Below are 55,244 nucleotides of genomic sequence, written 5' to 3' on the forward strand. Positions count from 1 at the left end.
AAGATCAGATCCCGGCGATAACCTTGTCGGCCAGAGCGCGGTCGGCTTCGGCATCGTGCTTTTCGGCAATCAGCTTGCGGCTCGCACCGGTGGCGGCCGAAACGGCGCGGTTGCGCACCTCTTCGACAGCTTCACGCTCGGCAGCGGCGATCTTGTCTTCCGCCATTCGCTTGCGACGCTCGACCATGGCCTTGCTGTCGGCTTCTGCTTTCTCGAGGATCGCGTCGGCTTCGGTCTGCGCGTTGACGAGCATCGCTTCGGCATCCTTCTCGGCGCCTGCGATCTTGTCGGCATATTCCTTGCGCAAGGCTTCCGCTTCCGCGCGAAGCTGCTTGGCTTCCTCGAGCTGTTCCTTGATCGAGGCGATCTTGTTGTCGAGGCCGCCGGCGATGGTCTTGTGGACCTTGGCGCCGAAGAACGCGAACAGCAGGAGGACCAGCATCGCGATCGACACGATCTGGAAGGGTGCAAGGCCGAAGAGCTCGGGCTCGACGTGCTTGCCAGCCCCGGCGTCGATCTCCGTCGTCGCCTGCGGCGTTTCCGTGGCGATCACTTCGGGCAGGTCGCTGGGAGTAGTGTTAGCCATGAGCCATCTGCTCCTTCACGGCCTTGGTGGCAACAGGCTTGGTCACCTTCACGCCGGCGAGCGTCTTGACGATGTCTTGCGCGGCTTCGACGGCCACGGCCTCGACTTCGGCAAGCGCTGCGGTACGCGCTTCGGCGATCCGTGCTTCGGCATCGGCAAGTTTCTTGTCGATACGGGTCTGGGCCGCCTTGAGCTTGGTTTCGCTCTTCTTGGCGCCTGCTTCCTTGGCCTTGGCAACGATCGCCTGCGCCGCGGCGCGGTTTTCGTTTTCCTTGACCCGCCAGGCTTCTTCCTGCTCGTCGGCGGCATCGCGCGCGGCCTTGGCAGCGGCGAGGTCGGCGGCAATCTGGCCGTCACGGCTGGCGACGGTGTCCATCACCTTGGGCACCATGCCCTTGCCGATGACGAAGAAAGTGATGCCGAAAAAGACCAGCAGCCAGAAGACCTGGCTGGACCATGTATCGGCAAGCTGTGCTATCTGGGGCATTGCAGCTCTCGAAAAGCGTAAGGCAGAAAATTGCGGGGCCGGTCAGGCGTACCCGACCGGCTCCAGATCAGGGATTTCGTCGGTTAGGCGACGAAGATCAGGATCATGGCAACGACGAACGCCAGCAGGCCGAGAAGTTCGGCAGCGGCGAAGCCGATGAACAGGCGGCCCTGCTGGCCGTCTGCTGCGCCCGGGTTGCGCAGGGCGCTTTCGAGGAACGAACCGAAGACGTTACCAACGCCGATTGCAGCCATGCCTGCGCCGATTGCAGCGAGGCCAGCACCGATGAGCTTTGCAGCTTCCATTTCCATGACAAACTCCTTTGGAAAAACGTGTAAATTGAAGACTTAGTGAAGGTTCTCGGCGTCGTTGATGTACAGCGACGTCAGAAGAGCGAAAACATAGGCCTGGATGCCGGCAACCAGCAGCTCCAGAGCGCAGATACCGATCATCAGCAGGAAGCTCGGCAGGCCGACCAGAAGACCGAAGCCGGCGCCTGCGTTGGTGCCGTCGATCACGAAGCTCGACAGCACTTCGAGTAGCACGTGACCGGCCATCATGGCCACGAAGAGACGCAGGCCGAGGCTGAACGGGCGGACCATGAAGGAAATGAATTCGATCGGCGCGATCACGGGCACCATCGGCAGCGGCGTGCCGTGCGGCACGAACAGGCTGAAGAAGTGCAGGCCATGACGCCAGAAGCCCACGATGAGGACGATCGAGAAGCTGATGATCGCGAGGATGCCGGTCACGGTGAAGTGGCTGGTGAAGGTGAACGGGTGGACCCCGATCACGCCCAGCGGAAGCAAGCCGAGCAGGTTCGCAAAGAGAATGAACATGAAGAGGCTGAAGACGTAAGGCACATACTTGCGCCCCGCCTTGCCGATGTTCGCTTCGAGCATGTTGTCGATGAAGCCGGTGAAGCTTTCCACCATCATCTGCCAGCGGCCGGGAACGAGCTCGCGCTTCATCCCGCCAAGCACGAAGAGGAAGAGCACCACGGTGGTGATCAGCATCCACAGCGCGCTGTTGGTGAAGGCGATGTTGTAGCCGGCCAGTTCCCAATTATCCGAGCCGCCAAGCGCCTGGATGGTGAACTGGTACATCGGATCGACTTTGGCCTGTTCGGCTGCCACGTCTGAAATTCCCTAAATCCTGTAACGAAAGCCCCGCAAAGCCCCTCTCGGGGTCACTCGCCGGGCTTCTGATTTGCCGCGCGGATAATATTCCTGAAGGCGACCACTATTCCGAGGAACAGCCCCACCAGCAGACCCCAAGGATTGGTATCGGTAAAGAAGCCAATGGCGTAACCGATCACCGAACCTCCCAGAAGCCCCCCGAGCAAGTCTGCCAGAACACGGTTGCCGCTGCGATAATTCGCATCGGCCCCGGAACCGGTCTTGCGGTTGCGCTGATCTTCGCGCTGCTGGGCGGCACTTAACCGCTTTTCCAGCGCGTCGATCCGCGCATCCTCCTCGATGGATTTCCGTGCGGGCTCGTCGTCGCTCATGCCTTGCTCCTTCATGGGGTTGCGCGGCACGCGCAGGGACTTGCCCGCCAAGGGCGCGGCCCCCTTAGATGGGGGGCATGGGCGAGTCAACATGAAGAGCGGCCCATTTACGCAACTCCCGTTGCAAAAAAGCCTCCCCCCGGCGCGTTGCAGGGGAGAGGCTTCTCCAAGCGTCTGAGAGCGCTGCTTCAAGGGCAGCGCGAATCGCGCTTCGGCGGGGCGTTGGTGCGCGTCTGCCAGCTGCCGTCGGGCGCCTGGTATCTTTCGCCCGGCGTCGTCGCCAGAATTGCTTGGCAACCGGCGGTCAGCGCGTATTCCTCGAGCGTCGCATTGGTCGCCTGCGCACGCTGCGAATAGACCGCGCGGCGCTTAATGTTAATGTCGTTTACGAGGCGGCGGAGTTCGGCGGTTTCCTCACCAACGATACCCAGATAGCCGTCCATCTTCTCGCCGACCTGCCCGGCCGAACGAGCCGCCGCGTAGGCCGGATCACGCTGGGCAAAGGCGGGAGTGGCTAGGCCACCCACTGCCACGGCGATGGCAGCACCCGAAAGCACAGCCCTAGTAAGTCGCTTGGTCATAAATTCACCCATCAGAAAATATCCGCATTGTTCTCGATCGTGTCGCCCGCATCTTCGGCGAGGCGATAGATCACTTCCTGGCGGATGTTGACGTTGAGCTCGATCACGATGGGTTCCGTCGGCGCTTCCACCGTGACGCAACCTGCCAGCGCGAGCGAGGCCATGCCGACCGCCGCCGAAATCTTCAGACCCTTCCTGTCCGCTTTCCCCTGCATCACGCAGGTTCTCGCAGGGCCACGGGAGTCAGTCAATTCACGGGATTTCATAGCGCTTACTCGCTTTCCTGGTCCTGAATGGTGGGTTCATCCGGAATCACGTCGGATGGATCGATATCGGGTTCGGCCTCTTCGCCGGTGATCGAGCGACGCAGCCTCGTGCCGTCGTCGTCGAGGAGGCCCAGTTCGCGGGGATCGCGGACGGAGGCCGGGTCGTACATCGCCTTGAGGCTGGTGATCAGCTGGTAGAACTGCGCCTTGATGTTGATGCGGAACTGCAGCGGGAGATTGGCGATCTGGCGCGTGATGAAATTGGTCTCAGCCCCCTCACCCTGACGAACGCCGTCGAAGCGCACCTGGGTGACGATCTCGCCGGTCAGCGGCCCGTTCATGATCACGCGCATCTGCGAGTAGTCGAGACTGCGCAAGGCATCAAACGCGAAATTGGCGATGGCCGAGAGATCCTCGTAGGTCAGTTCGCCGACATAGGAGATATTACCGCCCGGAGACCGCGAGATAAGGATGCCGTCTTCGATCCGGCCATTCCCGTCCACGTCGAAGATGATCGGGATCGTACCGTCGAAAATGCCGGTCGCCGAGATGTTCTCGAGCTCCATCTGCGCGACGAACTGCGCAGCATCGAGGCCGACGATCTCGAAAATATAGGCTCGCTCCTCGCTGATGCCGAGATTGAGATCGACCTCGCGCAGGATCAGCGTTCCGCCCATGAAGGGCCAGCTGCCGCCGCTCACCGCCAGCAATTCGCCGTTCTCGAGACGGAATTCCACTTCGCCGTCCAGCACCTCGATGCCCGGATTGACCGAGGCGACGCGGATCTTCTGGTCCGGCGCCGTTGTGAGATTGAGGAGATCGGTAAACTCCACCGTTCCGCTCGCGCCCTTCACCGGGCCGAAAGCGGCGGCGAAATCGAGGTCGTCAGACGAGAACGATCCCGTGCTGGTCACCTCGCCGGTGGGCGACCAGTCGATCCGCCCTTCGCCGGTGATGACACCTTCCGCATTCGCGATCACACCCTTGGCGAGGACGCTCAGGTCCTCGGGTTGCAGGCTTTCGTCGAACTGCACGCCTTCCACGTCGAGATTGGCGTAGCCGCCACCGGTGGAGAGATCGTGACGGATGTCGACCAGCGTCACCACGCGGTCCGTCTGCGGGTTGCGCAGGGAAGCGTCGGCTTCAATGATGTTGTCGACCAGCGTTAGCGAGGCATCGCCCGCTTCGAGTGGTTTGAAACGATCGGGTTCCTGGCGGTCGATCAGGCGGAAGGCAGCGTCGCCGATGCTGAGCCTGCCCTCCTCGTAGGCCCATTGGCCCGAGGTGTTGACCAGCGTCATCGGAACGGCGGCAAGCGCAATCTCCGCATCCTCGAAGTCGCCCGCGATAGTATCGCCCACTTGCGCCGTAAGATCGGAGATAAGGAAGCGGCTCGCCGTTGCCGCAGGGCCGAGGGCAATATCGAGGTCCTGCGCGCGAACCGTTCCCGGGTAGGCGAAGCCGACCGGTCCGCTGGCGATCCGGATCGGGGTCTCGCCCAGCGATCCGGCGAGATCCAGCCCGGGCGTTCCGGCGGCGAACTGCACCCCACCCGAACCATAACGCAGCATGGGTTTGCCCGGCGGCGGGCAGAGGGTGAGGCCAGGTCCGGCGATGCTGAGATCGGCATAGGCGAGCCGGCGAAAGGCAATCCGCGTGCATTCGCGCCAGAGCACAAGGTCGCCCCCTTCCGCCCAGCGGCCGCTGACCGGGACGGAAAGCTGGTCGACGGCGCCGCCCGGCAGCGGACCGCTGGCCTCGATCCGACCGGAAAATCCCAGCGCTCCTGCATCGCCCTGCGCAATCGTAAGTCCGGGGATGGCGAGTTGCGAACCACCGGCCTCGTAGGGTGCCATGCTCAGGCGGAAGACGGCATCCCCTTCGCCCACACGTTCCATGCGGCCGCTGATTCGCGGAATACCCGGTCCGCCCGTCGCCACGTTGCCGGCCAGCCTTACCGGCTCGTCACCGCGCTCGGTCACTTCGAAGCGTGAAAGCGAGAGGATGCGTGCCCCGCTCCCCCCGGTCATCTGCGCCTGCGGTACGGTCAGCGAATAGCCCTGGGGACTACTACGATAGAGAACATCGGCATCCAGCGCGCTGCCGCGGGTCTCGTTCTGCAGGGCCGCACCGATTCGCCGCGCGATCGGTTCCAGCAGTGTCCCGTCGCCTGCATTTGCGAGGGTTTCGATGGACCCCATCAGGCTACGCCCGAGGCGCAGCCCGTTTCCTTCGACATTGCTTTCAATTTCGACGCGTTCGAAATCGTCCCGCGAGCGAAGGGTCCCTTCTGCGGTGAGCAGGGCGGCGAGCGCCTGCGGCGTTTCCACACCGCGCATGGCGACGGTGTAGCGCGAGGTCAGAGACGATCCCGCCAACTGCGCGCGCAGCGTTCCGGCAAGCGATTCCGCGCTATTTCCGGCATAGCGGGCTCGGTTACCCGATATGCGTGCCGCAAAGCGGGGATCGGCGAGTTCGGCGCTCGCAGTGAGATCGAGGTCGGCAACGACATCCTCGACAGACAGTTCCATCTCAGCGCAATCGAAGGTTTCCATCCGCAACGGGCCAGAAAAGCTCGGTTCCCCACCCGAAGTGGTAATGTCCCCGAAAAGCGTGACACCCGCCATCGTGCAGGCCTCGCTGGCGAACTCCGGTGCGGTCGCCGCGAGGACGCCGGCAAACCCGTCCGCGACATTGCCCTGCCCGGCGACCTTCAGCCCGACCGGACCGTAATCGGTTTCGATGAGGCCGCGACCGTCGCGGATTGCAAGGTCGATATCGGGCAGGCCTGAAGGCTCGCCCGAATCGTCGAAGAGCAGGCTGTCGAGCGATCCGAAACTCAGTTCGCCATCGATATAGCGCCCGTAGAGCCGCGGCTCGACCAGCGTTATCGCCCCCACCTGCGGCAAGCCGAAGCGATGCTTCAGGCGCACGATAACGCGCTCTGCCGTAAAATCCGGGGCTTCGGGATCCCCGATGACGAGGTTCGAAATTATCTGCGTGCGACCGCCGACACGCTCGACGGAATAGGTCGCCGGGAGGTCATAGGCTTCGAGCTGGTCCGCAATGAAATCGTCGGCAATGCTTATGCGATTGGTCCAGGCGAAGATCGCCATCACCAGCAGGCCAAGCAGCAGGAGCACCGGCACACCCCAGCGCTTCTTGCGCCAGCGGGGCCGCTCACTCACATTTTGACCTTCTGACCCGTCCATCGAATCCCGCACTTGCGCGCATCGCACCATAAAGGCAATGCAAGGCATTGAAACGCCTAGGGGAGAGAAAAGGTGCCGGGGGCGGACAAAAATGCATCCAGCCATGCCGGAGCCGGCCATCGCGAGCGGCTGCGCCAGCGCCTCCTGACGGGCGGAGCTGAGGCCTTGGCCGATTACGAACTGCTGGAATTTCTCCTTTTTTCCGCGATCCGTCAGGGCGACACCAAGCCTTTGGCAAAGCGGCTGATCGCGCAGTTCGGCTCATTCTCCAGCGTAATGAACGCGCCCCCCGGAGCGCTTGCTCAGGTCAAGGGCATGGGTGAAGCGAGCGCAGCGGCACTTCACGCCGTATCGCTTTCCGCCCGGCGCATGGCCCGCGGCTCGATCCAGCAGCAACCGGTGCTGGGCAGTTGGCAGGCTCTGCTCGACTATCTTGCCATCGACATGGGCGAATTGAAGCACGAACGCGTGCGCGTCCTCTATCTCGACACGCGCAACCGCCTGATCGACGATCACCTTGCCGCCGAAGGCTCGATCGACGAAGCGGCCATCCATCCGCGTGAAGTCATCCGGCGGGCCTTCGACGTGGGCGCGAGCGCGCTGATTCTCGTCCACAACCATCCGAGCGGCGATCCCGAACCAAGCCGCGCCGATATCCAGATCACGGCCCGCATCGCCGAAGCAGGCCGCCTTCTCAACATCACCGTCCACGACCATGTGATCGTGGGACGTGGCAGCCATGTATCGCTGCGCGCGAAGGGACTGATCTAGCCGCGCGTCACTTCTTCGGCGCGACCCCGTGCATGGCGTAGCGTTTGGCGATATCGGGCGACATCCTGAGCGCAGTGGCGATGTCCTCGTGCCCGTCCTTGTCGCCCTTTTCGAGCCGGATGATACCGCGCAGATAAAGCGAGGCGGACAGCCCCGGAACCAGTTCCAGCGCGCTGTCGAGGTCCTTGAGGGCGGCGTCGTAGTCGCCCATCCGGTAGCTCACCATGGCCCGGCTATCGAGCATCGGCGCGCTGTTGGTCGCCCGTTCGATCGCCTTGGTGCAGGTGCTCATCGCCGCGTCGACACCGACGTTGAAGAGGCCGCGGAACCAGCAATCGGCGTTTAGAACCGAGGCGTTCAGGGGCTTGTTGGCCACCTCGTCGCCAAGCAGTTCCAAGGCAACATCGGTCTTGCCCGCAAGGCCGGCAACCGTGGCATAGGTGCTGGCATAGCTCCCGCTGTCCTCGTCTGTCACCGGAACGGTTTCGAGCAGCGCAAGCGCTTCGTCGCGCTGGCCCTCGTAAGCGAGGAGTTCGGCGAGGAAGAAGGCGTTGCCGCTGTTGGGGTCGAGGTCATAGGCCCGCTTGGCATCGGCAATGGCCGCATCCGACCGGCCGAGCGAATTCAGCACCGAAGCGCGCCAGGTCAGCACGTTGGCAGACGTTTCCTTTTCCACCAGCAGGTCGAGATCCTTCAGCGCCCCTTCCCAGTCATAGATCTGGGTAAGGAAATTGGCGCGCTGCGCATGGGCGGAGAAGTCGTCTTCCGCCGCGAACTCGACAGCGGCATCATAGGCCTTGAGCAGCGATTTCGTGCGCGCCGCCACTTCCGCCGGCTCGCGTTCCCAGCGCCAGGTCACATCTTCGGGCGCAATAAGTTCGGCGTCGATAGCGTTGATCTGGCGAACCGCGCGCTTGTTGGCGCTGATATCCTCGGGCGCGACCTCGCCGAGCGTCTGGATTACATCGACCGCCGAAAAGATGCGGTTGCCCTCTGAAAAGTTCTTCGCAACGACCCGCGTGTTGGCAAATGTCTCGTCGACAGTGTCGGGACCGGTCTGCGTGAAGGCGCTGGCGTCGCCTGGAAGAATGACCTCGGCCTCGATCCGGTTGCGGTTCGGACCCGGCGTCAGCACCGGGATCGCGCGCCATTCCGAGCGAGCGCGGTCGGGGTTGAACACGAAGTTCTGCCCGTCCTCCGGCTTCATTCGGAGGCGGCCATCGCTCCATTGGAAGTCACTCGGCATGACCCCCGTGATGTGAATGACGCCTTTGGCTTCGTCTTCGTCATACGTCACCTCGACCGTTTTCACGGCCGCGCCGGCGCCAGCCGATCCGGCAAAGTTGCTGGCGATCTGCCGAAGACTGTCCTTGTCCTGTTCATCCGCCATGGCGCGCAAACTTGCCCCGCGCGGCCCGTAGAAAGACATGGTCATCTCGAAGAGCGACGGCAGGTCGATGCCGGCCGAATAGTCGGTGGTGATCGACATCACCATGTCGGGCCATTGCGGTTCGCGCTGTGTCATCGGCACGAGATCGGCCCCCTCCACAGTCACCGGGAGCGCATGGAAGAAAGCGGGTACAGCGGCGATATTGGTGAGGCGCGTCGCGGTGTTGGTGCCGTCAAGCCAGTAGTCCGTGCCATCGATGGTCGCGCGCACGATAATGTGGTCGAAATTGCCTGGGACCGGAAGCAGTTCGGGAACCGCGTCCCCTCCCTGCGTCGATACGAGGACGGGCACCGCATCGATGCCCATGCGCGTCAGCAGCGAATAGAGCAGCACCGTTTTCGCCTTGCAGTCGCCATAGCGCTTTTCCCAGGTCTCGCTGGCCGACTGCGGCATGTAGTTGCCGCCGTCGAGGCCGTTGAGGAGATAGCTGACCTCATCCTGCACGAGGCGAACGGCCATCGCCGCGCGGGTCAGCGGGTCGGCGGTCGCCTGCATGATCTTGTCCGCTTCGGCAGCCACGGCGCTATCGTCGGCTACCTTTGCAGCCTCGATGTAATGGGGCGCGAAAACGCGGGAGAGTTCCTGCCAATCGGCGAAGGTGCCGACGCGCAGGACGGGACCGCGGGTGAAACGCGAAGGCGCATCGCCGGGCATTTCCGCCAGCTTGTCGATGGGCAGCGTGACGTCGATGGTGCGGTAACCCTTCGAACTGGTCGGCGCTCCCACCCCGGCCTTGTCTTCGGCGCGCCAGTACACATCCGCGCTTTCCGGCCAGCTGACCCGAGCGCGCGAGAAGCCGACCTTCCACGGATCGGAATAGAGATATTGCGAGACCTGCATCTCTTCGCCCAGCGCCTGGTCGTCGGTGGTGGTGGAATGGGTCACACGCAGGATATCGCCGACCTTCAGGCCCGGCACGGCCAGAGTCGCGGTCAGTTCGCCGTCGAGCAGGCGCTGCTCGAGACCCTGTTCGCGGCGAATAACCTCGAACTGCGAACCGGCGGCGATCAGGTCGATCGTCTCGTCGCCTCGCAGGATCTCGACCCGGTGGACCATCAGGTCGCCCTTGTCGGGCAGCCACGCCAGCGAAACCGTACCCTGCTGCATCAGCATGTCGGGGTTGTCGATCCGGAAAGCGGTGTCTTCGTAGCTGGTGACGACGCCGCCTTCGAGCCGGTGCTGCCAGTCGTAGATCAGGGTCGAGGGGCCATCGGCGACATCGACCGAAGCGAGCTCGGCGGGGACGATCCAGTCCGGCGCGTCCGTGTACACGACCTCCTCGCCTGCCCACGCGGGGGAAGAAAAGACGAGCGCAATACTTGCACCGGTGAAGAGGAAGCTGCGGGCGCGGCGAGTAATCGATTTGTCGTTCATGGCGCACATTCTATCGCAACTCCAAGCGAGTGCAATGGACCTGCGACGAATGGGTAAAGGTCGTATCAACCATGGACAGCCCTGCATAAAGCCGTGCCGCCCTTGCCAGCACGCGCCTGCCTCTCTAGCGGGGCGCGGCATATCCCAGCCATTCACGGAGTCGACCGATGGTCCCCCGCTACGCCCGCCCCGCCATGACCGCCATCTGGGAGCCGGAGGCGAGATACCGCATCTGGTTCGAGATCGAAGCGCACGCGACCGAGAAGCTGGGCGAGCTGGGCGTGGTCCCCAAGAGCGCAGCCAAGGCGCTGTGGGACTGGTGGGCGACCGAGCCGAAGATCGACGTTGAAGCCATTGACGCCATTGAGGCGGTGACGAAGCATGACGTCATCGCCTTCCTGACCTGGGTGGCCGAGAATGTCGGCGAAGAAGCGCGTTTCATGCATCAGGGCATGACCAGCTCCGACGTGCTCGACACCACGCTGGCGGTGCAACTGGCGCGCTCGACCGACTTGCTGCTCGAAGATCTCGACCAGCTGCTCGCCGCGATCAAGCGCCGCGCCGAGGAACACAAGTACACGCCGACGATCGGCCGCAGCCACGGCATCCATGCCGAGCCGGTAACCTTCGGCTTGAAACTGGCGCAGGCCTATGCCGAGTTCGACCGCTGCAAGACGCGCCTGCTGGCCGCGCGCGAGGAAATAGCGACCTGCGCGATCTCTGGCGCCGTCGGCACCTTCGCCAATATCGATCCGAGCGTCGAGGAATATGTGGCCGAAAAGATGGGCCTGAAGCCCGAACCGGTTTCGACCCAGGTCATCCCGCGCGATCGCCATGCGATGTACTTCGCAACTCTGGCCGTCGTCGCCGGATCTATCGAACGTCTATCGGTCGAAGTCCGCCATCTCCAGCGCACCGAAGTGCTGGAAGCGGAAGAATTCTTCTCAAAGGGCCAGAAGGGTTCGTCGGCCATGCCGCACAAGCGCAACCCGATCCTGACCGAGAACCTCACGGGGCAAGCGCGCATGATCCGCGCCTATGCCCTGCCCGCACTAGAAAACGTGGCGCTGTGGCACGAGCGCGATATCTCGCACTCCTCGGTCGAACGCTTCATCGGTCCGGACGCGACCATCACGCTCGACTTCGCTCTCGCCCGCCTCACCGGCGTGATCGACAAGCTTCTGGTTTATCCGGAGCGCATGCAGGCAAACATGGACCGGATGGGCGGGCTCATACATTCGCAGCGCGTGCTGCTCGCCCTTACCCAGAACGGTGTGAGCCGCGAGGATGCCTATCGCCTCGTCCAGCGCAACGCGATGAAGGTGTGGGAATCGGACGGCAGGCTGATGCTGCTCGACCTGCTCAAGCAGGACGAGGAAGTGACCGCGGCGCTGACCGAAGAAGAGCTCGAGGAGCGCTTCGATCTCGACTACCACTTCAAGCAGGTCGATACGATCTTCGACCGCGTGTTCGGCTGATCAAATGATGCACCGGCTGGACGCGGCGGTTTCCCGCGCCTAGCATCGCCGTCAAACAGGAGTGGGGAGCTGTAAGACGATGCAAATCGTGAGAACGATCCTTTGGGTTTTGTTGCTGGTCGGCATACTCGCCTTTTCCTTCGGCAACTGGGACCGGCAGATCGACGTCCGCATATGGCCGGGTATCGTCTGGGATACGCGCGTGCCGGCGCTGGTGATCGTGTCGTTCCTCCTCGGCCTGCTGCCGATGTGGCTGTATCACCGCGGCGTTCGCTGGCGTCAGTCGCGGCGCATTTCCGCGCTCGAGATGGCAACGCAGAAGATGGCCGCGCCCAAGCTCGAGGATAGCGCGCCCACGCGCCCTGAACCCGTGCGCAAGGACCCGCCTGCGGAGCCCGCCAACCCTGTCGATCCGGAGCCGACGACCAAGCCATGAGCAATCCGATCTACCTTGCCCTCGACGTGCCGCGCCTGCGGGATGCCGTCGCACTGGCCGAAAAGGTCAAGGCGCATGTCGGCGGGGTCAAGCTCGGCCTGGAATTCTTCAACGCGCACGGAGCGCACGGCGTGCACATGCTCGCGCAGATCGGCCTGCCGATCTTCCTCGATCTCAAGTTGCACGATATCCCCAACACCGTTGCCGGGGCGATGCAGGCGATCCATGTGCTCGAACCGGCCATCGTGACAATCCATGCCTGCGGCGGCATCGCGATGATGGAAGACGCCAAGGCCGCCGCAGGCGAAAACACCAAGGTCGTCGGCGTGACCATGCTGACAAGCCTCGACGAGCAGGACCTCTCGCGCATGGGCTTTCCCGGGACGCCACACGATTACGTGATGCGCCTGACGGAAGCGGCGCACACGGCGGGCCTCGACGGGGTCGTCTGCTCTGGTCAGGAGATCAAGTCGGTTCACGACCAGTGGAAGGACGGCTATTTCGTCGTCCCCGGTCTGCGCCCCGAAGGCAGCGAGATCGGCGACCAGAAACGCGTCGTCACGCCGCGCCAGGCGCGCGACGACGGGGCCAGCGTGCTCGTCATCGGCCGCCCGATCAGCCGCGCCGAGGACCCCGAAGCCGCCGCGCGCGCGATCGAGGCGACGCTGTAGGCTACCTTGAACGCGGCCATCAAGATCTGCGGCATTTCCACCGTCGAGGCGCTCGATGCCGCGATGGCGGCGCGCGCCGATTTCGTTGGCTTCGTGTTCTTTCCCACTTCCCCGCGCCATGTCGATGGCCATGCGGCCAGCGCGCTGGCCATGCGGGCGGGCGACAGGCTCGGGCGGGTCGGCCTCTTCGTCGATGCCGACGACGCGCTGATCGTCCAAAGCGTACAGTCCGGGCGGCTCGATGCCATCCAGCTGCATGGGGAAGAAACCCCGGAACGAGTCGCGCAAGTTCGGGAGCGTTTTGGGCTGCCCGTGTGGAAAGCCGTCTCCGTGGCTACTGCCGAGGATGTCGCCTCCGCCGACAAATACCGCGGCGCGGCCGATCTCGTCCTTTTCGATGCGAAGACACCGAAGGACGCCGCCTTGCCGGGGGGCATGGGGCTGAGTTTCGACTGGCAGCTTCTGGAAGGCTGGAAGGGGCGCCCCGGATGGGGCCTTGCCGGAGGACTGAAGGTCGACAATGTCGCATATGCGATCGCCCGGACTGGCGCGCCGCTGGTCGACACCTCATCCGGCGTGGAATCCGGCCCCGGCGAAAAACACCCCCAACTCATCCAAGCTTTCTGCGACGCCGCCCGAAAGGCTTGACGCAATGCACAATCCTGCTATTCGCGCGCCTCGCTAATTGGCCCCGCACCCCGGTGAAGCGGTGGCCGCGCCCGGACCTCTCGGTCCAGGTGGTGCGATGCCGGGTTGGATGGCCGCCAATGGGGTGGCTCAGCAAATCGAAGGAAAGACTTATGTCGAAGCGCAAGAGCGCCAAGTACAAACTCGACCGCCGGATGGGCGAAAACATCTGGGGTCGTCCGAATTCCCCGGTCAACAAGCGTTCGTATGGCCCCGGCCAGCACGGTCAGCGCCGCAAGAGCAAGATGTCCGACTTCGGCCTGCAACTGCGCGCCAAGCAGAAGCTCAAGGGCTACTACGGCGACGTGACCGAGAAGCAGTTCAAGCGCACCTACAAGGAAGCGTCGGCCATGAAGGGCGACACCGGTCAGAACCTGATCGGCCTGCTCGAACAGCGCCTCGACATGGTCGTGTACCGCGCCAAGTTCGCTCCGACCATTTTCGCTGCCCGCCAGTTGGTGAGCCACGGCCACATCTTCCTCAACGGTGTGAAGACCAACATCGCTTCGGCCCGCGTACGCGTCGGCGACGTTGTCAGCCTCGGCAGCAAGGCAAAGGAAATGGCGCTGGTCATCGAAGCCCAGAGCCTGCCCGAGCGTGAAATTCCCGATTACGTCGCTCCCGACGGCAACGACAAGGTGACCTACAACCGCGTGCCGAAGCTCGACGAAGTGCCCTACCCGGTCACGATGGAACCTAACCTCGTCGTCGAGTTCTACTCGCGCTAAGAGGTCCGGCAACGGAACAGCAAAGGGCGGTCCCTCGGGGCCGCCCTTTTCGTTTGGCAGCGCCAAAAAAAGAAGTTTTTCGCTCAGTTCGCCGCATTTTCAAGGGTTTGGCGGAAACCGCAGAGCCCCAATCGCGTTTCGATGATACTATGACACAATATCGTTTCGTGACCCGCGCACGCGCCGGGAAATGGTACGCAACCCTTGCAGAAGCGCAGCGACAGGCGAATCGGATCGGTGCCGGCTTCACCGATGCGCTGGGTCACTTCATTGCCTATCGCGGGACTGTGCTGGAGATGCGGGACAACTCCGCAGGTTGATCGCCTAGCGGCGGTGAGCGCGCCTGAGGGCGAAAAAGATCATGGCGCAAATCAGGCCCGTGATCAGGCCGCCCCAAAACCAGTATGGCAAGAACAACGCCTCGGCGATGTGTTGCGTGTCCGACGCTTGCGCCCGTCCCTCCATGTATCCACCGCGGCTGAACAGATAGCCGAAATCCCGATAGATCGAGATGCAGCCCTGCACGCCCAAGAACTGGACGGCGAAACGGCGGTGCTGCTCGCGGCCGTAAAAGGCGAGCGCGAGGCAGATCGCGCCCATCCCCGGAAGGATCACCCAGCCCGTGGTCGACCGCACCCAGACAAGCGTCGAGCCGATCAGCGCAGCACCGAGCAAGATGAGCGCGGACTTGGTGGCGCGGTGGGTTCGCGAGGCGAGGATGAGCGCGCTGCCGGCGGCTGTCGGTCCCAGAAGGCCTGCCGCGGCGATGGATGCCTGCGCAAGCCGTGAGGGCTCTTGTGTAGCGAGGTGCAGCGCATAGCCGGAGCCATCGGGAAAAATGACGAGCCGCTCGAATTCATGCCCGAAGCCTATCGCGGCCAAGCCGTGGCCCATCTCGTGGAACCATGTGGCAAGGATGCTGAAAGGATAGAGCAAGTAGCCGCCATAAGGCGAATGCCAGAGGATGATCGAAATCACGCCCAGCAAAACCAGCAGGGTGATCTCCTGCTTTCCCGCCGTGCTGGAATAGGACGGAGGGCGATAGGTCACGGCGCGATCTCCTGCCCGTCCCATGCGAAACAGCGCCCGCTCTGCTCCGGCCCCAGCGAGGTCAGCACTTCGAGCAGGCGTTCGGAGGAATAGTCGGGCGTGAAGAGCTTGCCCTCCGGCACGTTGCGCTGGAAGGGTTCGCTAAGAGGCGTGTCCACCGTGCCGGGATGGAGCGTCACGCAGAACGCCTCGGGTCGCTTGCGCGCCAGTTCGACCGAGAAGGTACGGATCAGCTGGTTCAGCGCTGCCTTGCTCGCGCGGTAGGAATACCACCCGCCGAGCCGGTTGTCGGAAATGCTACCCACGCGCGCCGAAAATGCGGCAAAGGCGGCGCGGGTTTTTTCGGGCAGCAGTGGGAGGAAATGCTTGGCGACGATGGCCGGACCGGCCGCGTTGATGGCGAAATTACGTGCCAGTTCGTCGGCGTCCAAGTGCCGCCAGTCCTTCTCCGGCCCTTCCCCATCCTCGTGCAAGTAGCCGGTCGCGACGAGGACGAGATCGAGCGGTCCCTTCGCCTTCAACGCCTCGGCTGCCTCGGCAATCGTGGCCTCGTCGGTGAGGTCGATATGCGCCTTACCGGCATAGCTGCGCGCAAGACGGAAAACCTTGGTCCCCGCCCGTTCGAGCTGGTCCGCCAGCGCGCCGCCGATCCCGCCCGAGGCGCCGATCACCGCTGCGCGGGCCCACTCCATCAGTCGCGCGATCCGTGATAGTCTCGCCGGAAATCGGCCGCAAACGCCGCGAAGCACCCTTCTGTGATGGCATCGCGCATGGCCTGCATCAGCAGCTGGTAGAAGGCGATGTTGTGCTCGGTCATCAGCATGGCGCCGAGAATCTCCTGCGACTTCACGAGATGATGGAGATAGGCGCGGCTGTAGGTCCCGCAAGTGTCGCACTTGCACCGTTCGTCGAGCGGTGCCTGGTCCTCTGCAAAGCGCGCGTTGCGCAGGTTGAGCGGGCCGTTCCAGGTGAAGGCCTGCCCGTTGCGGCCCGAGCGGCTCGGCAACACGCAATCGAACATATCGACGCCGCGCTCCACCGCGCCGACCAGATCGTCGGGCTTGCCCACGCCCATCAAGTAGCGCGGGCGATCCTCTGGCAGCTGGGCGGGTGCAAAATCGAGCGTGGCGAACATCGCCTCCTGCCCCTCACCCACCGCGAGACCGCCGATGGCGTAGCCGTCGAAGCCGATCTCGGTCAGCTTTTCGGCGCTGATCTTGCGCAGATCCTCGTCAAGCGCGCCTTGCTGGATGCCGAACAGCGCCGAGCGTTCGGCATGCTCCCCACCCGCATCGAAACCATCGCGGCTGCGCCTGGCCCAGCGCATCGACATTTCCATGCTCGCGGCGATCTCGTCGCGCGGACGGTCTGCGCGCGGGCATTCGTCGAAAGCCATCACGATATCGCTGCCGAGCAGGCGCTGGATTTCCATGCTGCGCTCCGGGGTGAGCATATGCTTCGAGCCGTCGATATGGCTGCGGAATTCAACTCCCTTTTCGGTGAGCTTGCGCAGGTCCGAAAGGCTCATCACCTGGTAACCGCCGCTGTCGGTCAGGATTGGGCGCTTCCAGTTCATGAACTGGTGCAGCCCGCCCAGCTTGGCCACCCGCTCCGCGCCGGGGCGCAGCATGAGATGGTAGGTGTTGCCGAGGATGATGTCGGCGCCGGTCTTGCGCACGGTTTCGGGCTTCATCGCCTTGACGGTGGCGGCCGTGCCGACGGGCATGAAGGCCGGCGTGCGAATATCGCCGCGCAGCATGCGGATGGTACCGGTACGCGCCTTGCCGTCGCGGGCATGGATATCGAATGCGAAACGGGTGCTCATGGGACCTAGAAACCGTAGATGATGGTGAAGCGCGTCAGCGTATCGGTCGACACCGCGCCTTCGGGGGGATTGCTGTCGTAATCGACGGCATAAGAAAGGCGCGAACGCAGCTTTTCCGAGATGCGGAAATCGAGGCCGCTGACGAAATTGATCGAGGTGTTGCTGCCATCGACCAGCACCTGAACTTCGCCCCCGCCCTCTGCCAAAGCGTTGGCATCCTGCGTGAAGGTCAGGCCCTTGACGATTTCCCAGTCGAAATCGGCTCCGAACAGGCCGGCGATGCGGCTGGCGCTGGTGCCATCGGTATAGTCGGTGACGCGCCAGGCAGGGCCCGCCTTAACCGACAGTTTCAGCCCCTCGCGGTCGAAAACCTTGTAGCCCAGACCGCCGCTGGCGGCGTAGCGGCGCGTGATGCCTTGCAGCCGGTCGCGTTCGATCTGGGCGAGGCCGTAGACGAACAAATCCTCGCTGAACTGCCAGCGCGGTTCGTAAGCGGCGAGGAGCTGTTCGCGCTTGGCCTGGCCTTCCTGTCGTTGGTAATCGACACGACCCAAGAGGCGGTGGCTCCAGCGCAGGCCTTCGCGCTTGGCCTTGACCGACGCAGCAATGCCGAGACTGTCGGTGTTGCCGGTCGACTGAAACGCGCCGATCTCTCCCTCGCCCGTCCACAGTTCGAGCATGCCGGCGGTGCGGACCTCTTCTTCCTTCGCGGCCTTGGCCTGGGCGAGTTTCACGGCCTGAGCGGCTTTCCATTCCGCCTCGATAGCGTCGAGCGCTTCAGACTCTTCTGGATTGGTTGTGCGTGCGAGTTCGAGCACCGTCTCGACCTTTTTCGCATCGCCGGTGGCAATGGCCGCATCGATCATCGCGCGCACGCCTTCGGGCAGCTCGGCCGCGGCCGGGGAGGCGGTGGCAAGGAGAGCGGCGGCAAGCAGGGAACGGCGAAGGATGGACATGGCGCGCCTGCTAGCGTGTGGAGGGCAATATCGCCACCCCGCAAAGCGAAGGGGCGGACTTCTCGCGAAGCCCGCCCCCGTTTGCCTTCGGATGCTCGATCAGAATTTGAAACCGACACCCGCGGTGGCGCGGATGGTGTCGAAGCTGACGGTGTCGAGATTGACGCGAACCAGCGAGCCGCCGAGCGGGAAATCCGCACCGAGGCCGAGGATGTAGTCGCCGTCGCTGTCGTCGACGCCATCGAAGAAGGTCTCGTCCTCGATGTCAAAGATCTCCGAAAGGTCGAAATCGACCTGCTGGTAGCCGCCGCGTGCGTAGAGCTTGGCTCCGCCCGGAAGGCGCGTGCCGAGACGGCCGGCAATACCGTATTCGTTGTCGATCGAACCGAAACCGAAGGTGTAATTGACTTCGGCACCGACAAAGGCACCCGGGCCGAGCGGCATGTCGTAACCGGCGAAGACACCGGCAATGGTGCTGCCGCTGTTGAGGTCGATGTCGAAATCGTCCTCGATATCGCCGACATCGAGATCGTGGACCCCGGCTTGGACGCCGACGAAGCCTTCACCTGGAAGGACGTCCTGCGCCTGTGCGGCGGTGGGAAGAGCGAAGGCTGCGCCAGCACTTGCGGCGGCGAGCAGGTAGGATTTTGCTTTCATTGTTACCCTCAATTCGTGTCCGACCCGTGTGCGGACGGAGGGCTGTCTGCAACGGTCCGGCTTGCCCGATTCTGAACAGTCCGGTTGCGCGAAAGTCAGAGTCGTTAAATTCCGTTCAGGGGCGCAATCTCCACCCCGTGCGGAAGATATAGGCGATCACGGCGACGCAGGCGGCGAGGAAGGCCAGCGTAATGCCAAAGCTGATCCAGATGTTCACGTCGCTGCTGCCGTAAAAGGTCCAGCGCAGGCCGCTGACGAGGTAGACGATGGGGTTGGCTAGAGCGATCGTGTCCCAGGGCTCGGGCAGCATGTCGATGGAATAGAAAGTGCCACCGAGGAAGGTCAGAGGAGTGAGGAAGAGCATCGGAATGATCCCCAGTTTCTCGAAATTGTCTGCCCAGATGCCGAGGATGAAACCGAACAGGCTGAAGGCCGCGGCCACGAGCATGATGTAGACCACTGCCAGCAACGGATGCGCGATGGAATAGTCCACGAACAGCCTTGCGGTCAGCAGGATGATCGCGGCGAGGATCAGGCTCTTGGTCATGGCCGCCCCGACGAAACCGATCAGCGTTTCCGCCACGCCGACAGGCGCGCTCAGCAGTTCATAAATCGTGCCGGTGAAGCGCGGCATGTAGATACCGAAGCTGGAATTGCTGGTCGTCTCGCCGAGCAGGGTGAGCATCAAGAGGCCGGGGATGATGAAAGCGCCGTAATCCACTCCGCCGAGGTCGGGCATGCGGCCCCCGATGGCAGCGCCGAAGACGATGAAATAGAGCGAGGTGGTCAGCACGGGCGCCAGCACCGACTGGAAGGCCGTGCGCAGGAAGCGCATCAGTTCGCGCGTGTAGATGGACCAGGTTGACCGCCAGCCGATCATGCCGCCTGCTCCTCTCCGAGCAGCGAGACGAAAATGTCTTCGAGGCTGCTCTCGCGAATGTCGATGCCGGTGTAGTCGATCCCGCTGGCGATCAGCGCCTTGGTGACATTGGCCACCTCTTCCTTACCGCGCCCGGTGCCATCGCCGCCGCGATAGCAGAGCGATGTGCCGCCCTCCTCGATCTCGATCGGATAGCCTGCCAGCTCGGGCGGCAGTTCGTCCAGCGGCTGGGCAAGCGCGATATGCGCCTCTGTCCGGCCGAGCCGAGCCATCATGGCATCCTTTTCGTCGACCATGATGATCTGCCCTTTGCGGATGATGCCGACACGGTCGGCCATTCCCTCCGCCTCCTCGATGTAGTGGGTGGTGAGGATGACCGTCACGCCGCGGTCGCGCATCTGGTCGATGATCGCCCACATGCCCTTGCGCAGTTCCACATCGACACCCGCGGTAGGCTCGTCGAGGAAGAGAATATCCGGTTCGTGCGCCAGCGCCTTGGCGATCAGCACGCGGCGTTTCATTCCGCCCGAAAGCGCCATGATCCGGGTGTCGCGCTTCTCCCAGAGACTAAGCGATCGGAGGATTTCCTCGATCCGCGCCGGGTCAGGGGCGAGCCCGAACAGGCCGCGCGAATAGGCGACCGCCCGCTGGACCGGCTCGAACATGTCGGTGGAGAGTTCCTGCGGCACCAACCCAATGCGCGCGCGCGCCTTGCGCCAGTCGCGGGCCAGATCGTGGCCGAAGGCCCGGATCGTGCCGCCTGTCGGCCTGACCAAACCGCAGACCGCCCCGATAAGCGTCGTCTTGCCCGCGCCATTCGGCCCCAGCAGCGCGAAAATCTCACCCTTGCGGATCGTCAGGTCGACATTGTCGAGCGCCTTGAGCCCGCCGGGATAGACCTTGGAAAGGCCGTCAAGCTCGAGGATCGGTCCGTTCATGAACCCGGCCTAAGGCAGGAGCAGTGAGGAGTCACCATAGGAATAGAAGCGGTATTCGGTGGCGATCGCATGAGCATAGGCGGCCTGCATACGCTCGCGGCCCATCAGCGCGCCGACCAGCATGAACAGCGTCGACTTGGGCAGGTGGAAATTGGTCATCAGCCCGTCGATGGCGCGGAAGGAATAACCCGGCGTGATGAAGATGTCGGTATCGCCCGCAAAGGGTCGGATCACCTTGTCCTCGCCAGTCGCGCTTTCGAGCAGGCGCAGGCTGGTGGTGCCCACGGCAATGACGCGGTTACCGCCTGCGCGCACAGCGTTGAGGCGGTCCGCCGTGTCCTGTTCGATGCGGCCCCACTCGGCGTGCATCTGATGGTCCTCGGTGTCGTCCGCCTTGACCGGCAGGAAAGTGCCCGCCCCGACATGGAGCGTGAGCGTCTCGGTCCCGATCCCGCGCTCGGCCAGCGCCCCCATGAGGCGGTCGGTAAAATGCAGGGCTGCGGTCGGGGCGGCGACAGCACCGTCCTCTTTGGCGAACATCGTCTGGTAGTCTTCGCGGTCCTGCGCATCGGTAGCGCGCTTGCCCGCGATATAGGGCGGAAGCGGCATGGTGCCGGCGCGTTCGAGCAGCACTTCGACCGGCTCCTCGCCCTCGAAGAACAGGATGAAGCTGCCGTCGGCCAGCCGTTCTTCCGCCAGCGCCGTCACGCCGCCGCCGAAGGTCGCGATTTCGCCCACGCGCAGGCGCTTGGCATTGCGGATGAAGGCCTGCCAGCGGCGCAGGTCCACGCGCTTGTGCAGCGTCGCCCCGATCTTCGCCTCGCCCCGGCGGCCCTCCAGTTGCGCGGGGATGACGCGCGTGTCGTTGAAGACCAGCACATCGCCCGGATCGAGCATGGCGGGAAGGTCGAGCACGGTGCGGTCGGCAAAGGGCTCTGCCCCGCGCACGACGAGCATGCGCGCAGCGTCGCGCGGCCGCGCGGGCCGCAAGGCTATGCGTTCGTTGGGAAGCTCGAAATCGAAGAGGTCAACTTTCATAAGTTGATCCGATCATCCTGAGCATGTCGAAGAGCGCGCATGGCAGCGCCCCTAGACGCTCCTCAGGCTCTAGAGAACCGGAATTCAGTTCGACGCGTTCAGATCATCCAGCGTGACTTCTTCTTCCATCAGCGCAGGCGCTGCGGCGGGCATCGGAGCCGGGATCGGCTTGTTATCCGAAGCAAGCGAAGCCTGCAGGATGCGGGTTGGATTCGCGGGCGGTTCACCGCGATTGATCGCATCGATTGCGCCCATGTTCGAAATCACGCGGCCGAAATTGGTGTAGTTCCGGTCGAGATTGAAGCGCGGGTAGAAGACGATGAAGAACTGGCTGTTCGCGCTGTCTTCGCTGGCCGCGCGGGCCATCGAAAGCGTGCCGCGCACATGCGGCATCGGATTGAACTCTTCCTCGAGGTCGGAAAGCTGGCTGCCCCCCTGGCCCGTGCCCGTCGGATCGCCGGTCTGCGCCATGAACCCTTCGATCACGCGGTGGAAGATGATCCCGTCGTAGAATCCCTGTCGCGTCAGCGTCTTGATGCGTTCGACATGGTTGGGCGCCCAAGCGGGCATCAGGCGGATGCCGACCCGCTGACCGTTGGACAGGTCTAGGAACAGGATGTTCTCGCGGTCTTCCTCGAGACTGTAATTGACCGGCACATAGCGGAAGGTGGAAGCCGGTGCGGCCTTGGCCTCCTGCGCATGGGCAGCGATCGGTGCAATCGCCGTCAGAGCGGCGGCAGCAAGGGCAAGCGAAGACTTGAGCATCATAATTCCGTCGAATTGTCCTGTATGAACCACGCCCTAGCGGCGAGGCGCTGTCGGTTCAATGAATGGATTGGCCCATCGGGTCAGTAATCCCCGAGGCGGCCCTTTTCCTCCACCCTTGCGATCACATCCTCGCAAACGTCCTTGCTGACGAAGGGCGAGATATCGCCGCCGAAGAGAGCGATTTCCTTCACCAGCCGCGAAGCGATCGGCTGGAGCGAAACGTCGGCCATCAGGAACACCGTCTCGATATCGTCGTCGAGCTGCTGGTTCATCCCGGCCATCTGGTACTCGTATTCGAAATCGGCCACCGCGCGCAGGCCGCGAATGAGAACGCTCGCGCCCATTTTCTGGGCAAACTTCACCAGCAGGGCGTTGAAGCCGACGACTTCGACATTCTTCAGCCCCATGGCCGCGATCTCGCGCTCGACCATGGCGAAACGCTCCTCGGTCGAGAACATGGGGTTCTTGGACGGGTTCGTCGTGACCCCGATGATGAGCCGGTCGACGAGCTTGCTGCCGCGCCGGATGATATCCGCATGGCCCAGCGTGATGGGGTCGAAGGTCCCCGGATAAATGCCGTTACGTTCAGCCATCAATGATCCCTCTTCGCCACGAAATGCGCCAGTTCCACCAGAACGCGCGCGTCCTCGCCATAGCTGGCGAGGTGCTGCCCGGCTTGATCGATCAGCATTTCGGCCTGTGCGCGGGCGGCGTCGCGGCCCATGAGGGTCACGAAGGTCTGCTTGCCTTGGCCCTCGTCCTTGCGCAGCGCCTTTCCGGCCTTGGTCTCGTCGCCTTCCACGTCGAGCAGATCGTCGGCGATCTGGAAGGCAAGCCCAATGTCGCGTGCATAGGCGCGCAGGTGCGTGCGCCCTTCGGGCGGAAGCTTGCCGAGGACAGCGCCCATCTCGACGCTGGCGGCAAGCAGGGCACCGGTCTTCAGCTGCTGCAGGCGCGTGACCTGCCGAATATCGTATTCCTCTTCGTCCGAGACGATATCCATCATCTGGCCCCCTGCCATGCCTTCATGACCACTCGCCTTGGCCAGCGTCGCCACTAGTTCGGCGCGCACGAAGGGATCGTTGCTGATGCCGGGCATGGTGAGAATGTCGAACGCAAGCGCGTGGAGACAATCGCCCGCCAGCACGGCTGTCGCCTCGTCATAGACCTTGTGCAGCGTCGGCTTGCCGTGGCGCAAATCGTCGTCATCCATGCAGGGCAGATCGTCATGGATCAGCGAATAGGCGTGGATCGCCTCGACCGCGCAACCAGCCGCAACGGCCGCATCGCGGTCGACACCGAAGAGCTTTGCAGTGGCGCACACCAGCAGCGGTCGCACGCGCTTGCCGCCGCCGATGGCCGCATAGCGCATGGCTTCGACCAGCCGGCCGCGCGTGTCCTGCGGAACGGGGAGATAAGCGTCGAAAGCAGCATCGACATCCTGCTGGACCTGGTCGAAAGCGTCGGACAGCAAGTCGGGCATCCGTGTCATGACGTTCACGCTCAGCCTTCCGCGTCGAAGGGTACGGTGCCCGAAGGCTTGCCTTCGCCATCGGTGACGATCTTGTCGATCCGGGCCTGTGCCGCGTCGAGCCGCGCCTGGCACGCCTTGCGCAAGTCCTCGCCGCGTTCGTAGAGCGCGATGCTCTCGTCCAGCGGCACATCGCCGCTTTCCAGTCGGCGCACGGTGATCTCCAGCGCACGCAGAGCCTCTTCGAAACTCATCTCGCCGATCGGTTTGTCTTGACCCTCTGCCATGGCGAGGGAGCATTGACGGGGCGCAGCCGCGCGGTCAAGAAGATGCAAAACACGGGGAGCGGTTATGACGTGGATTATCGCTTTTATCGCGGCTGCGCTGGCTTTTGGCGCGCTCGATGCGCTGTGGCTTGGCTGGGCCGGCCCGAATTTCTACCGTCCGAAGCTGGGCGACCTGCTTGCCGACATCTTCCGGATGGTCCCCGCACTGGTCTTCTACGCGGCCTATGTCGCGGCCATCGTGTGGTTCGCGGTGCGGCCCGGCCTTGCCGGCGGCCTCGGGTCCGCCGCGCTCAACGGCGCGTTGCTCGGCGCGATCTGCTACGCGACCTACGACCTCACCAACCAAGCTACGTTGAAACACTGGTCGACCACGGTCACGATTGCCGACATCTGCTGGGGCGCCTTCGCCACCTCGGTCGCGGCGACCATCGCCACCTTTGCCGCCAGCAAGCTCGCCTGAGGTAGCCTTTCTCGATGTTCATCGGACATTTCGCCCCTGCCCTCGCCGCGCGAGCCATTACCAGCGAAGCGCCCAAATTGGGCACATTGTTCGTTGCGGCGCAGATGGTCGATATCGCCTTCTTCCTGCTGGTCATGGGCGGCGTGGAGCATTTGCGGATCACGCCCGGAATTACAGCGATGAACCCGCTCGACCTCTACGATTACCCAATAACCCACAGTCTTGCCGGCACGGCCGCCTGGGCCGTGGCCTTCGGGCTGATCGTGGCGATCGTCCTGCGCAACGCGGTGGCGGCGACCTGGGCAGCCATCGTGGTGCTTTCACACTGGATACTCGACTGGGTAAGCCACCGTCCCGACCTGACCCTTGCCGGAGGGACGGAGCGCTACGGGCTGGGCCTGTGGAACCAGCCCCTGCTGGCCATGGCGGTGGAACTGGGCATCTTCGGCCTCGCCTTCTGGTGGTATGTGAAGCGCACTAAGGGCCCTTCGCTGCCGCCACTGATCCTCGCCGCCGTCATGCTGGTGCTCCAGGCCTACAACTGGTTCGGTCCTGAGCCGGTCGATGCCGGCCCGGGTTTCCTGCTGCTCGGCCTCTTCGCCTTTGCTCTGATGATCGTGTTCGCCTCGTGGGTCGGTTCGACCCGCTGGCATCGGAATGAGCTGGGCCTGGGGGTCGCCAGTCCGCCGATCTGAAACGCTGCCATATTGCGCCCCGGCCCCGCTCCTTATAAGGGCGCGTGCCATGAGCGAAATCACCCCCGACATCGTCGCCCAGCACGGCCTCTCCGAAGAAGAATACGACCGCGTCCTGCACGCCCTCGGCCGCGAGCCCAACCTCGTGGAATTGGGCATCTTTTCGGTCATGTGGAGCGAGCACTGCTCCTACAAGTCCTCGCGGCTCCACCTTAAGAAGCTTCCAACCGAGGCGCCGTGGGTGATCTGCGGACCGGGCGAGAACGCGGGCGTGATCGATATCGGCGACGGGCAGGCGGCCATCTTCAAGATGGAGAGCCACAACCACCCGAGCTACATCGAACCCTATCAGGGCGCGGCGACCGGCGTCGGCGGCATCCTGCGCGACGTCTTCACTATGGGCGCGCGCCCGGTGGCGAACGCCAACGCGCTGCGCTTCGGCCGTCCCGACCATCCCAAGATGAAGCACCTCGTGCAGGGCGTGGTCGCAGGCATTGGCGGCTACGGCAATTGCGTTGGCGTGCCGACTGTGTGCGGCGAGACCAATTTCAATCCGGCCTATGATGGCAATATCCTCGTCAACGCGATGACGGTGGGCGTCGCCGATGCCGACAAGATTTTTTACAGCGCAGCGACCGGCGTCGGGAACCCGATCGTCTATGTCGGCTCCAAGACCGGGCGCGACGGTATCCACGGCGCGACCATGGCGTCCGCCGATTTCGAGGAAGACGCCGACGCCAAGCGCCCCACGGTGCAGGTGGGCGACCCCTTCACCGAGAAGCTGCTCATCGAAGCGTGCCTCGAACTGATGGCGACCGACGCGATCGTCGCGATCCAGGATATGGGCGCCGCAGGCCTCACCTCCTCCAGCGTCGAAATGGCGACCAACGGCAAGGCCGGCATCCGCCTCGACATGGACAAGGTTCCCTGCCGCGAAGAGGGCATGACGCCTTACGAAATGATGCTGAGCGAGAGCCAGGAACGCATGCTCATGGTCCTGAAGCCTGGCAAGGAAGCGATGGCGGCGGCGATCTTCGAGAAGTGGGAGCTCGATTTCGCAGTCATCGGCGAAGTTACCGATACGCAGCACATGGTCCTCGAATTCGGCGGCGAAGTTGTCTGCGACATTCCGCTCGGTCCTCTCGCAGCCGATGCGCCCGAATACGATCGCCCTTACCTTTCGAAAGAAGAATACACGACGTGGGCTGGCGTCGCTCCGATGACCAATCGCCCGGACACGGACGATGTCGGCGGCGACCTGATGAAGCTGCTTGCCTCGCCCAACCTCTCGTCGCGCAAGTGGATTTCCGAGCAGTACGACAGCCAGGTCGGCGCGGACACGCTCCAGACCGGTGGCGATGCAGGCGTGGTGCGCGTGCACGGCACGAAGAAGGCGCTGGCGATCAGCACCGACTGCACCCCGCGCTATGTCCACGCTGCCCCTTATGAAGGCGGCAAGCAGGCAATTGCCGAGGCCTATCGCAACCTCTGCGCAGTGGGCGCGCGACCGCTGGCGGTGACCAACTGCCTCAACTTCGCCAACCCGCAGCGCCCCGAAATCATGGCGCAGTTCGTCCACGCGCTGGAAGGCATGGGCCGCGCCTGCCGCGTGCTCGACTTCCCCGTAGTGAGCGGCAACGTCAGCCTCTACAACGAGAGCAAGGCGACCGGCGGCGGTTCGGCCATCCTGCCTACCCCCGCCATCGGCGGCGTTGGCCTGATCGACGACTACGACCACATGATGACCATGCCGTTCAAGGCCGAGGGCGAGGCAATCTACCTCATCCATGCCGAGGAATGGGCAACCGCCGATCCGGAACGTTCGCACCTCGGCAAATCGCTTTGGCTCAAGGAAATCCACGGCCGCGACGAAGGCCGTACCCCGCCAACCGATCTCACAGTCGAGAAGAACGCGGGCAAGATCATCCTCCAGCTCATTGCCGACGGTCTTGTCAGCGCGGTCCACGATGTCTCGGACGGCGGCCTCGCCATCGCGCTGGCCGAAATGGCCATAGCTGGCGGTATCGGCGCCGATGTCGATTGGAACGAGGAGTATTCGAAGGCTGCATGGTGGTTCGGTGAAGATCAGGGCCGATACGTGATCACTGTCCCCGACACGCAGGCGCTCAACGAAGCGCTTGCCGAGGGTACGGAGAACGACGAGACAGCGTCCATCGGTTTCCGCCGCATCGGCAAGACCGGCGGCTCCACGCTGTTCGGCAATTCGATCGACGAAATGCGCGCCGCACACCGCAGCTTCTTCGACGAGTGGATGGAGAACTGAGCTAGGCTCGGATGGCGCTGGTCCAGTTCCTGCTGCATTACGGCGGGCACTGGCTGGCGCCCTTCCTGATCGCGCGCATCATTGCCTCGGCCAACTGGCTGCGCTTCGGTGCGGTCATGGTCGCAGGCAACCTTATCGACCTCGACCACCTACTGGCCGATCCGATGTTCGACCCGAACCGGTGCAGTATCGGCTTCCATCCGCTGCACGGTTGGATCGCAGCGGGGATCTACCTTGCACTGCTCGCCGTCCCCCGCTGGTGGGCGCGTGCCTTCGGACTGGGGGCTTTGTGGCATCTTGCAGTCGACTGTGGCGACTGCCTGATGCAAGGATGGTGACATGACCGCAGGCTATTCCGGAACCGCGCTCGCCAAGAAGCTCAACCTGCGCGACGGGCAGCGCGTATGGTTCGACGGCATGCCCGAGAACGTCATCGACGAGATCGACGAATACGCGCTCGAACTTACCTTCGTCGACTGCCCCGAGGACCACCCAGACGCCGCGCATATATTCGTAACCGAGCGCGCCGCGCTTTCGGAGAAGCTGGAAGTGCTGCGACAGAGCATCGCACAGGACGGGCAAGTCTGGGTCAGCTGGCCCAAGCAGGGCTCCGGCGTTTCGACCGAGGTGGGCGAGCACGATGTGCGCTTGGCGGGCTTGGCGCTCGGCTTCGTCGACACGAAGAAATGCGCGGTGGACGAAACCTGGTCAGGTCTCAAATTCGCGATACGCAAGGAACTGCGCACATGAAGGACCACGAGAGTGTCGCCTATTCGCTCGAACGGCTTGCTGACGACGATGCGGTCGCTCGCGCCCGCGCCATGCGCGACCGGCTGAAGCAGCGTCGCACCTGCCGTTATTTCTCCGACGAAGCTGTGCCGCGCGAAGTGATCGAGGCGGCCATCGAGGCGGCCGGCACCGCGCCCAATGGCGCCAACCACCAGCCCTGGCACTTCGCCGTGGTCTCCTCGTCCGACAAGAAGCGCGCGATCCGCGAGGCTGCAGAGGAAGAGGAGCGCAATTTCTATGCCGGCAAGGCGAGTAATGAATGGCTCGACGCCCTCGCTCCGCTTGGCACGGACGAGGACAAGCCGTTCCTCGAAACCGCGCCGTGGCTGATCGTCGTCTTCGCCCAAAGGAAGGGCGGGATCGAAGAGGATGGCAAGACGCAAAACTATTACGTCAGCGAGAGCGTCGGCATCGCCTGCGGAATACTGATCGCAACGCTGCACGAGGCGGGCCTCGCCACGCTGACGCACACACCCTCGCCCATGGGCTTCCTGCGCGAAATCTGCGAGCGGCCGGAACACGAGAAGCCGCTCATGGTCGTGGTTGTCGGCCACCCGGAAGAGGGCGCCACCGTCCCGGCGCATGCCTTGAGGAAAAAGCCGCTGACGCAGATCGCGTCATGGCTGTGATTCCCCGCGAAGGCGGGGATCTCAGGCAATCAAAGGAAGACCAGAGGGCAGGAGACCCCCGCCTGCGCGGGGGGGCACCAGAAATTAAGCCGCCAGCTTCTGCGACTCGGCTGGCTCGGCGAGAAGGTCGTAGGGGTCGATGCCCTCGCTGCGCCAGATGCGGTGGCATTCCTTGTACCAGTGCGGGTCCGGAATGTTGAACTTCGCGCGTGCTTCCGCGAGGTCTGTTGCCAGCAATTCGCAGATCGACATGGCGACCAGCGGCGGACAGGCAACGCCTGTCTTGTGCGCCTGGCGGCAGGCTTTGAAGACCGGAGCCGCGCTCTTCACCGTTTTCTTGATCTGCAGCGCCCCAGCATAGCCGATGAGCAAGTGGCCGTGGCTCGGGCTTTGGCCGTGGGTGAAAAGCAGGACGCACTGTTCTCCCAGTCCATCGCGGCCATAGCCGGTGAGGACATGCATCAGATCATGCGTATCGCGCTGGCGGAAACCGAACCATTCGACGAGGTCGCCATATTTCGGATTGCCCAGCTTCTCCGCCTCCTCGACCAGTCCGGCGGCGGACAGGCCTTCGCTCTCCATGAAATCGCAATAGGCATGCGCGACGCTACCCTTGGGCAGTTTGCGCAGGGCTGCATGGTCATCGAGGATCGGCGGGAGATAGGGTTCGTCCGAGCGCAGCTTCTCGCCATGCTCGCTCAGCGTCAGCGCGCGGACGCGGGGTATGAAGGTCTTGCTCGGCAGCGATTCGAAGATCTTGAAGACGTGGCTGGTTTCTTCCTTGTCCTTCAGCAGGTCGCGGAAATGGCCATAGGCCTTGGGCAGCGAATATTTCGGCTCAGGACGACGCGGGTCGCGCAGGATCGTGCCGTCGCTGGCGCATTCGATATCGGGGGCAAGCTGGGTCTGGTTGTTCATGCGGCGTCTCTACTGACAGGAATGTCAATATACCGTTTAAGTTCCGGAATTGAAACCTAGTTCAGCCCATCACCCATTCGGTTTCCGGAATGCCGAGCAGTTTCAGCACCGCTGTCAGGTCCTTGCTGACAATCCGCCCGTTGGCCGCATCGCGCGCCTTGGGCTTGGCGCGATAGGCAATGCCGTAGTCCGCCGCTTCGATCATCGGGATGTCGTTGGCGCCGTCTCCCGTCGCGAGCACACGCGCGCCCTCGCCCAGTTTGCCGCGCTCCTCTTCGAGCGTGGCGAGCTTGGTCGAGGCATCGCTGACCGGCCCGGCGAGCGCCCCTGTAAGCTGCCCTTTCGATACCGCCAGCCGGTTTCCGACTACGCGATCGAACCCCAATTGTTCGCCCACGCGATCGGCGAAATGATGGAAGCCGCCGGTCACGAGCACCGTACGGCAGCCCTTCGACTTCAGCGTCTGCACCAGCGTGCGAGCGCCCGCCACCGGGGCGATGCGCTCGGCAAGGCAATTGTCGATCGCGCGTTCGCCCAGCCCTTCGAGCAAGCCGACGCGCTCACGCAGCGCACTTTCAAACTCGAGCTCGCCGCGCATGGCGCGCTCCGTGATCTCGGCGACCTTGTCCTTGATCCCGGCGAAATCGGCCAGCTCGTCGATACATTCCTGCCCGATCATGGTCGAATCCATGTCCGACACGAATAGGTGGGGTATCTCGATCGCGTGATCGGCCACCAGCAGGTCGCTCTCGCCGAAATGCTCGGTCATGATAGCGGCGACCTGTTTCGCATCGCCATGCGGCAGCGAGACTTCCAGCACATCGCTGCAGAAATCGAGCATGGCGGCCGCGGCCACCGGCATGCCAGCCTGGCCGAGCGCCGCGCTCGCCGCGTCGAGGCGGGTTTCCACACCCGATGCCTCTGCTATCAGCCGTGCGATGAGCATCAATACGTCCCCTGAATTGCCACCTGTCGCGCTCATTGCAGGGCCGACCGCCAGCGGCAAGAGCGATCTCGCCGTGCGGCTGGGGCAGCAGTTGGAAGCGCAAGGGACGAAGGCCGTGGTGCTCAACGCCGATAGCGCGCAGGTCTATGCCGATCTGCGCGTCCTTTCGGCGCGCCCAAGCGAAGAGGAAATGGGCGGGATCGAGCACCGCCTGTTCGGCGCCTGGGACGGGGCGGTCGCCTGCTCGGCAGCCGACTGGGCGGCGGCGGTCAAACGCGAGATTGCGAGCCTGCATGCAGAGGGCGCGGTGCCGATCCTGTGCGGCGGGACGGGCCTTTATATGCGCACTCTGCTCGAAGGCATCGCCCCGGTGCCCGAGATTGATCCCGTTATCCGCGAGCAGGTGCGCGCGTTGTCTCAAGGCGAAGCGCGTGCGGCGCTCGAAACGGAGGACCCGGAGGCCGCCTCCCGCCTCGCGCCCGCCGATGCTTCCCGCACGACGCGGGCGCTGGAAGTCGTGCGCTCAACCGGTAGGACCTTGAAAGAGTGGCAAGCGCAAAAGACGGGCGGGATCGGATCGCAGATCGACCTTTATCCCCTGCTCCTCCTGCCCGAACGCGAGTGGCTCTACGAACGCTGCGACCGGCGCTTTGTCCTGATGCTGGATGGCGGGGCCATTGGAGAGGTCGAGGCGCTGTTGGCGCGCCAGCTCGATCCCTCGCTTCCGGTCATGCGGGCCATCGGTGTGCCCGAGATCGCAAGCCTCCTCCAAGGCGATCTATCGCGGGATGAATGTATCTTCGCTGGCCAGCGCGCCACACGTCAGTACGCCAAGCGGCAATACACTTGGTTCAGGCACCAGCCACCGGGATCGTGGCCGCGCGATCATAACAAAACTATCGACGGATACGATATTTTTGTTTCTTTGTTGCGCAAAGCAGGTTGACAGGACACCATTCGTTTCCCATACGAAAGGTCCAGTCGGCCCGGCGCTACGACCCCAGCGCCGGGCCGATTTGTGCCTAGTAATGGAGGAAACCCGTGTCGGAAGAGCGCAGCGGAGCTGCCATATTGATCGAATGCCTCAAGCGGCAGGGAGTCGAATTCGTGTTCGGCTATCCCGGCGGCGCGGTCTTGCCGATCTATGACGAACTCTTTGCCGACAGCGACATCCGCCACATTCTCGTCCGCCACGAAGCAGGCGCGGCGCATGCTGCGGAAGGCTATGCCCGCTCCACCGGCAAGCCCGGCGTGGTGCTCGTCACCAGCGGGCCCGGTGCGACCAATGCGGTTACCGGCATTGCCGATGCCTACATGGATTCGATCCCCATGGTGGTGATCACCGGACAGGTCCCCACGGGCCTGATCGGGACCGACGCCTTCCAGGAAGCCGATACGGTCGGCCTCACCCGCCATTGCTCGAAACATAATTACCTCGTGAAGGACCCCGAGCGGCTGCGCGCCACTATCGAGGAGGCTTTCCGTATCGCCACGACCGGTCGCCCCGGTCCGGTCGTGGTCGACATCCCCAAGGACGTGCAGATCGCGCTCGCCAACTGGAGCGAACAGGAGGAAGCCCCCCTGCCCTCGCACCGCTACCAGCCCCGGCTGGTCGGCGCGGCTGATGAAATCGCGGAAGCGGTCGAAATGCTAGGTCAGGCAGAGCGTCCGGTCTTCTATACCGGCGGCGGCGTTATCAATGCCGGGCCGCGTGCTTCCGAATTGTTGCGCAAGCTCCAGCATGCGACCGGCGCGCCGGTGACCAGCACACTGATGGGCCTCGGTGCCTTCCCCGCGGACCATACCGACTGGCTCGGCATGCTCGGCATGCATGGAACCTTCGAAGCCAATATGGCGATGAACCGCGCCGACTTGATCGTTGCGATCGGAGCGCGTTTCGATGACCGCGTAACCGGCCGGCTTGATGCCTTCGCCCCGGAAGCGAAGAAGATCCACATCGATATCGACCGGGCCAGCATCAACAAGATCGTGCCCGTCGATCTCGGCATCGTGGGCGATTGCGGCCATGTCCTCGAGCAGTTGCTGGAAGGCTGGGGCAGCCGCAAGGGCCGCGACCTTTCGGAATGGCAAGCGCGTATCCTCGGCTGGAAGGCGCGCGACTGCCTCGCCTATCCAGAGAAGTCCGAGCAAATCATGCCGCAGAAGAGCATCGAACGGCTCTTCGCGCTGACGAAGGATCGCGATCCGATCATCACCACCGAGGTCGGCCAGCACCAGATGTGGGCGGCGCAGTATTTCGGCTTCATGGGCCCGAACAAGTGGCTCACCAGCGGCGGCCTCGGCACGATGGGTTATGGCCTACCGGCTGCCATCGGCGCGCAGCTGGGCAATCCCGACAGCCTCGTGATCGACATTGCCGGTGAGGCGAGCATCCAGATGAATATCCAGGAGCTCGGCACCGCGAGCCAGTTCCGCCTGCCGGTGAAGGTGTTCATCCTCAACAACGAATACATGGGCATGGTCCGCCAGTGGCAGGAACTGACCTATGAAAGCCGCTATTCGAACAGCTATTCGGACAGCCTGCCCGATTTCGTGAAACTGGCCGAGGCTTATGGCTGGAAGGGCATCCGCATCGACGACGAAAGCCAGCTCGACGCAGGCATCGAAGCCATGCTCGCGCATGACGGGCCGGTGATCGTCGATTGCCAGGTGGCGAAGGAAGCGAACTGCTTCCCGATGATCCCCAGCGGCGCGGCGCATACCGACATGCTGCTCTACGGCGACCAGGTCGGCGGCACGATGGACGACGAAGCAAAGGCACTGGTGTGATGGTCATTTCGAAAGAACTCCCCGCCGATCTCGCGGCCAAGGCCCAGCGCCGCAACTGGTACACGCGCGAGAACGCCGAGCAGCTGCTCGACTGGATCGAGGAGACCGGGCAGCGCTTCCTCGGCGTCGATGTCGCGCAGGCTCAGGACGATGGCAGCTGGCTGCTGATCGACGAAGGGCTCGACCTTTCGCGCCAGACCGAGAATTTCGAAGCCGTGCGCCGCGGTCGCCAATTCATCGGCGAGTACGATGGCGAAGGACGCATGTTCGCGCCCGTGTGGCAGGATCGGGGTGCATGAAAATCGCCGAACAGGCCAGCGAGCGACACGTCCTCAACGTGATCGTCGACAACGAGGCGGGTATCCTTGCGAAGATATCCGGTCTCTTCACTGCGCGCGGCTACAACATTGACAGCCTGACCGTGGCCGACATTTCCGAAGACCACGCGATCAGCCGCATCACAGTGGTAACGCGCGGTCCGGAGCCGGTGATCGACCAGATCCGCGCCCAGCTCGAACGGCTGGTGCCGGTGCACCGCGTGATCGACCTTACCGAAAGCGGTGCGCATGTCGAGCGCGAGCTGGCGCTGGTCAAGGTTGCCGGAAAAGGCGACGCGCGCGTCGAGGCGCTGCGCATCGCAGAACTCTTCCGCGCCAATGTGGTTGACACCACCACCGAAAGCTTCGTGTTCGAGCTGACCGGCTCGCCCGACAAGGTGGACAGTTTCATCGCCCTGATGCGCGAACTCGGCCTCGTCGAGGTCGGTCGTTCGGGGATCGTGGGTATGATGCGCGGACCAAGCGCGGAATAGAACGAGGAATCCAATGCAAGTCTATTACGATGCCGATTGCGACCAGCAGCTGATCAAGGACAAGAAGGTCGCTATCATCGGCTATGGCAGCCAGGGTCACGCCCATGCCCAGAACCTGCGCGACAGCGGGGTAGGCGAGGTCGTCATCGCGCTGCGCGAAGGTTCGGCTACGGCGAAAAAGGCCGAAGGCGCTGGCTTCACGGTCAAGACGGTGTCGGACGCCGCCGAATGGGCCGACGTGCTGATGATCCTTGCTCCCGACGAGCATCAGGCGGCGATCTATGCGAACGAGGTCGCGGGCAAGATGCGTCCCGGCACCGCCCTCGCCTTCGCGCACGGCCTCAACATTCACTCCGGTCTCATCGACCCGCCCGGCGATGTCGACGTCATCATGATCGCGCCTAAGGGCCCCGGCCACACCGTGCGGGGCGAATACATCAAGGGCGGCGGCGTGCCGTGCCTGATTGCGGTCCACCAGGAGAGCAACCAGTCGGGCGGCAACGGTTTTGCCAAGCAGCTCGCCCTTTCCTACGCCAGCGCGGTCGGCGGCGGCCGTTCGGGCATCATCGAAACCAATTTCAAAGAAGAGTGCGAAACCGACCTCTTCGGCGAACAGGCGGTTCTCTGCGGCGGTATCACCCACCTCATTCAGGCCGGGTTCGAAACGCTCGTCGAGGCCGGATACGCGCCCGAAATGGCCTATTTCGAGTGCCTCCACGAGACCAAGCTGATCGTCGACCTTCTCTATGAAGGCGGCATCGCCAACATGCGCTACTCGATCTCGAACACCGCCGAATACGGCGACATCAAGACCGGCCCTCGCATCATCACCGAAGAGACCAAGGCCGAAATGGGCCGCGTGCTGAAGGACATTCAGTCGGGCCGTTTCGTAAAGGACTTCGTGCTCGACAACCAGGCTGGCCAGCCCGAACTCAAGGCCAGCCGCAAGGCCGCCGCCGCGCATCCGATCGAGAAGACCGGCGCGCAGCTTCGCGCCATGATGCCCTGGATCGGGGCCAACAAGTTGGTTGATAAGCAACGCAATTAGTCGATTGCCGCTTGTCCGCCACCGACCCCGCCGCAAGCCTCTAAAGTCATGAACACTCTCGGATTTTCCTGCGCTTGCGGCGCAGTCACCGGCTCGATTGCCACGGCGACAACGGCTGAAGGCGATTTCGTCTACTGCCATTGCACCGATTGCCAGTCGGTTTCGAAATATCTGGGCGCGGAGGATCGTATTCTGGAACAGGCTGGGGGAACAGCGCTCTACCAGTCGCGCTGTGCCCGGCTCTCCATTGCGAGCGGCAAGGACAGGCTGGCCGGGCTCCACATGACCGACAAGCCGACGCTGCGGTGGTACGCGACGTGCTGCAACACGCCGATGTTCAACACCTATGCCAACGGCAAGCTCCCTTACGTGACTACGCTTCTCGCCAATTGCGAGGCGGAAGGCCGCGCAGCGCTGGGCGAACCGATCGGACACCTCTTCCTGCAAGACGCTCCGGGCGATACCGAGGGTCTTGAACCGCTCTCCATGAATGCGCTGCTGCGCCGCTTCTTCAAGCGCATGGTCAAGGACACATTCAGCGGCGACCGGCGGCGAAATCCGCTCTTCGATGCCGAGACGCTCCAGCCGATCGCAAAGCCCAGGCGGCTCACCCCTGCCGAACGCGCGCAGCTTGCGGGGTCATAGGGGAACAGTCCCTGCCGGATTCAGTTGCTTCAACAGACCGCTTGCCGAAAGGACATCCATGAAAAAGCCCGCCCTGATCGCCCTCGCCACTCTCGCCAGCGGAACCTTCGCTCTGTCGTCGCTGACAGCGCAGGGCCAGGTTCCCGGCTCGGTGGAGATCAGCCGGGTCCAAGCCGGCGACTATGCGCTCGATTCCTCGCACACCCAGGTCGGATGGGAAGTCAGCCACTTCGGCTTCAACGATTACTTCGGGCTCTTCGGCGATATCGAAGGCACGCTGAGCCTCGACCCCGCCAATGTCGAAGCGGCGCAATTCGACATCACCATTCCGATCACCAGCGTCGCCGTCTCCAGCGACGGACTTCGCGACCACCTGCTCCGGGCAGGCAAGGACGGTGCAGAGCCGGACTTCTTCGGTCCGGACCCGGCGCCAGCACGCTTCACTTCGTCTTCGGTCCGTCAGACCTCCGACACCAGCGCCGTCGTGACAGGCCAACTGGCGATGAACGGCAACACGGGGCCTGTCACCATGCTGGTCGAATTTACTGGTGCCGGACAAAACCCGATGAACCAGGCCGCAACGGTCGGTTTCCACGGTCGTGCGCGGATCGACCGGACCCGGTGGGGCATCGATTACGGCGCGCCGGCCGTCGGGACGACGGTGGATCTGAAAATCAGCGCGGCCTTCGAAAAGCGGTAATTCGGCCCTCGACAAGCTCCCCTCCTCCGGTCATGTCAGGTCCGGTATGGGGGACGCTTCCAGCAACCGGCTTCTTTATGCCCTGTGCGCCGTCGCGTTCGCGGCGGTGGTGATCAGCCTCTTGACGCGCGGCCGCCCTCCGGCGCGCGAAAGGGTCGTGACGACAGAGGAACTCACCAGCTACGCCCGCACAATTCTGGCCGAAATCCAGCCGCGCTCGATCGCCAACAACCAGGAATATTGCGGCGTCATTTTCGAGGATGAAGATGGCAATCTCCAGACCTCGACGATCTATGCCGGTGAGCGGGCCGCCTGCGCGCTCGATTGGGGCGTGCCGCTGGGCTACCACGTGGTGGCGAGCTTCCATTCGCATGGCGGATTCGACACGCAATACGCCTCGGAAATCCCTTCCAGCCTCGATCTCGCGACCGATATCGACGCGCGGATCGACGGGTTCGTCGGCACGCCGGGCGGACGGATCTGGCACAACCGCTGGCAGGAGAAATCGACCGAACTTGCCTGCGGCGAGGCCTGCCTGCCGGTCGACCCGCGCTATGAGACCTTCAAGCGCACCAGCGGCCAGCGCTTCAACATCGCCCGGCGCTATTCGATGGACGAACTTAACAGCCTGTTCGAGATCGAGGGCGCGTGAGGCTCTCCGACTGCCATAATATCGACGATTTCCGCCGTCTGGCGAAGCGGCGCCTGCCTTGGCCGGTGTTTGATTATATCGACGGCGCGGCGGACGACGAGCTCACCAAAGCGCGCAACACCTCCGCCTTCGACGAGGTCGATCTGGTGCCCGACGTGCTGGCCGGGGTGGAGCGCATCGACACCAGTTGCACGATCATGGGCTGCCGCAGCGAGCTTCCGCTGATGCTCAGCCCCACCGCGCTCCAGCGGGCCTTCCACCGCGATGGCGAGCGGGCAGTGGCGAAGGCGGCGGAAAAGTTTGGCGTGTGGTTCGGCATCTCCAGCCTCGCAACGCACTCGATCGAGGAGATCGCCGCCCTCACCAGCGCGCCCAAGCTGTTCCAGCTCTATGTCCACAAGGACAAGGGCCTCAACGCCAGCATGATAGAGCGTTGCAAGGCCGCCGATTTCGACGCGCTGGCGCTGACCGTGGACACGATCGTTTCGGGCAAGCGCGAACGGTGCTTGCGCTCGGGCTTCACCACCCCGCCGCGCTTTTCCGCCTCCTCGCTGTGGAGCTATGCCACGCGGCCGCGCTGGACGCTGGACTATGTCTTCGGGCCGAAGTTCCGCCTGCCCAATCTCGACGGCTATGTCAGCGAAGGCACGGGCAAGTCGGTCAGCATCCAGGACTATTTCAACACCATGCTCGACACCGGCATGGATTGGGACACCGCCGCGCGTATCCGGCAGGACTGGGGCGGGACATTTGCGCTGAAGGGTATAATGAGCGTGGCCGATGCGCGCCGCGCGGTGGAGATCGGGGCGGACGCGATTTGGATTTCGAACCATGGCGGCCGTCAACTCGACGGCAGCCGAGCGCCTTTCGATCAGCTCAAGGAGATTGTCGACGCGGTCGGGGGCGAAATCGAGATCATTCTCGACGGCGGCGTGCGGCGCGGCACGCATGTCATGAAAAGCCTCGCCATGGGCGCGACGGCGGCATCCGGTGGGCGGCTATACCTCTACGCCCTGGCCGCGGCGGGACAGGAGGGCGTGGAGCGGGCCCTCACCATCCTCAAGGAGGAAATCGAGCGCGCGATGCGCCTCATGGGCGTCGCTTCGGTGCAACAATTGAACCGCGAGCGGCTGCGCTTTCGATAAATTCGCAAACCAACGCTTGAAAACCCGGCAATATTGCGCAATGCAGCATGGCATGACCCGTCTCGGACTATTCCTGCGACTTACCCGCCCTTGGGCGTGATATTGGCGTGCCGGTCAGGTGCGCCGCGCACCCAAGGGACCCGACACCCCTCGCAGTAACCGACACGAGTACCTCCCGATGACCATGCTCAGCGACCCGAGCGCCAAATATTCGCCCTTCCCGCAGGTCCCGCTGATCGACCGGCAATGGCCCACGCGCACCATCACCGCCCCGCCCCGCTGGCTCAGCACCGATCTGCGCGACGGCAACCAGGCGATCGTCGACCCGATGGACGCGCACAAGAAGAACCGCTTCTTCGACCTGCTAGTGGAAGTCGGCGTGAAGGAAATCGAGGTCGGCTTCCCCAGCGCAGGCGCGACCGAGTTCGATTTCATCTCCGGCCTCGTGAAATCGGGCCGCATACCCGATGACGTTATCGTGCAGGTCCTGACGCAAGGCCGCGAGGACCTCATTCGCACCAGCTTCGCCAGCCTCACCGGCGCGCGCGCGGCCATCGTCCATCTCTACAACGCCGTCAGCCCCGCCTGGCGCGAGGTCGTCTTCAGAATGACGAAGGACCAGGTGCGCGACATTGCGGTGCACGGCGCCAAGGTCATGCGCGACGAAGCGGGCAAGCAGCCCGGCACCGACTGGCATTTCCAGTACAGCCCCGAAACCTTCTCGACCGCCGAGCTCGATTTCAGCCTCGAAGTTTGCGAGGCCGTGATGGAAGTCCTCGCCCCCACGCCCGAGCACCCGATCATCCTTAACCTGCCCGCCACGGTGGAGGCGGCGACGCCCAATATCTACGCCGACCAGGTCGAATATTTCATCCGCAACCTGCCGAACCGCGAGAGCGCTGTAATCTCGCTGCACACCCACAACGATCGCGGCACCGGCGTCGCGGCGGCGGAACTCGCCCTGATGGCGGGCGCGGACCGCGTGGAAGGCTGCCTGTTCGGCAATGGCGAGCGCACGGGCAATTGCTGCCTGGTGACCATGGCGCTCAATATGTACACGCAGGGCGTCGACCCCAAGCTCGACTTCTCCGACATCGACCGCGTCATCGAGACGGTCGAATATTGCAACGAATTGCCTGTCCACCAGCGCCATCCCTACGGCGGCGAACTGGTCTACACGGCATTCTCCGGCAGCCACCAGGACGCGATCAAGAAGGGCTTTGCCGCCAACGAGCTGCAGAACGATCCGCACTGGCGCGTCCCCTACCTGCCCATCGACCCCGCCGATCTCGGACGCAGCTACGAGGCGGTCATCCGCGTCAACTCGCAATCCGGCAAAGGCGGCTTTGCGTGGGTGCTCGAACAGGACCAGGGCCTCAAGCTGCCCAAGAAGATGCAGGCCGATTTCAGCCCGCACGTCCAGCGCATGGCCGACGAACTGGGCCGCGAACTGGGCGCGCCCGACATCTGGGAGGCGTTCAAAGCCGCCTACCACGTCCAGATCGAGAAGAAGCACTTCCAGCTGGTCGATTACGAAGAACGCCGCGCGACCGACGGCACGCGCCTCTTCAGCGGCACCATCGCGGTGCAGGGTCAGGAACAGAGCGTCTCGGGTCGCGGCAACGGCCTGATCTCCAGCGTCCTTTCCACTATCGAGGAAAGCTTCGGCCTTGCGCTGGAAGTCGTCGATTACACCGAACACGCGCTGACCGCGGGCCGCGATTCCCGCGCGGCCGCCTATCTCGAATGCCGCACGCCGGAGGGGCGCACCATCTGGGGCGTCGGGATCGACGAAGACGTCGCCACCGCCAGCGTCCGCGCCGTCCTCAGCGCGGCGAATTCGGCAGTGGCGACAAACGCTGCAGTCTAGCTGCTGGTAAGGGCGACATCCGGCGGGCGAACGCCGGACTGGACCGGATGGTTTACTGCGCTTTAGAGGCCGCCGATCCTCACCCGGATAGCACCGCTTGCTCAACGGCGCTGTGGCACGACCACGCACAGTTTGTTCCGTCCGAGCAGATACGCATTCGGTTTTGCCGCCGACGGAGGACGGATCGATCACCGCCGAGCAGTGATCGAGGCCAAAGGCTTCATAGGTCGGCTGGCTGCAATGCCAGACCGGTCATGCCAGTTACCAATGCCTCTATAGTTTATCATTGAAGCGGGCGAACCCCGGCATGATTACAATACAAACAGCCTTTGTCATTCCGTTGCTTTTGCGTTAACTGTGTTGTCCATGGGCAATATTGGGGGAACCGCGCACACTTACGTGGTGAAGGCAGAAGAGCTTCCTGCCTTGTATTATCTGGACGCCGCGCATCCCCGCCCCCTCACCCTCGAATGGATCAATCGAGGAACAGACCAAAAACTAAGGACCACGACCGTCGAAATGCTGCTGCGCACTCTTTTTGCGGGCGCGCAGACACCTAGCGTCCGGAAGCTGCATGAATCCGCCGGCTTGCGTGCCAGCTTTAGAAACGAGCGCGAGCGCATGCGCTTTTCCAAGTACTTTTTAAAGGCTCGTGCTGTGATGGGCCGAAATCGAGAGCACGTCGTCACGGCAATTTTCGACCAGTCGGAAGCAGCCGAACGGGCAGTCGCCTTACTAGGTGTCGAAGGTATTCGGGACGAAGCCATGTCACTGGTCTGGCGCGCGAGCGAGTATCTTGAGCGGAAGTACAAGCGCAAAAAAGGTTACGGCCCTGGCGGCGTTGCAGGAGCAGTTACCGGAGCGGGCGTCGCCGGTGCAATGCTCGGGGTTGGTATAATGATGATCCCGGGCCTTGGTCCGGTCGCGGTAGCCGGCGCGATGGCGAGTTCTGCGATAGCACCGGTGGCGGCCCTAGGTAGCGTGATTGGCGCGACCGGTGGGGCCATTGCGAAAATGCTTACCGACCATGACGTGGATGGCGTTTCCGCAACGCTTTACGAACGTGAAATCGCACGGGGAAAGATCTTTCTTTCGATCAATACCAAAGGTGAAGAGGTGGAGCCGAAAGAAATTCGCCGCTTGCTCGCGTCGCAGGGCGGTCATCTGTTTTAGCGCTCCATCAACGATGAGCCTGCACGCGCTTTCCTACCGAACGCGCTACTGCCAGACACTGACGATTGTCGCGCGCTACGTTACTTCAATCCGCGCAAACACAGGCATTTGGCAAGGTCTATGGATTTTCTCTCCGGACCGTGTTCCAAGTGTTCCACCCTGTAGGACGCGCCCGAGGAGAGCAGCATGACCGAAGAGATCATCGATCCCAACCTGCCGATCATCGATCCGCACCACCACCTCTGGGATTTGCGCCCGCTGGTCCCCGCCTTTCCCGAACCGCGACACGACTTTATCGAAGCGATTGCGGGCGCGGCCTACTACACCTTCGACGAGCTCCAGCAGGACACGCGCGGCGGGCTGGAGGGCGGCCACAACATCGTCGGCACGGTCTTCATGGAATGCGGCGCCTTCTACGACGCAGGCCGCGACGACGCGATGAAGAGCGTGGGTGAAGTCGAATTCGTCAACGGCGTCGCCGCGCAGGGCGCCAGCGGTCTCTATGGCGAATACCGCCCCTGCGCCGGGATCGTCGGCCATGCGGACCTGACCATGGGCGATGCGGTAAAGCCGGTAATCGAAGCGCTGATCGCGGCGGGAAACGGGCGGTTCAGAGGCATTCGCCACGCCGCGGCCTGGGATGCCGATCCCGAAGTGCTCGGCCCTCCGTTCCACGCGCCCGAGGGCCTCTACCTCTCCGACGCGTTTCGCGAAGGCTTCGCGGCCTTTGCGGGCTACGGCCTCACCTTCGACGCCTGGCTGCTGGAGCCGCAGCTGGGCGACGTGCTGGACCTTGCCCGCGCCTTTCCCGGCCAGACCATCGTGCTCGACCATTGCGGGACGCCGCTGAACATCGCCTGCTATCGCGGCAAGCTGCACGAGAACTTCGACCGCTGGCGCAATTCGATCCAAGCACTTGCCGAATGCCCAAACGTGCAGGTCAAGCTGGGCGGGCTGGCGATGGCCTTTTGCGGCCTGCCGGAGGGTGGCCCGATGAAGGGGCATTCTTCGGAGCATCTTGCTGGGCTCTGGCGTCCGTATATCGAGACCTGCATCCACGCCTTCGGCCCTGACCGGTGTATGTTTGAATCGAACTATCCCGTCGACCGCTGGGGCGCGAGCTACGAGGTCTTGTGGAACGCCTTCAAGCGGCTCTCCCACAGCCATTCCGAAGGCGAGCGGCGCGCGCTCTTCGCTGGCACGGCAGCCAAGACTTACGGAATCGAGCACGTGCTTCCGGCGGCTTGACGTTTACGTAACGTCACTCTCGACAAGCCGCGCGCATGGCCATACGCCCTGCGCCGACATCACATAAGGAGCTAGCCCCGCATGACCCTGCCCGCCCCCTTCGACAAGCTGCGTATCCCCGTAATCGGTTCGCCGCTCTTCATCGTCTCCGGGCCGGAACTGGTCATCGCGCAATGCAAGGCGGGCATCGTCGGCAGTTTTCCAGCGCTCAACGCGCGGCCACAAAGCGAGCTGGACGAATGGCTCCACCGGATCACCGAGGAACTGGCCGCGCATAATCGCGACAATCCGGACCGCCCCGCGGCCCCCTTCGCAGTCAACCAGATCGTCCACCGTTCAAACGACCGGATCGAGGCGGACATGGCGACGTGTGCCAAATGGCAGGTGCCGCTGGTCATCACCTCGCTCGGCGCGCGCGAGGAAATCTTCAACGCCGTGCGCGGTTGGGGCGGGATCACCATGCACGATGTGATCAACAACCGCTTTGCCAGGAAGGCGATCGAGAAGGGCGCGGACGGGCTCATACCCGTGGCAGCCGGTGCGGGCGGCCATGCCGGCACGCTCAGCCCCTTCGCGCTTATGCAGGAAATCCGCGAATGGTTCGACGGTCTGGTCGCCCTCTCAGGCTCGATCGCGCATGGTCGCTCGATCCTCGCCGCGCAGGCGCTGGGCGCGGACTTCGCCTATATCGGCTCGCCCTGGATTGCGACCGAGGAAGCCAATGCGATCGATGGCTATAAGCAGGGCATCGTCGAAGGCAGCGCCGACGGGATCATCTATTCCAATCTCTTCACCGGTGTGCACGGCAACTATTTGCGCTCGAGCATCGAGAACGCCGGACTGGACCCCGACGACCTCCCAACCAGCGACCCCTCGAAGATGAACTTCGGCAGCGGCGGCAATACCAAGGCCAAGGCCTGGAAGGACATCTGGGGTTCGGGCCAGGGCATCGGCACGGTCAAATCGGTCGGCCCGGTCGAGGACATGGTCGCGCGGCTGGAAGCGGAATACACCGCAGCGAAGAAGGCGTTGGCTGCGCGAACCGCCTAGAGACACGCAACATTCGCATAATAGTATACGCCTTCTAGAAGATGCCTTCCGCGATACCCTGCCCCAGTGCAGCTCCCATATCCCGGGCTTTGTCGAGCGTCTCCGCAGACAAGGCCTTTGGCGCCAAGATTTCCGCTTCCGTTTGCGCGCCGGTGTCGACGATCCATTTCTCGGCGACGCGTTTCAGCCGCCATCCGGTGGCGATGCGATCGATCTGCTTTTGCGCCCATTCGCCGTCAGAACCTGCCGCGATCATGGTGGCGTAGGGCCGGCCGCCGATTTTCGACAGCACCGGATAGTAGCAGCGGTCGAACATCTCTTTCATCTCGCCGCTCATGCTGGCGAGGTTTTCCGGGCAGGTGAAGAGATACCCCGCGGCGTTCATCAGGTGCCGCGGCTCGACTTCATCCGCGCGCATAAGGCGAGCGTGATTGCCTGCGCCCTCGAAGGCAGCTTCCGCCAGTGCCTTGCAGCTATTCGTACGGCTATGCCACACGATGAGGAGATGACGGTTGGCCATGCCCTCGTCGTCTATGCCGCTCCTGTAGATTGTCAACGAAAGCGCCTTGCTCCGGCTCGGGTGGAAGCGGTATTGGCCGAGCATGGCTTCTACCGCCCTTCCCCATATCTTTGGCGTGTCGCAATCGCTCACCGGCCGCGCTTGGCGCTGGCGTGGCGGCAACATGGATCTCGGTCAGGGGCACTTTGGCGATGCCGATGCGATCGTCCGGCAAATCCTGCTGGCGCGCGGCGTGGCGCAGGACGATCTCCAGCGCCATCTGTCGCCCACACTGCGCGATTTCCTGCCCGACCCGTCAGAGTTCAGCGACATGGAAACCGCCGCCGACCGTATCGCGCAGGCGGTCCTGTCGAACGAGCGGATCACAATTTACGGCGATTACGACGTGGACGGGGCGACCAGTTCCGCCCTTCTCATCCGCCTGCTGCGCGATCTCGGTGTGGAGGCCGATTACTATATCCCTGACCGCCTGCTCGAAGGCTACGGGCCTTCGGGAGAGGCTCTGGTCAAGCTCGCCCAAGCGGGTTCCAGCCTGATCGTTACCGTCGATTGCGGCGCGATGGCGCATGAGGCGCTGGCCATGGCGAGCGATGCGGGCGTCGACGTGATCGTGGTCGACCATCACAAGTGCTCGCCCGAGCTGCCCCGCGCTGCTGCGCTGGTAAATCCGAACCGGCTCGATGAAAACGATCTTGCCGCCGCGCATGGCCACCTTGCGGCAGTAGGGGTCGCCTTCCTTCTCGCCATCGCGCTCGTGCGGACATTACGCGGAAACGGCTACTTCGAGAACCACAAGGAGCCCGATCTCTTCGCCCTGCTCGACGTGGTGGCGCTCGGCACGGTGGCCGACGTCGCTGCCCTTCATGGGCTCAACCGCGCTTTCGTGGCGCAGGGCCTCAAGATCATGGGACGGCGCGACAATATCGGGATGGCGGCGCTGATCGACGCCAGCCGCCTGAAACGCGCACCTGCCTGTTCGGACCTCGGCTTTGCACTTGGACCGCGGATCAACGCCGGAGGCCGGGTGGGCGAATCGACGCTGGGGGTTCGGCTGCTGACCACTCAGGACGCCGAGGAAGCGCAGCAGATCGCCGCGCAGCTCTCCGCCCTCAACGAGGAACGCCGCGCGATCGAGGCGGAGGTCCAGCAGGCCGCCGAAGAACAGCTGGCCGCCCAGCACAACCGCGCCGTCCACGTGGTCGCTGCACGCGGATGGCATCCGGGCGTGATCGGCATCGTTGCCGGGCGGATTAAGGAAAAGAGCGGCAAGCCCTCGCTGGTCATCGCGCTCGACGAGAATGGCGAAGGCAAGGGCTCTGGCCGCTCGATCCCGGGCGTTGACCTTGGCGCGGCGATCATCCGCGCGCGCGAAGAAGGCCTGCTGATCAAGGGCGGCGGGCACGCCATGGCCGCCGGACTGACCGTGGCGGAAGACAAGCTTGAAGCCTTCTCCGACTGGCTTGATGCGCATCTTGAAGGGCCCGTTTCGCGCGCGAGCGAGAATCGCGAGATGCTGCTAGATCTTGCCGTGGCGCCGGGCGGCCTCACGCCCGACCTTGTGGAAGCGCTCGATCGCGGCGGTCCTTACGGCGTCGGCTGGCCCGGCCCACGCGTTGCGGTCGGCCCGGTACGGCTGGTCAAGTGCGATATCGTCGGTACCGACCACGTGCGCCTGATCGCTAGCGGAGAGGACGGGCGCAGCTTCAAGGGAATCGCCTTCCGCGCCGCCGAGAGCGACATGGGCCAGGCCCTGCTCCACGGATCGCGCGGACGCCGGCTGTGGCTCGCAGGACGGGTCAAGATCGACGACTGGGGCAGCCGTCCGCAGGCCGAATTGCACCTTGAAGACGCCGCCTTTGCGGATTGATCGCCTTCTCGCCCATTTGAGGGTTGACGCTGCGAACGCTCCCGCCTAATTGCGCCGCCACGCCACCGACCCCGCTGGGGGCTGTGGCCCGTTCGTCTAGCGGTTAGGACGCGGCCCTTTCACGGCTGAAACACGGGTTCGATTCCCGTACGGGTCACCATCGGTGGTGTTATTGCATAAGCAATTCGCACAAAGTGCCACTTTTCGTGTGGCCCGTTCGTCTAGCGGTTAGGACGCGGCCCTTTCACGGCTGAAACACGGGTTCGATTCCCGTACGGGTCACCAGCACTCTCATGACAATTCGCATGGCGCACTAGCGCGGAGCCGAGAGGCTCGCTAAGCGCGTGCCCGAAATGAGCGAACGCCCCTTCCCCTGGTCCGCATTTGCGCTGGCGATCGCGACGGCAATCGGTCTCATGGCCCTGGGCCTTCCCACCCTTCCCATAGTGTTGATGCTGCTGGTCTGGGCCGGGTCGCTCTGGTTGGTCGGCTCTACACCTCCCCCGCCCGAACAGGAAAAGGGCAAGTCCGGCATTTCCCGCGATACGATGGGCGATCTGTTCGAGCATTCCGAAGCGCCGGTGATCGTGACCGAAAACGCTCGCGTCATTATCGCCAACCTTGCCGCGCGTCGCCTGCTGGGCGCGCATATCCTCGGGCAGGACGTGCGCATGGCGCTGCGCCAGCCCGAGGCCGTGCGGCTGCTCGAAGGCAACGAGGACGGCGCAGCCGTCATCCGCGGGCTATCACGGCGACGCGACATCTGGCGGCTCAATCACAAGAAGCTCGACGGCGGGATGGCGATCGTCGAGCTGGTCAACAAGACCGCCGAGGCCGACATCAGCCGCGCGCATACGGACTTCGTCGCCAACGCCAGCCACGAACTTCGCACGCCACTGTCCTCCATCCTCGGCTATGTCGAAACGCTGCGTGAGGATGTGAACGATTTCGATCCCAAGATGGGCGACAAGTTCCTCGCCACCATCCAGCGCGAAGGGCAGCGTCTCCAGCAGCTGATCAGCGATCTCATGTCGCTGTCGCGGATCGAGGCCGAGAAACACGATCTGCCCGACACCACGCTCGAACTGGGTGCCCTGATGGACCGCGCCGCGCGCGACGTAGCGGGCGATCGGGTGGAGCGGCTCGATATCGAGGCCCATGGCGAGTTTCACGTCTGCGGCGACGAGCAGCAACTCGAACAGCTTGTTCGCAATCTCGTCGACAACGCGCTTAAATACGGCGCGGCGGACGAGCAGGTTACCGTGCGCCTGCAACCGCGCGGGGACAAGCGCGTCATGCTTTCGGTGCAGGACCGTGGCGGCGGGATTGCACCCGAACACCTCCCGCACCTCACCCGGCGTTTCTATAGAACAGATCCGGGCCGCAGCCGCGCTTCGGGCGGCACGGGCCTTGGTCTCGCCATCGTGAAGCACATCGTCGAACGCCACCGCGGGAAGCTCGCAATCGACAGCGTTCTGGGCGAAGGCACGCGCATCAAGGTGACGCTCCCGCTGGCGCAGGCCGAGTTGTAATTTAATTATAATCGCTGGAAATCATACGCTTGCCGAGTGGCAAGGTTTGTGCGCACGCAACTGTCACATTCCTGTAATCGACTGGTCATAGAGGCGACTTCGGATCGTAACCTTCTAAGGGATTCGTAACATGAAGACCGCTTCGAAGCTCTCCGTGATTGCGGCGGCCATGAGCTGCACCATCGCAACCCCGGTGTTTGCGCAGGACGCCACTGCCGCCCCGACCGCTGAAGATGAACTCGCCGCAATGCGCGCGCAGCTCCAGGCGCTCGTCAGCCGCATCGACCAGCTCGAAACCGAACTGGAGCAGACCCAGGCAGCCCAGACCGACCAGGACGCAGTGATCGCGGCAAATGCCGAAGCGGTCGCCCAGCCCGGGCCCGAAGCCAAGCCATCTGCCGAACTTCGGAAGAGCGGCTGGAGCTTCAAGCCCCGCGGTCGCTTGATGTTCGATGCTGGCACCGTGAACGCGCCCGAATCGGTCGATGCCGACACCGGCTTCGGCAACGAAGTGCGCCGCGCACGCCTTGGCGCTTCGGGCGATCTGCCCGGCGGCTTCGGCTACAAGTTCGAGCTCGACTTCGCCGGTAACGAAGTCGAAGCGGCCGACGCCATCCTCACCTATGAAGACGGCGATTTCGAAGTCACCGTGGGTCACCACAACAACTTCCAGTCGCTGGAAGAGCTGACCAGCTCGCTGCACACCAGCTTCATCGAGCGCGCCGCCTTCACCGACGCCTTCGGCTTCGAGCGCCGCATCGGTCTGTCGGCGAGCTATGAAGCTGGCATCGTCTTGGCCCAGGCAGGCGTCTTCACCGACAACTTCGACGATACCGGGACCGACAATCGCGGCGTCGACGGCCGCCTGGTCATAATGCCAAAGCTCGGCAACACTCAGCTGCACTTCGGCGGTTCGCTGCACTATAACGAGCTCGGCGAAGACGATGCCACCGTGCGCTATCGCCAGCGTCCGCTCGTGCACTTTACCTCGACCCGCTTCGTGAACACCGGCAACCTTGGTGCCGACAGCGAATTCGGCGCCGGTCTCGAAGCCGCAGCCATCGCCGGCCCGTTCCACGCCGTGGCCGAAGGCTTCTGGCAGAACGTCGACATCCCGCTTTCCGAAAACCCGACCTTCTTCGGCGGCTATGCCGAGATCGGCTACTTCCTCACCGGCGGCGACACACGCGCCTACAAGGGCGGCAAGTTCGACCGCACCAAGCCCGCCAACCCAGTCGGCGAAAGCGGATTCGGTTCGCTGCAGTTCAACCTGCGCTACGACCACCTCGACCTCAACGACGCCGGCATCCTCGGCGGCGTGCAGGATGGCTACCAGGCCTCGCTCGTCTGGAAGCCCACCGACTACACGCTCTTCAGCGTGAATTACGGCCGGATGGACTACAAGGACGCAGCCATCCCGACCGCCGACGGCGACACCGATTACGGCGTCGATGCCTTCGGTGTGCGCGCACAGGTCGATTTCTGATCCCAATGCCGTTATGGGGCCGCCAACCACAGATTCGGTGGCCCCGTAGCGAAAGTCACACTCTTGTCGTCAACACGTAACATTATCGCGCTCTTGCGCGGCTAGTGGACACCAAAGGGGTACCCTAAGAATGACCAAGACTTTCAAATTCGCTCTCGCGGCCGCTTCGGCCCTGAGCCTCGCCGCTTGCGGCGGAAACGATGCCGGTGGCGGCGCCTCGCGCGACCAGATCAAGGCCGTCGGCTCCTCGACCGTCTATCCCTTCGCCAAGGCCGTTTCGGAAACCTTCACCCGCTCGAACCCCGACTTCAAGTCGCCAATCATCGAATCGACCGGCACGGGCGGCGGCATGAAGCTGTTCTGCGCCGGTGTGGGCGCCGAAACGCCCGACATTGCGAACGCCTCGCGTCGCATGAAGGCCAGCGAGTTCGAGACCTGCCAGCAGAACGGCGTGACCGACGTCATCGAAATCCAGGTCGGCCTCGACGGGATTGCGCTGGCTTCGGCCAAGGGCGGCATCACCATGAACCTGACGCCCAAGATGGTCTATGAAGCCATCGCAGCGCGTCCCTATGGCGAAGAGCAGACGAACCAGAAGTGGTCAGACGTCGACTCTTCGCTGCCGGATGTCGATATTCTCGTTTATGGTCCGCCGAGCACTTCGGGCACGCGTGATGCGCTCAAGGAACTGATCCTCGAAGTCGGCTGCGACACCAACGCCGAAATGAAGGCGCTGAAGGACAGCGACGAAGATCAGCACGCCCAGCTCTGCACCGAAGTGCGCAGCGACGGCGCCTATGTCGATCAGGGCGAGCAGGACAACCTGATCGTGCAGAAGATCGAAGGTAACCCCAATGCTGTGGGTATCTTTGGCTATTCCTATCTTGAGGAAAACGCCGACAAGGTGCAGGGCCTCAACATGAACGGCGTTGCTCCCACCTATGAGAACATCGCCAGCTTCGAATATCCCGGCGCGCGTCCGCTCTATGTTTACGTCAAGAAGGCCCACCTCGATGCCATCCCCGGCCTCAAGGAATTTCTCGGCCAGTGGACCACTATGTGGAACCGTGATGGCGAACTCGCCAAGATCGGCCTCGTGGCAAACCCCGATGACGTTATGGCCCGCTCGATGTCGGCCGCCACAAACTACGACACGCTCGACGGCTCCGAGCTTAAGTAAGGACTAAGCACGCACGATGTCGCCGACCCTCCTGCTTCTCCTGGCCCTGGGGCTCGGGCTCGCCGGTTGGTTGGCGGCTCGTGCACGTGCGTGGTCCTTCCGGCGTGCCAGCCCCGACGGGCGGCTGGCAAGCCTCCCCAGCTATCACGCATGGTACGTGGCGCTGTGGACCGTTCTGCCCGTCCTGATTTTTGTCGGGGTGTGGAGCGCGATTGCGCCCGGCCTCGTCACCCAGTCGGTCTTGGCCACGCCTGCGGCTGACCAGCTGCCGGCCTTCGGCTTCCAGCGCCAGACCATCCTCAACGAAGCGCGCGCGGTCGCGACCGGCGCATCACAGGGCGTTTTCAACCCGCTCGCCCGCGAATTCGTCGAGCCCTATCGCGAGGCAATCAGCCGTTATAACTGGATCGGCATCATCGTCACGCTGGCGATCGCCTTCCTCGGCGGCGTTTGGGCCTTCCTGCGCCTGAAACCCGATTTTGCCGCGCGCAACCGCGTGGAAAAGATCGTCATGGCGATCCTGCTCGGTGCATCGCTGGTCGCCATCCTGACCACGCTCGGGATCTTCGTCAGCCTCGTCTTCGAGACCATCCGTTTCTTCGGCATGGTCAACCCGATCGACTTCCTGTTCGGCACCCATTGGGCACCCGACCCGATGGCCAATGCGGAAAATCCGGACCCCACCCGCTACGGTGCGATCCCGCTGTTCTGGGGCACGCTCTTCATCGGCGCGATCATCGCCATGATCGTCGCCATCCCGCTCGGCCTGATGAGCGCAATCTACCTCACGCAATACGCCAACCCCAAGCTGCGCGCCTGGGTGAAGCCTGCGCTCGAAATCCTCGCTGGTGTCCCGACCGTGGTCTATGGCTATTTCGCCGCGCTCACGATTGCCCCGGCAATCCGCGATTTCGCGATCTCGCTGGGCGCTTCCTCCGCCTCGAGCGAGAGTGCGCTGGCCGCAGGTCTCGTCATGGGCGTGATGATCATTCCTTTCGTCTCCTCGATGGCAGACGACAGCATCGCCGCCGTGCCGCAGGCCATGCGTGATGGCAGCCTTGCCATGGGTGCGACCACCAACGAGACCATCCGCCGTGTGATCGTGCCTGCCGCGCTGCCGGGCATCGTGGCGGGCGTAATGCTGGCGATCAGCCGCGCCATCGGCGAAACGATGATCGTTGTGATGGCGGCCTCGACCGCCGCCAATCTCAGCGCCAATCCGCTCGATTCCATGACCACGGTGACCGTCCAGATCGTCGCCATGCTGACCGGTGAAGGCAGCTTCGACCATCCGGCAACGCTTAGCGCGTTCGCTCTTGGCTTCGTGCTGTTCCTCGTCACCCTCGGTCTCAACTTCATCGCCCTGCGCGTCGTGAAGAGGTTCCGCGAAGCTTATGAGTGAGCAAATCGCCCCCACGCGCACGCACGTTTTCGAGGCGCGGCTGAAAAAGCGCTATGCAGCCGAAAAGCGGTTCAAGGCCATGGGTCTTACCGCCATCCTATTCTCCGTTGCGGTGCTGATATACCTGCTCGGCTCGATGACGATCAATGGCATCAGCGGCTTCCAGCGCGCCGAAGTGGCCGTGCCGATCGACTTCACGCAGGCCGGTATCTCCGCCGATCCTTCCGTCATGGGCACCTCGCAGGCGATGCAGTCGCTCGAAGCGCAGGGCCTGCGCGACGTGGTGCAGTATTTCGCGGTCGAGGAACTGGGCGAAGCGGGCGCGGAAGAAATCGGCACGCAGGCCTGGCGCGATGTTGCCGCCGCCATTTCGGCCGACCCCGGGATCGTCCAGCGACAGGAAACCTTCTGGATACCGGCCAGCGCCGATCTTGCCCAAGGCCTCGCGGGCGAAGGCTCTGCGGAGATGCAGGCGCTCGCCTCGCAGCTTGCCGACGAGGGCAAACTCGCCAAGAATTTCGACGCTGGCTTCTTCTCCCGCGCCGACGCCACCAACCCGCAGCAGGTGGGCATCTGGGGTGCGCTCAAGGGCTCGATCCTGACGATGATCGTCACGCTCGCCCTTGCTTTCCCGATCGGCGTTCTGGCCGCGCTCTACCTCGAAGAGTACGCGCCAAAGAACCGGTGGACCGACCTCATCGAACTGTCGATCAACAACCTCGCCGCCGTGCCTTCGATCATCTTCGGCCTGCTTGGCCTGGCGGTTTTCCTGACCATTTTCCCAAGCTATCGTTCGGCCCCGCTGATCGGCGGCATGACCCTCGCGCTGATGACCATGCCGGTTATCGTGATCGCCGGTCGAAACGCCATCAAGGCTGTGCCGCCCAGCATCCGCGACGGTGCACTGGCCGTCGGCGCTTCGCCCGTGCAGGTGGTCTTCCACCACGTCCTTCCGCTCGCACTGCCCGGTATCCTGACCGGCACGATCATCGGCATGGCCCGTGCGCTGGGTGAAACCGCGCCGCTGCTGATGATCGGCATGCGCGCCTTCGTAGCCAGCCCGCCGGACAGCTTCACCGCGCCGGCCACCGTTCTGCCGATGCAAATTTTCCTTTGGTCCGATGAAATTGACCGCGGTTTCGTGGAGCGCACCAGCGCTGCTATCATCGTCCTCTTGGCGTTCCTCCTCGTGATGAACGGCCTCGCCATCTACCTGCGCAACAAGTTCGAGAAAAAGTGGTGACCGTAGTCCATCCCAACCTGACCGACACCGACGCCAAGATGAGCGCGCGCGATGTCAGCGTGTTCTACGGCGACAAGAAGGCGATCGACGACGTCTCGATCGACATACCGACGAAATACGTCACAGCCTTCATCGGCCCCTCGGGCTGCGGCAAGTCGACCTTCCTGCGCACGCTCAATCGCATGAATGACACGATCCCCTCGGCCCGTGTCGAAGGCGAGATCACGCTCGATGGCGACAACATCTACAGCCCCAAGCTCGACGTCGTGCAGCTTCGTGCCCGCGTCGGCATGGTGTTCCAGAAGCCGAACCCCTTCCCCAAATCGATCTACGACAACATCGCCTACGGCCCCAAGATCCACGGTCTCGCCGAAGGCAGGGACGAGCTCGACGCGGTGGTCGAAAAGTCGCTTCGCCGCGCCGGTCTGTGGGAAGAGGTCAAGGATCGCCTGCAGGACAGCGGCACTGCGCTTTCGGGCGGCCAGCAGCAGCGCCTGTGCATCGCGCGTGCCATCGCAGTCGATCCCGAAGTGATCCTGATGGACGAACCCTGCTCGGCGCTCGACCCGATCGCAACCGCCAAGATCGAGGAACTGATCGACGAATTGAACGGTCGTTATGCGATCGTTATCGTTACGCACTCGATGCAGCAGGCGGCCCGTGTTAGCCAGCGCACCGCCTTCTTCCACCTTGGAAAGATGGTGGAATATGGCCGGACTTCTGACATATTCACCAATCCGATCGAACAGCGCACGCAGGATTACATCACCGGGCGCTACGGATAAGGCTTTGAGAAAATGAACGAACATACCGTAAAAGCCTTCGACGAAGACATCACACGCCTCCGCGGCCTGATCGCGGAGATGGGCGGCCTCGCCGAAGTGGCGATTCAGGAAGCACTCGAAGCGCTGGTCAAGGGCGACGACGATCTCGCCAAAAAAGTCGTCAAGGGCGACAAGAAGATCGACGCGCTGGAAAGCGAGATCGACAAGCTCTCCGTGCGCATTATCGCTTTGCGCGCGCCGATGGCGGACGATCTTCGCGAAGTCATTGCCGCGCTGAAGATCGCGGGCGTGGTCGAACGCATCGGCGACTATTCGAAGAACATCGCCAAGGCGAGCCGCGAGATCGGCGACAATCGCAAGCAGTTCGAACCGCTTACGCTGCTTCCGGCCATGGCCGAAGTCGCCAGCGAGATGGTTCACGACGTGCTGACCGCCTATGCCGCGCGCGACCCGGAACTCGCCCGCGAAGTGATTGCGGCGGACGAGAAAGTCGACGCCTTCTACAACTCGATCTTCCGCAACCTCGTCAGCCATATGGTCGAAAACCCTTCGACCATCTCGAGCGCGGCGCAGCTTCTCTTCGTCGCCCGCAACCTCGAACGCATCGGCGACCATGCCACGAATGTTGCCGAAATGGTGCATTTTGCCGCCACGGGCATGTATCCGCCCGACGAGGACAGCTGACCGGACGCCTGACACAATTCTGTAGCTTGAGGGTCATACTGCCGTGTCAACCAAACCGCAGGAAGGGGCCAAGGTGCAGGCAGGCAAGTTACTTCTGGTCGAAGACGATCCGGCCCTCGCCGAGCTGCTCGAATACCGTTTCGCCAATGAAGGCTATGACGTTCGCGTAACTTCGGACGGGGACGAGGCCTTGCTGCTCGCCGCCGAGGACGTGCCCGATCTCGTCATCCTCGACTGGATGATCGAAGGCACCAGCGGCATCGAGGTGTGCCGCCGCCTGCGCCGGGACAAGGCAACCGCCAGCGTACCCATCATCATGCTGACCGCGCGCGAAGCCGAAGACGACCGCATCCGGGGCCTCGAAACGGGTGCTGACGATTACCTCACAAAGCCCTTTTCGCCGCGCGAACTGCTCGCCCGCGTCGCCGCCGTCATGCGCCGCATCCGGCCTGTCCTGGCGGGGGAAAGCATCGAGGTTGGCGACCTCGCGCTCGATCCTGTCGCCCACAAGGTGACGCGTCGCGGCAAGACGTTGAAGCTCGGCCCGACCGAGTACCGCCTCCTGAAGTTCTTCATGGAAAGCCC

General features: G+C 63.4%; 59 protein-coding genes and 2 tRNA genes (1 of these 61 running past the window's edge). 37 read left to right on the forward strand and 24 right to left on the reverse strand.

Features of this window, described 5'->3' with window-relative positions:
• Positions 1–4: 4 nt before the first annotated feature.
• The 8 genes from ED21_RS03050 to ED21_RS03085 all read right to left on the reverse strand — a co-directional run bounded on the left by ED21_RS03050 (position 5) and on the right by ED21_RS03085 (position 6,618).
• Complete coding sequence (locus tag ED21_RS03050) at positions 5–586, reverse strand: ATP synthase subunit B (protein ID WP_006832361.1); 582 nt, start codon at positions 584–586, stop codon at positions 5–7.
• A complete protein-coding gene (locus ED21_RS03055) occupies positions 579–1,073 on the reverse strand; it encodes a hypothetical protein (RefSeq protein ID WP_006832362.1) in 495 nt (164 codons plus the stop codon). Before ED21_RS03055 ends, ED21_RS03050 begins: the two co-directional genes overlap by 8 nt.
• An 83-nt stretch (positions 1,074–1,156) precedes the next feature.
• Positions 1,157–1,384 carry a F0F1 ATP synthase subunit C gene (locus tag ED21_RS03060; protein WP_006832363.1) on the reverse strand — a complete coding sequence of 76 codons (228 nt, stop codon included), beginning with the start codon at positions 1,382–1,384 and terminating at the stop codon, positions 1,157–1,159.
• A gap of 36 nt (positions 1,385–1,420) precedes the next feature.
• Positions 1,421–2,209, reverse strand: a complete 789-nt coding sequence (locus tag ED21_RS03065; protein ID WP_006832364.1) for a F0F1 ATP synthase subunit A — start codon at positions 2,207–2,209, stop codon at positions 1,421–1,423.
• 53 nt (positions 2,210–2,262) lie between these two features.
• Positions 2,263–2,583 carry an AtpZ/AtpI family protein gene (locus ED21_RS03070; RefSeq protein ID WP_034921288.1) on the reverse strand — a complete coding sequence of 107 codons (321 nt, stop codon included), beginning with the start codon at positions 2,581–2,583 and terminating at the stop codon, positions 2,263–2,265.
• A gap of 188 nt (positions 2,584–2,771) precedes the next feature.
• On the reverse strand, positions 2,772–3,176 hold the full coding sequence (locus ED21_RS03075) for a YdbL family protein (RefSeq protein ID WP_050784696.1): 405 nt from the start codon (positions 3,174–3,176) through the stop codon (positions 2,772–2,774).
• Complete coding sequence (locus tag ED21_RS03080; RefSeq protein WP_006832367.1) at positions 3,176–3,379, reverse strand: YnbE family lipoprotein; 204 nt, start codon at positions 3,377–3,379, stop codon at positions 3,176–3,178. The genes ED21_RS03075 and ED21_RS03080 overlap by 1 nt, the downstream gene beginning before the upstream one ends.
• A 56-nt stretch (positions 3,380–3,435) precedes the next feature.
• A complete protein-coding gene (locus ED21_RS03085; protein ID WP_198005796.1) occupies positions 3,436–6,618 on the reverse strand; it encodes a YdbH domain-containing protein in 3,183 nt (1,060 codons plus the stop codon).
• A gap of 96 nt (positions 6,619–6,714) precedes the next feature.
• Between ED21_RS03085 and radC the strand changes: the two genes are divergently transcribed.
• Positions 6,715–7,413, forward strand: a complete 699-nt coding sequence (gene radC, locus ED21_RS03090) for a DNA repair protein RadC (protein WP_006832369.1) — start codon at positions 6,715–6,717, stop codon at positions 7,411–7,413.
• 7 nt (positions 7,414–7,420) lie between these two features.
• Here the strand turns inward: radC and ED21_RS03095 are convergent, their stop codons facing one another.
• Positions 7,421–10,237, reverse strand: a complete 2,817-nt coding sequence (locus tag ED21_RS03095) for a DUF3857 domain-containing protein (RefSeq protein ID WP_034921029.1) — start codon at positions 10,235–10,237, stop codon at positions 7,421–7,423.
• A gap of 167 nt (positions 10,238–10,404) precedes the next feature.
• On the opposite strand from ED21_RS03095, the gene purB reads away from it, so the two are divergent.
• The 6 genes from purB (at position 10,405) to ED21_RS15585 (ending at position 14,557) form a co-directional block, all read left to right on the forward strand.
• Positions 10,405–11,715, forward strand: a complete 1,311-nt coding sequence (gene purB, locus ED21_RS03100; protein WP_006832371.1) for an adenylosuccinate lyase — start codon at positions 10,405–10,407, stop codon at positions 11,713–11,715.
• Between the two features lie 88 nt (positions 11,716–11,803).
• Positions 11,804–12,151, forward strand: coding sequence for a DUF1049 domain-containing protein (locus tag ED21_RS03105; protein WP_198005797.1), 348 nt, complete (start codon positions 11,804–11,806; stop codon positions 12,149–12,151).
• Positions 12,148–12,822, forward strand: a complete 675-nt coding sequence (gene pyrF, locus ED21_RS03110; protein WP_006832373.1) for an orotidine-5'-phosphate decarboxylase — start codon at positions 12,148–12,150, stop codon at positions 12,820–12,822. The genes ED21_RS03105 and pyrF overlap by 4 nt, the downstream gene beginning before the upstream one ends.
• Positions 12,823–12,828: 6 nt before the next feature.
• A complete protein-coding gene (locus ED21_RS03115; RefSeq protein WP_006832374.1) occupies positions 12,829–13,470 on the forward strand; it encodes a phosphoribosylanthranilate isomerase in 642 nt (213 codons plus the stop codon).
• Positions 13,471–13,622: 152 nt separating this feature from the next.
• Positions 13,623–14,237 carry a 30S ribosomal protein S4 gene (gene rpsD, locus ED21_RS03120; RefSeq protein WP_006832375.1) on the forward strand — a complete coding sequence of 205 codons (615 nt, stop codon included), beginning with the start codon at positions 13,623–13,625 and terminating at the stop codon, positions 14,235–14,237.
• Between the two features lie 149 nt (positions 14,238–14,386).
• Positions 14,387–14,557 (forward strand): hypothetical protein, encoded by a 171-nt coding sequence (locus ED21_RS15585; protein WP_198005798.1) that lies wholly within the window; start codon positions 14,387–14,389, stop codon positions 14,555–14,557.
• Between the two features lie 4 nt (positions 14,558–14,561).
• Here the strand turns inward: ED21_RS15585 and ED21_RS03130 are convergent, their stop codons facing one another.
• From ED21_RS03130 to ED21_RS03185, 12 genes are all read right to left on the reverse strand, one after another.
• Positions 14,562–15,287, reverse strand: coding sequence for a M50 family metallopeptidase (locus ED21_RS03130; RefSeq protein ID WP_006832377.1), 726 nt, complete (start codon positions 15,285–15,287; stop codon positions 14,562–14,564).
• Positions 15,284–15,979 (reverse strand): SDR family NAD(P)-dependent oxidoreductase, encoded by a 696-nt coding sequence (locus ED21_RS03135; RefSeq protein WP_006832378.1) that lies wholly within the window; start codon positions 15,977–15,979, stop codon positions 15,284–15,286. The genes ED21_RS03130 and ED21_RS03135 overlap by 4 nt, the downstream gene beginning before the upstream one ends.
• A complete protein-coding gene (tgt, locus tag ED21_RS03140; RefSeq protein ID WP_006832379.1) occupies positions 15,979–17,112 on the reverse strand; it encodes a tRNA guanosine(34) transglycosylase Tgt in 1,134 nt (377 codons plus the stop codon). The genes ED21_RS03135 and tgt overlap by 1 nt, the downstream gene beginning before the upstream one ends.
• Positions 17,113–17,117: 5 nt before the next feature.
• Positions 17,118–18,068 carry a YdiY family protein gene (locus tag ED21_RS03145; protein ID WP_006832380.1) on the reverse strand — a complete coding sequence of 317 codons (951 nt, stop codon included), beginning with the start codon at positions 18,066–18,068 and terminating at the stop codon, positions 17,118–17,120.
• Positions 18,069–18,167: 99 nt separating this feature from the next.
• Positions 18,168–18,725, reverse strand: a complete 558-nt coding sequence (locus ED21_RS03150) for an outer membrane protein (RefSeq protein WP_006832381.1) — start codon at positions 18,723–18,725, stop codon at positions 18,168–18,170.
• Between the two features lie 115 nt (positions 18,726–18,840).
• On the reverse strand, positions 18,841–19,605 hold the full coding sequence (locus tag ED21_RS03155; protein ID WP_006832382.1) for an ABC transporter permease: 765 nt from the start codon (positions 19,603–19,605) through the stop codon (positions 18,841–18,843).
• Positions 19,602–20,543, reverse strand: coding sequence for an ABC transporter ATP-binding protein (locus ED21_RS03160; protein WP_006832383.1), 942 nt, complete (start codon positions 20,541–20,543; stop codon positions 19,602–19,604). Before ED21_RS03160 ends, ED21_RS03155 begins: the two co-directional genes overlap by 4 nt.
• Before the next feature lie 9 nt (positions 20,544–20,552).
• Positions 20,553–21,581 (reverse strand): tRNA preQ1(34) S-adenosylmethionine ribosyltransferase-isomerase QueA, encoded by a 1,029-nt coding sequence (gene queA, locus ED21_RS03165; protein ID WP_006832384.1) that lies wholly within the window; start codon positions 21,579–21,581, stop codon positions 20,553–20,555.
• Positions 21,582–21,665: 84 nt separating this feature from the next.
• Entirely contained in the window at positions 21,666–22,346 is a 681-nt protein-coding gene (locus ED21_RS03170; protein WP_034921299.1) for a peptidylprolyl isomerase, read from the reverse strand.
• An 83-nt stretch (positions 22,347–22,429) separates the two neighbouring features.
• Positions 22,430–22,942, reverse strand: a complete 513-nt coding sequence (gene coaD, locus ED21_RS03175; protein WP_006832386.1) for a pantetheine-phosphate adenylyltransferase — start codon at positions 22,940–22,942, stop codon at positions 22,430–22,432.
• Positions 22,942–23,841 (reverse strand): polyprenyl synthetase family protein, encoded by a 900-nt coding sequence (locus ED21_RS03180; protein WP_156787264.1) that lies wholly within the window; start codon positions 23,839–23,841, stop codon positions 22,942–22,944. The genes coaD and ED21_RS03180 overlap by 1 nt, the downstream gene beginning before the upstream one ends.
• Positions 23,842–23,852: 11 nt before the next feature.
• Positions 23,853–24,107 carry an exodeoxyribonuclease VII small subunit gene (locus tag ED21_RS03185; RefSeq protein ID WP_006832388.1) on the reverse strand — a complete coding sequence of 85 codons (255 nt, stop codon included), beginning with the start codon at positions 24,105–24,107 and terminating at the stop codon, positions 23,853–23,855.
• Between the two features lie 64 nt (positions 24,108–24,171).
• Between ED21_RS03185 and ED21_RS03190 the strand changes: the two genes are divergently transcribed.
• From ED21_RS03190 to ED21_RS03215, 6 genes are read left to right on the forward strand one after another with little or no spacing between them, the layout of a single operon-like run.
• The gene (locus ED21_RS03190; RefSeq protein WP_006832389.1) at positions 24,172–24,567 is read left to right on the forward strand and encodes a DUF2177 family protein; all 396 of its coding nucleotides are present in this window, start codon (positions 24,172–24,174) and stop codon (positions 24,565–24,567) included.
• A gap of 14 nt (positions 24,568–24,581) precedes the next feature.
• Complete coding sequence (locus ED21_RS03195) at positions 24,582–25,262, forward strand: hypothetical protein (RefSeq protein ID WP_006832390.1); 681 nt, start codon at positions 24,582–24,584, stop codon at positions 25,260–25,262.
• Between the two features lie 49 nt (positions 25,263–25,311).
• Positions 25,312–27,546 (forward strand): phosphoribosylformylglycinamidine synthase subunit PurL, encoded by a 2,235-nt coding sequence (gene purL, locus ED21_RS03200; RefSeq protein ID WP_006832391.1) that lies wholly within the window; start codon positions 25,312–25,314, stop codon positions 27,544–27,546.
• A gap of 11 nt (positions 27,547–27,557) precedes the next feature.
• The gene (locus tag ED21_RS03205; RefSeq protein WP_006832392.1) at positions 27,558–27,884 is read left to right on the forward strand and encodes a DUF6122 family protein; all 327 of its coding nucleotides are present in this window, start codon (positions 27,558–27,560) and stop codon (positions 27,882–27,884) included.
• Between the two features lies 1 nt (position 27,885).
• The gene (locus tag ED21_RS03210; RefSeq protein ID WP_006832393.1) at positions 27,886–28,296 is read left to right on the forward strand and encodes a DUF3052 family protein; all 411 of its coding nucleotides are present in this window, start codon (positions 27,886–27,888) and stop codon (positions 28,294–28,296) included.
• The gene (locus ED21_RS03215) at positions 28,293–28,964 is read left to right on the forward strand and encodes a nitroreductase family protein (RefSeq protein WP_006832394.1); all 672 of its coding nucleotides are present in this window, start codon (positions 28,293–28,295) and stop codon (positions 28,962–28,964) included. Before ED21_RS03210 ends, ED21_RS03215 begins: the two co-directional genes overlap by 4 nt.
• Positions 28,965–29,048: 84 nt before the next feature.
• On the opposite strand, the gene ED21_RS03220 is transcribed toward ED21_RS03215, so the two are convergent.
• Together ED21_RS03220 and serB are read right to left on the reverse strand one after the other, a co-directional pair.
• Positions 29,049–29,882, reverse strand: a complete 834-nt coding sequence (locus ED21_RS03220; protein WP_006832395.1) for a Coq4 family protein — start codon at positions 29,880–29,882, stop codon at positions 29,049–29,051.
• Positions 29,883–29,943: 61 nt separating this feature from the next.
• Positions 29,944–30,828, reverse strand: coding sequence for a phosphoserine phosphatase SerB (serB, locus tag ED21_RS03225; RefSeq protein ID WP_034921034.1), 885 nt, complete (start codon positions 30,826–30,828; stop codon positions 29,944–29,946).
• Here serB and miaA point away from each other — a divergent pair.
• The 13 genes from miaA (at position 30,821) to ED21_RS03290 (ending at position 43,960) form a co-directional block, all read left to right on the forward strand.
• Entirely contained in the window at positions 30,821–31,774 is a 954-nt protein-coding gene (miaA, locus tag ED21_RS03230) for a tRNA (adenosine(37)-N6)-dimethylallyltransferase MiaA (RefSeq protein WP_006832397.1), read from the forward strand. The genes serB and miaA overlap by 8 nt on opposite strands.
• A 95-nt stretch (positions 31,775–31,869) precedes the next feature.
• The gene (ilvB, locus tag ED21_RS03235; protein ID WP_006832398.1) at positions 31,870–33,618 is read left to right on the forward strand and encodes a biosynthetic-type acetolactate synthase large subunit; all 1,749 of its coding nucleotides are present in this window, start codon (positions 31,870–31,872) and stop codon (positions 33,616–33,618) included.
• Positions 33,618–33,917: a hypothetical protein gene (locus tag ED21_RS03240; protein WP_006832399.1), complete on the forward strand. Its 300-nt coding sequence runs from the start codon at positions 33,618–33,620 to the stop codon at positions 33,915–33,917. Before ilvB ends, ED21_RS03240 begins: the two co-directional genes overlap by 1 nt.
• The gene (gene ilvN / locus ED21_RS03245) at positions 33,914–34,429 is read left to right on the forward strand and encodes an acetolactate synthase small subunit (protein WP_006832400.1); all 516 of its coding nucleotides are present in this window, start codon (positions 33,914–33,916) and stop codon (positions 34,427–34,429) included. The genes ED21_RS03240 and ilvN overlap by 4 nt, the downstream gene beginning before the upstream one ends.
• A gap of 13 nt (positions 34,430–34,442) precedes the next feature.
• Entirely contained in the window at positions 34,443–35,477 is a 1,035-nt protein-coding gene (gene ilvC / locus ED21_RS03250; protein WP_006832401.1) for a ketol-acid reductoisomerase, read from the forward strand.
• 48 nt (positions 35,478–35,525) lie between these two features.
• Entirely contained in the window at positions 35,526–36,122 is a 597-nt protein-coding gene (locus ED21_RS03255) for a DUF6151 family protein (RefSeq protein ID WP_006832402.1), read from the forward strand.
• Between the two features lie 58 nt (positions 36,123–36,180).
• A complete protein-coding gene (locus tag ED21_RS03260; RefSeq protein WP_006832403.1) occupies positions 36,181–36,822 on the forward strand; it encodes a YceI family protein in 642 nt (213 codons plus the stop codon).
• 157 nt (positions 36,823–36,979) lie between these two features.
• The gene (locus ED21_RS14615; protein WP_198005799.1) at positions 36,980–37,474 is read left to right on the forward strand and encodes a DUF4329 domain-containing protein; all 495 of its coding nucleotides are present in this window, start codon (positions 36,980–36,982) and stop codon (positions 37,472–37,474) included.
• Positions 37,471–38,619, forward strand: coding sequence for an alpha-hydroxy acid oxidase (locus ED21_RS03270; protein ID WP_006832405.1), 1,149 nt, complete (start codon positions 37,471–37,473; stop codon positions 38,617–38,619). The genes ED21_RS14615 and ED21_RS03270 overlap by 4 nt, the downstream gene beginning before the upstream one ends.
• A gap of 178 nt (positions 38,620–38,797) precedes the next feature.
• Positions 38,798–40,489 (forward strand): 2-isopropylmalate synthase, encoded by a 1,692-nt coding sequence (leuA, locus tag ED21_RS03275; RefSeq protein WP_006832406.1) that lies wholly within the window; start codon positions 38,798–38,800, stop codon positions 40,487–40,489.
• Between the two features lie 399 nt (positions 40,490–40,888).
• Entirely contained in the window at positions 40,889–41,662 is a 774-nt protein-coding gene (locus tag ED21_RS03280; protein WP_156787244.1) for a hypothetical protein, read from the forward strand.
• Between the two features lie 186 nt (positions 41,663–41,848).
• Positions 41,849–42,910 carry an amidohydrolase gene (locus tag ED21_RS03285; RefSeq protein WP_006832408.1) on the forward strand — a complete coding sequence of 354 codons (1,062 nt, stop codon included), beginning with the start codon at positions 41,849–41,851 and terminating at the stop codon, positions 42,908–42,910.
• 81 nt (positions 42,911–42,991) lie between these two features.
• Positions 42,992–43,960 carry a nitronate monooxygenase family protein gene (locus ED21_RS03290; protein WP_006832409.1) on the forward strand — a complete coding sequence of 323 codons (969 nt, stop codon included), beginning with the start codon at positions 42,992–42,994 and terminating at the stop codon, positions 43,958–43,960.
• 34 nt (positions 43,961–43,994) lie between these two features.
• Here ED21_RS03290 and ED21_RS03295 read toward each other — a convergent pair whose 3' ends face one another.
• Complete coding sequence (locus ED21_RS03295) at positions 43,995–44,564, reverse strand: flavodoxin family protein (protein WP_006832410.1); 570 nt, start codon at positions 44,562–44,564, stop codon at positions 43,995–43,997.
• Between ED21_RS03295 and recJ the strand changes: the two genes are divergently transcribed.
• From recJ to phoB, 11 genes are all read left to right on the forward strand, one after another.
• Positions 44,563–46,347, forward strand: a complete 1,785-nt coding sequence (recJ, locus tag ED21_RS03300) for a single-stranded-DNA-specific exonuclease RecJ (RefSeq protein ID WP_006832411.1) — start codon at positions 44,563–44,565, stop codon at positions 46,345–46,347. The genes ED21_RS03295 and recJ overlap by 2 nt on opposite strands.
• Positions 46,348–46,432: 85 nt before the next feature.
• A tRNA-Glu gene (locus ED21_RS03305) sits at positions 46,433–46,507 on the forward strand.
• 50 nt (positions 46,508–46,557) lie between these two features.
• A tRNA-Glu gene (locus ED21_RS03310) sits at positions 46,558–46,632 on the forward strand.
• 68 nt (positions 46,633–46,700) lie between these two features.
• Entirely contained in the window at positions 46,701–47,879 is a 1,179-nt protein-coding gene (locus tag ED21_RS03315; RefSeq protein ID WP_034921038.1) for an ATP-binding protein, read from the forward strand.
• Between the two features lie 130 nt (positions 47,880–48,009).
• On the forward strand, positions 48,010–49,365 hold the full coding sequence (locus tag ED21_RS03320) for an OprO/OprP family phosphate-selective porin (protein WP_006832413.1): 1,356 nt from the start codon (positions 48,010–48,012) through the stop codon (positions 49,363–49,365).
• Positions 49,366–49,495: 130 nt separating this feature from the next.
• Positions 49,496–50,545: a substrate-binding domain-containing protein gene (locus tag ED21_RS03325; RefSeq protein ID WP_006832414.1), complete on the forward strand. Its 1,050-nt coding sequence runs from the start codon at positions 49,496–49,498 to the stop codon at positions 50,543–50,545.
• A gap of 16 nt (positions 50,546–50,561) precedes the next feature.
• The gene (gene pstC / locus ED21_RS03330; protein ID WP_006832415.1) at positions 50,562–51,947 is read left to right on the forward strand and encodes a phosphate ABC transporter permease subunit PstC; all 1,386 of its coding nucleotides are present in this window, start codon (positions 50,562–50,564) and stop codon (positions 51,945–51,947) included.
• The gene (gene pstA / locus ED21_RS03335; RefSeq protein ID WP_006832416.1) at positions 51,940–53,190 is read left to right on the forward strand and encodes a phosphate ABC transporter permease PstA; all 1,251 of its coding nucleotides are present in this window, start codon (positions 51,940–51,942) and stop codon (positions 53,188–53,190) included. Before pstC ends, pstA begins: the two co-directional genes overlap by 8 nt.
• 38 nt (positions 53,191–53,228) lie before the next feature.
• Positions 53,229–53,975 (forward strand): phosphate ABC transporter ATP-binding protein PstB, encoded by a 747-nt coding sequence (pstB, locus tag ED21_RS03340; protein WP_233995697.1) that lies wholly within the window; start codon positions 53,229–53,231, stop codon positions 53,973–53,975.
• 12 nt (positions 53,976–53,987) lie between these two features.
• Positions 53,988–54,659 (forward strand): phosphate signaling complex protein PhoU, encoded by a 672-nt coding sequence (gene phoU / locus ED21_RS03345; protein ID WP_006832418.1) that lies wholly within the window; start codon positions 53,988–53,990, stop codon positions 54,657–54,659.
• Between the two features lie 73 nt (positions 54,660–54,732).
• On the forward strand, positions 54,733–55,244 hold the 5' portion of the coding sequence (phoB, locus tag ED21_RS03350) for a phosphate regulon transcriptional regulator PhoB (RefSeq protein WP_034921312.1). Its footprint extends 178 nt past the window's final position; 512 of the gene's 690 nt are visible here — the first part of the coding sequence; its start codon is at positions 54,733–54,735; its stop codon lies off the right edge, out of view.

Source organism: Erythrobacter sp. SD-21 (assembly GCF_000181515.1).
Lineage (GTDB): Bacteria > Pseudomonadota > Alphaproteobacteria > Sphingomonadales > Sphingomonadaceae > Qipengyuania.

What these genes read in the sequence shown, in the direction of transcription:
- ED21_RS03070 (WP_034921288.1), bottom strand. Translation starts at nt 2,583, where the DNA reads ATGAGCGACGACGAGCCCGCACGGAAATCCATCGAGGAGGATGCGCGG.
- ED21_RS03155 (WP_006832382.1), bottom strand. Translation starts at nt 19,605, where the DNA reads ATGATCGGCTGGCGGTCAACCTGGTCCATCTACACGCGCGAACTGATG.
- ED21_RS03080 (WP_006832367.1), bottom strand. Translation starts at nt 3,379, where the DNA reads ATGCAGGGGAAAGCGGACAGGAAGGGTCTGAAGATTTCGGCGGCGGTC.
- ED21_RS03050 (WP_006832361.1), bottom strand. Translation starts at nt 586, where the DNA reads ATGGCTAACACTACTCCCAGCGACCTGCCCGAAGTGATCGCCACGGAA.
- ED21_RS03195 (WP_006832390.1), top strand. Translation starts at nt 24,582, where the DNA reads ATGTTCATCGGACATTTCGCCCCTGCCCTCGCCGCGCGAGCCATTACC.
- ED21_RS03135 (WP_006832378.1), bottom strand. Translation starts at nt 15,979, where the DNA reads ATGGAGTGGGCCCGCGCAGCGGTGATCGGCGCCTCGGGCGGGATCGGC.
- leuA (WP_006832406.1), top strand. Translation starts at nt 38,798, where the DNA reads ATGACCATGCTCAGCGACCCGAGCGCCAAATATTCGCCCTTCCCGCAG.
- ED21_RS03315 (WP_034921038.1), top strand. Translation starts at nt 46,701, where the DNA reads ATGAGCGAACGCCCCTTCCCCTGGTCCGCATTTGCGCTGGCGATCGCG.
- recJ (WP_006832411.1), top strand. Translation starts at nt 44,563, where the DNA reads ATGGCTTCTACCGCCCTTCCCCATATCTTTGGCGTGTCGCAATCGCTC.
- miaA (WP_006832397.1), top strand. Translation starts at nt 30,821, where the DNA reads ATGAGCATCAATACGTCCCCTGAATTGCCACCTGTCGCGCTCATTGCA.
- ilvC (WP_006832401.1), top strand. Translation starts at nt 34,443, where the DNA reads ATGCAAGTCTATTACGATGCCGATTGCGACCAGCAGCTGATCAAGGAC.
- ED21_RS03185 (WP_006832388.1), bottom strand. Translation starts at nt 24,107, where the DNA reads ATGGCAGAGGGTCAAGACAAACCGATCGGCGAGATGAGTTTCGAAGAG.
- ED21_RS15585 (WP_198005798.1), top strand. Translation starts at nt 14,387, where the DNA reads ATGACACAATATCGTTTCGTGACCCGCGCACGCGCCGGGAAATGGTAC.
- ED21_RS03145 (WP_006832380.1), bottom strand. Translation starts at nt 18,068, where the DNA reads ATGTCCATCCTTCGCCGTTCCCTGCTTGCCGCCGCTCTCCTTGCCACC.
- purL (WP_006832391.1), top strand. Translation starts at nt 25,312, where the DNA reads ATGAGCGAAATCACCCCCGACATCGTCGCCCAGCACGGCCTCTCCGAA.
- ED21_RS03075 (WP_050784696.1), bottom strand. Translation starts at nt 3,176, where the DNA reads ATGGGTGAATTTATGACCAAGCGACTTACTAGGGCTGTGCTTTCGGGT.
- ED21_RS03255 (WP_006832402.1), top strand. Translation starts at nt 35,526, where the DNA reads ATGAACACTCTCGGATTTTCCTGCGCTTGCGGCGCAGTCACCGGCTCG.
- ED21_RS03295 (WP_006832410.1), bottom strand. Translation starts at nt 44,564, where the DNA reads ATGCTCGGCCAATACCGCTTCCACCCGAGCCGGAGCAAGGCGCTTTCG.
- coaD (WP_006832386.1), bottom strand. Translation starts at nt 22,942, where the DNA reads ATGGCTGAACGTAACGGCATTTATCCGGGGACCTTCGACCCCATCACG.
- ED21_RS03180 (WP_156787264.1), bottom strand. Translation starts at nt 23,841, where the DNA reads ATGACACGGATGCCCGACTTGCTGTCCGACGCTTTCGACCAGGTCCAG.
- ED21_RS03060 (WP_006832363.1), bottom strand. Translation starts at nt 1,384, where the DNA reads ATGGAAATGGAAGCTGCAAAGCTCATCGGTGCTGGCCTCGCTGCAATC.
- tgt (WP_006832379.1), bottom strand. Translation starts at nt 17,112, where the DNA reads ATGAGCACCCGTTTCGCATTCGATATCCATGCCCGCGACGGCAAGGCG.
- pyrF (WP_006832373.1), top strand. Translation starts at nt 12,148, where the DNA reads ATGAGCAATCCGATCTACCTTGCCCTCGACGTGCCGCGCCTGCGGGAT.
- ED21_RS03190 (WP_006832389.1), top strand. Translation starts at nt 24,172, where the DNA reads ATGACGTGGATTATCGCTTTTATCGCGGCTGCGCTGGCTTTTGGCGCG.
- ED21_RS03320 (WP_006832413.1), top strand. Translation starts at nt 48,010, where the DNA reads ATGAAGACCGCTTCGAAGCTCTCCGTGATTGCGGCGGCCATGAGCTGC.
- ED21_RS03325 (WP_006832414.1), top strand. Translation starts at nt 49,496, where the DNA reads ATGACCAAGACTTTCAAATTCGCTCTCGCGGCCGCTTCGGCCCTGAGC.
- ilvN (WP_006832400.1), top strand. Translation starts at nt 33,914, where the DNA reads ATGAAAATCGCCGAACAGGCCAGCGAGCGACACGTCCTCAACGTGATC.
- pstB (WP_233995697.1), top strand. Translation starts at nt 53,229, where the DNA reads ATGAGCGCGCGCGATGTCAGCGTGTTCTACGGCGACAAGAAGGCGATC.
- ED21_RS03260 (WP_006832403.1), top strand. Translation starts at nt 36,181, where the DNA reads ATGAAAAAGCCCGCCCTGATCGCCCTCGCCACTCTCGCCAGCGGAACC.
- ED21_RS03095 (WP_034921029.1), bottom strand. Translation starts at nt 10,237, where the DNA reads ATGAACGACAAATCGATTACTCGCCGCGCCCGCAGCTTCCTCTTCACC.
- ED21_RS03170 (WP_034921299.1), bottom strand. Translation starts at nt 22,346, where the DNA reads ATGCTCAAGTCTTCGCTTGCCCTTGCTGCCGCCGCTCTGACGGCGATT.
- pstA (WP_006832416.1), top strand. Translation starts at nt 51,940, where the DNA reads ATGAGTGAGCAAATCGCCCCCACGCGCACGCACGTTTTCGAGGCGCGG.
- phoU (WP_006832418.1), top strand. Translation starts at nt 53,988, where the DNA reads ATGAACGAACATACCGTAAAAGCCTTCGACGAAGACATCACACGCCTC.
- serB (WP_034921034.1), bottom strand. Translation starts at nt 30,828, where the DNA reads ATGCTCATCGCACGGCTGATAGCAGAGGCATCGGGTGTGGAAACCCGC.
- queA (WP_006832384.1), bottom strand. Translation starts at nt 21,581, where the DNA reads ATGAAAGTTGACCTCTTCGATTTCGAGCTTCCCAACGAACGCATAGCC.
- ED21_RS03055 (WP_006832362.1), bottom strand. Translation starts at nt 1,073, where the DNA reads ATGCCCCAGATAGCACAGCTTGCCGATACATGGTCCAGCCAGGTCTTC.
- ED21_RS03150 (WP_006832381.1), bottom strand. Translation starts at nt 18,725, where the DNA reads ATGAAAGCAAAATCCTACCTGCTCGCCGCCGCAAGTGCTGGCGCAGCC.
- ED21_RS03285 (WP_006832408.1), top strand. Translation starts at nt 41,849, where the DNA reads ATGACCGAAGAGATCATCGATCCCAACCTGCCGATCATCGATCCGCAC.
- ED21_RS03205 (WP_006832392.1), top strand. Translation starts at nt 27,558, where the DNA reads ATGGCGCTGGTCCAGTTCCTGCTGCATTACGGCGGGCACTGGCTGGCG.
- ED21_RS03220 (WP_006832395.1), bottom strand. Translation starts at nt 29,882, where the DNA reads ATGAACAACCAGACCCAGCTTGCCCCCGATATCGAATGCGCCAGCGAC.
- rpsD (WP_006832375.1), top strand. Translation starts at nt 13,623, where the DNA reads ATGTCGAAGCGCAAGAGCGCCAAGTACAAACTCGACCGCCGGATGGGC.
- ED21_RS03240 (WP_006832399.1), top strand. Translation starts at nt 33,618, where the DNA reads ATGGTCATTTCGAAAGAACTCCCCGCCGATCTCGCGGCCAAGGCCCAG.
- purB (WP_006832371.1), top strand. Translation starts at nt 10,405, where the DNA reads ATGGTCCCCCGCTACGCCCGCCCCGCCATGACCGCCATCTGGGAGCCG.
- ED21_RS03210 (WP_006832393.1), top strand. Translation starts at nt 27,886, where the DNA reads ATGACCGCAGGCTATTCCGGAACCGCGCTCGCCAAGAAGCTCAACCTG.
- ED21_RS03290 (WP_006832409.1), top strand. Translation starts at nt 42,992, where the DNA reads ATGACCCTGCCCGCCCCCTTCGACAAGCTGCGTATCCCCGTAATCGGT.
- ED21_RS03160 (WP_006832383.1), bottom strand. Translation starts at nt 20,543, where the DNA reads ATGAACGGACCGATCCTCGAGCTTGACGGCCTTTCCAAGGTCTATCCC.
- pstC (WP_006832415.1), top strand. Translation starts at nt 50,562, where the DNA reads ATGTCGCCGACCCTCCTGCTTCTCCTGGCCCTGGGGCTCGGGCTCGCC.
- ED21_RS03215 (WP_006832394.1), top strand. Translation starts at nt 28,293, where the DNA reads ATGAAGGACCACGAGAGTGTCGCCTATTCGCTCGAACGGCTTGCTGAC.